Source organism: Daejeonella sp., from assembly GCF_049655485.1.
Taxonomy (GTDB): Bacteria; Bacteroidota; Bacteroidia; order Sphingobacteriales; family Sphingobacteriaceae; genus Daejeonella.
In genome coordinates this window covers 1-50,898 of record NZ_JBASJU010000105.1, presented here as the reverse complement: position 1 = coordinate 50,898, position 50,898 = coordinate 1, and the positions used below count along the sequence as shown (strand labels likewise).

Genomic DNA, 50,898 nt, shown 5'->3' with positions numbered 1-50,898 from the left:
AAGCTTAAAAACGGGACCCTTTTGTTAAAAGCCCAGTTACCACAAGAGGTTTTGGGCATAGTAGTGAACAGCGAGTTCGGCAGCACCTCCGCTGTGCTGCTGGCAGTAGAGTCTAAGACCAGGCCTTATAAAGATCTACAGAAGCATGTAGAGGAAATGGAGGATCAACTGCGGGGAATTAATAGTCTGGCTAAAATTACCCGGGTGGGCGCCATGAGCGAACAAATTAGCATCTATGTAGATAACAACAAGCTCATTAATTACGGCATTACCTCGGGTTCGCTGATGCAGGCTTTACAGAAGGAAGGTGCCATTAACCCGGCGGGCAGCCTGAACGGCTATGTAATTGACCGGCCTATTCATTTAACCTCCTTCTTTAAATCGGAAGCCGACCTGGCCGACCAGGTTATCCAGAGTAATGCGAATGGCAACGTGATTCGCCTGCGCGATATTGCCACCATCAGACGGGAATACGAAAACCCCGAGTCTTATGTAACAGCCAATGGCACCAAATGCATTGTTATTTCGATGGAAATGGCTACCGGGTATAATATTGTACATTTTGGGGAGGAAGTGGAAGCCCGTCTGCAGCAAATTCAAAGTAAACAGCCTTCCGATATCAATATCACCAAGCTGGCCAACCAGCCGGAAGTAGTAGATGAGTCTATTTCCCACTTTATGAAGGAGTTCGGCTACGCTCTGGTGGGGGTGATCATCGTGGCCTTGTTGTTGCTGCCTTTCAGGGTGGCTTCGGTGGCAGCAGCTACTATACCAATCACAATTGCTGCTACGCTGGCTATTATGTACTTATTGGGGTACGAATTAAACACTGTTACGCTGGCGGCCCTCATTGTTGTGCTGGGCATAGTCGTAGACGACCCGATTGTGGTCATTGATAACCACGTCGAAAAGCTGGATGATGGCTTTTCGGTTTGGGAGGCAGCCAAAAGTAGCGCCGTAGAGCTTTTCCCGTCGGTATTTACGGCCACGCTGGCCATTGCCGCCACTTTTGCCCCGCTTATGTTCTTTATGGAAGGGATAGCGTCCGATTTTGTTGGCATGTTCCCCTTCACTATAATTATTGCCTTATCACTTTCGCTGATTATTTCCATGCTCCTGGTGCCGTATTTTAATACTATGTTCATTAAAAAAGGGCTAAACCATGGCAAATCTATTACCGGAAAACCCTCTATGCTGGATAGGGTGCAAAAAGTGTTCGACCGCCACATCAGTAAGGCCATTAATCATCCGGTGTTAACAACTATTTTTGCTGTTCTTTCGGTGGTCATCGGAGGGGCATTAATGGCGCTTTTGCCGCAGCAGTTGTTCCCAAAGGTTGAGCGCAATCAGTTTGCCATGGAAATTTATCTGCCGCAAGGCTACAATTTGTCGCAAACCGACAGCGTGGTGAAAAAGATGGAAGGCATCATGGCACAGGACAAACGCATTGTTTCGTACACCAGTTTTATCGGAACGTCATCGCCCCGTTTTCACACCCTTTATGCGCCCAACCTGCCGGCCGAGAACTATGCCCAGGTACTGATTAATACCACCACCCCAAAAACCACCGAAGAGATTCTGAGGGAATACGAGACGAAATATAGCAATAGTTTCCCCACGGCTTATGTCCGGATGAAACAGCTTACCATGGTACCCACCCCGGCGCCCGTCGAAGTTCGTATTGCAGGCAACGATATAGCGGCGCTAAAAAAAATAGGCGCACAGGTAACAGAAATAGGGGAAAAACAGCCCGGCATTACCTGGGTCCGGACGGATTATGAGGAAATGAAGGAAGGCATCCGGCTGGAGGTAAAGCACAACGAAGCGGCGCGTTTAGGGCTGACCAAAAAGGATGTGGCCGACATCGTGGCCATAAACATGCAGGGCTTGCCAGCCACCCAGGTGTGGGAAGGCAGCTACCCTTTAGAGGTTAAAATAAAGACCAGCGAAGCAGTAAGAAGCAGTACCGATGCTTTGCTCGACTTGCGAATTCCGGTGAAGCAATCCCAAACCGTATTACCGCTGCGCCAGGTGGCACAAATTTCACCAGAATGGCACCAGGGCCAGATCGCGCACCGCAACGGGGTTCGCACCCTGACGGTGCGCATGGACTTGACCCAAAATGCCGTAGCCAACAACGTACTTGGTGACATACAACCCGCTATTAACGCATTAAACTTACCGGAAGGCGTCAGCATGAGCTATGGCGGGGAGCTGGAAATGCAGGAAGAGAATATTGTACCAATGGGGCTCTCTCTGGGGATGAGCGTGGTTATTATTTTCCTGATCCTGGTCTGGCACTTCCAGCGCATCAAGCATGCAGTGCTTAGCCTTACCACCATGTTCTTAAGTATTCTAGGCGCTTCCCTGGGCCTCATGCTGATGCAATACCCCTTTGGCTTTACTTCTTTCTTAGGGCTTCTAGCCTTGTGCGGTATTGTAGTCCGGAATGGTATTATTCTGATTGATTTTGCCGAAGAACTCCGGGAAAAAGAAGGTCTTTCGGTAAAAGAGGCAGCCCGGGTAGCGGCTGAACGCCGGATGCGCCCTATTTTCCTTACTTCATCGGCGGCGGCCGTGGGCGTTATCCCCATGATTGTGAGCCGATCTACCCTTTGGGGACCGTTGGGAACAGTAATTTGCTTCGGACTGCTGGTTTCAATGCTACTGACGCTTTTTGCCTTGCCTACCTTGTACTGGTTGGCCTTCCGCAAAGAAGATGCTAATAATCCGGAGAGTAACGCCGCACCAGTGTCAGCTACTTAAATATAATGTGGATATTATGAGACTCTTTTTAACGATTATATTTATGTGCCTAGCCTTACTGGCGCAGGCCCAGGAACATACAATTTCCCTGGATAAAAGTAAACAGGCCGCTTTAGTCTATAGCGAGGCAATAAAAAACGGAAAATTAGATATTGCTTCGGCAGAAACAGATGTGAAGGCGGCCAAATCTGCTTATCTGCCCTCTGTGAGCCTTACTGGGGTGGGGGTGTATGGTTTCAAGGATTTGATTGGCCCCATGCCGCCAATGCTTGAACAAGGGATTAACAATTTCTATTTTGCCGGGGCCAGCGCTACTCAACCGGTGTATGTAGGCGGTAAAATCAGAACCACTAATCAACTGGCGGCCCTGCGGCTGGAGGTAAATAAAATCAGGGCTAAACAATCGGTTGATTCGGTTTTGCTGGTCACAGAGCAGAAGTATTGGAATCTGGTCAACATCCAGGAACAGCACAAAACGCTTTTGGCGAACGAAAAGCTATTGGACGGTATATTGAAACAGCAAAATGACCTGCTGGCTTCCGGCTTGATAGCCCGCAACGACCAGTTAAAAGTAAAGGTGCAGCGCAGTAAATTATTGCTCAACAAAAGCAAACTGGAAAACGGAAAGAAACTGGCCTTGCTGGACTTCTGCGTGTACATTGGCATTCCCTACGATTCGCTTTTAGTGATGCAGGATATTTTGGTAACTTCTTCCTTTCCTGCTTTGGTTGCAACGGTTCCAGATACTTCCCTGGCGAAAAATGATTCCTACCGCTTGCTGCAAAAAAGTTTGGAAGCGGAAAAACTGCAAACCAGATTAACCCGGTCAGATTTACTGCCTACGGTATCGATTGGAGCAAATGTGGCACAAATTGGGAGTGTGAATAGTGGTTTGGGTAGCAGTTTTATGCCGGTGGCTATGGGAACGATAAGCGTGCCTATTTCGGATTGGTGGGGCCAGGGAAAGCAGGATTTGAAAAAACGCGTCATAAGCGAACAAAAAGCCCAACATAATTTTGAAGTGGCCCAGAACCAGTTAAAAGTCGGCATTACTAAAGCCTGGTATGACCTGACCGATGCCCGGAAAGAGATTCAGTTTGCTAAGGAAAACCTGGAACAGGCCAAGGAGAACCTCAAAGTAAGCCAGGATAATTACGCCAGCGGCCTGATCGAAATTCCTGAATTAATGGACGCCCAGACTTCTTACCAGGAGGCATCCAGTGCGCATGTTAATGCTTATGCTAATTTTCAGCTTAAAGTAGCTGTTTACCAGTATTTCACCGGAAATTTAGACGGAACGATAAAAATAAACCATTAAAATTCTTTTTACTTATTTCAAAATGTAACTCACTGTGTTAAATATTACTGCCGAAGATACTTTTCAGCTAATGAAACTGTATGGATCATTCCCGCCGATTTCAATCATGTAAAGAAAATAACCTTAAAAAAACTTAACTTAACTACGCAAGATATAAACTGGTTTTTAAACGAATTAGAATGGAAACGCGCAGTAGAAATCCGGGAAAATTTTATTCCCTTGCAACTTACGGTAGAAGCTTTCATTGAGTTGATCCTTGCCCAAAGCAATATACATGATAAAGCAGCCTGATAAACCTAATACAGGCTTATGCCTATACTAATAATAGCTGGTATTTTTTTACTCTGGGACTGGCACGTCATGGTATAATAGTTTAGTTGAATCCCAAAGTAGATTGTAATGCCGCCTCTTGCTTTTTAAGATTGTTTAGTCAGTCCTAAGTTTAACCAGACAACACTTAGTTATTTAAGCCCCTGCTTAAAAGGTGAAATAGCTAAGACATTATAAAGAGATGATGCTGAGATCGTAGCCAAATTCCAAATGTATGAAGGTGCTAAGCTTTGAAATGTTTACTCTTCTGAAAACCAGTCTTAAGGATGGTAGCAGATCATAGATTGGTACCAAAAGACTAGTATTATTGCTTAGCATGTGGTATATTTATTAATTTCAGGGAAGCTTACAAAAATGGGAAGCTTGCAAAATCTTAATTAATCTTCCTGCTGATTCAGCAAATACATTCGACTTTCATAAAGCAGATGAACTGATAAAAGCAGGTGAGATGGCTGCTAAAGAAGTATTTTCAAAATATTTAAATTCATAAACTATAAAAATCTCAGTCTATTTATTTGGCACTACCCATCCCGATTTTTCTATTGGTAAGCTTCGCAAGCAAACCGAAAATTCCATATTTGCCATCGTGCCAAACATTCCTCACCGCGAAAAAAAGAAACATAAAGTGCAAGACTTACTTAGTCTTATCTAAAAATAATATTTCGGTGTTGCTGACCCCAATTGTGTAATTCATTAATCAGTTTCTCTAATGTCCTACCGTATTCTGTCAATGAATATTCCACCGTTACAGGAGAAGTATCAAAAACGGTTCGCTTAACTAATTGGTTTATTTCTAAATCTTTCAGCTCTTTCGATAGCATTTTTCCGCTTATCCCTTTAACTTCTCTTTGTAATTCCCTAAACCGGTGGTTGCCCAAAAACAAAGCAAAAATAATTGGGAGTTTCCACTTTCCGCTAAGAATATCTAGTGCATCGCTCACAGGAAGAAGTAGTTTGTTGCATTCTTCTTTTATTTTTTCAGCCATTCTGTATGGAGTATTTTGAAATGATTTGCAAATATAGTTTTTTTTCAAAGCAGGTTTACCAAAGGATACTAGTATCCTTTGGTAAACTGGTTACAAATATAAACCATATATAGTTAAGTTTGCAAGTAAGAATTAAAAACCAAAAAAATTATGATACTAATTACAGGAGCCAACGGACATTTAGGGTCGGCCACTATTGAATTTTTAATGAAAAAAAATCCTGAGACCCCAATCAGGGCATTGGTAAGAACCGAAGAAAAAGGAACTGCATTCAAAGAAAAAGGAGTGGATATTGCTATTGGAGATTACTTCAACTATGATTCGCTGCTTGCCGCCCTGCAGGGTATTGATACCCTTTTATTGGTTTCATCCAGTTCCATAACCGGACGCTATGAACAGCACGCCAATGTTATAAAAGCGGCAAAGACAAGCGGTATACGCCATATCGTTTATACCAGTGTCCTAAAATCTTCACCTGAATCTAAATTTAGTGCCGGAATTGACCATGTAAAAACCGAAGCTGAAGTTAAAGCTTCAGGCATATCATATACCATCATGGGCAATACCTATTATGCTGATTTTTTGCCGATGCTGCTGGGTGATTTTAAGGAAACCGGTACCATTTATTACAGCTCAGGTGATGCAAGGGTTAATTTTGCCACTCGAAATGACATGGCAGAAGCCAATGCGGTAGTACTTTCCAATCCATCAGCCCATCAGAACAAAGTGTATAATATTACTGCATCTGCAGCTTATACATTTAAAGATATTGCCACTATGCTTTCAGATATTGTAAATAAACCCATCCAATATGTGGAAATTCCTCTGGAGGATTTGAAAAATGGCATGCTGCAACATGGCTTGCCGGAAGATGTTGCTGTTATGATGACAAGTATTGCAGAGACTATGAAAGCCGGTGAATTTGATTATGCTGATGATACCTTAGAAACATTAATAGGTCATAAACCTCTGGATTTAAAGGATTTTCTTAAAACTGTTTATTCACCACCGGCACTTACATAGTTATTTGCTGTAAAACCAGAATTATTCCATACACGAAAAAATATCAAACCATGAATTTAAAAGAAAAAATCGAAGACCTGAATCAAATGATTCTTACAGGTAAACAAATGGATGCCTTTGAAAAATATTATCATGAAGATGTGGTAATGCAGGAAAATAATCAATCTCCTACTGTTGGAAAATCAGCCAATCGAGAGAGAGAAAACCAATCAGTGCAAATGGTGGAAGCATTTCACGGAGCGGAAATAAAAGCGGTTGCTGTTGGCCCAGACGTTACCATGGTCGAATGGATGTTTGACATGACTTATAAAGGAGGTCATCGTGCAAAAATGGAACAGGTAGCGGTACAAAAATGGAAAGACGGACAAATTATTCACGAACGGTTTTATTATAATTCACCTAAATAAATATAAAAACAAGCACTCTAAATCCTTAAATTCTTTCTATGACAGAATTTTGGCGTAACATCAATCGTAACGATTAAACGAATAATCATTACATCCCGGGAGTTTGCAATATCGGGAAAGAAGAAATAAAAAGACGAAAATTCGCTGCTTTAGCATCACTGGTGGTTACCGTTATCCTCATAATGGTTTTATTGATGCTGCCTGAAAACCGACCGTGGAGATTAACGCTGTTTGTTCCAGTTACATCTTTCGCAGTTAGTTTTCAGCTGTGGTATTTCCGTTTCTGCGTTGCATTCGGGATAAAAGGATTATTAATTTCGGAAATCTCGGAAAAAATTACACAGTTGAACAAGCCAACTTCAGAAAGAAAGACCGTGCAAAAGCATGGCAGATGATAAACACAGGCATATTGGCAAGCATAATTGCCGCTTTGATAAATGCGGATTCGATGACGTTGTAATTGGCCTTTCGTCTTCTCTTACCGGTAATTACTTCGCTCATAACATTTTGTAATTAAAAATCATCCAATTCTAAAACTTCTATTGCTGAATGCAGGTAATAGTTCTTCAAAAGTATCTTCAATATTTGCGTTCTCATCCATCATGGCGAACACAGACTTAATATTAGAAAATATATGAGATGTCATAGATTTTGGGTTTACTGTGGCAAGTTTCACCATTGCATAAAATCTTTCCTATTCATATTTAATACTCATTAAATAATAAAACAACTCACAACCTTAAATAATCAGCTTGCCAATTTTAATGTTTTGGATATTGTTTTAGTTTGTGATTCTACTTTTGTTGGCAATTAGTTTATCCCTTTCCACCATTGATCAAATTGTTGTGGAATTTCTTTCAGCAAAACAACTTCTCCTATCTTTGGAGTTATTAATGGAATGTTTGCTTTTTGGGTGTTTTCAAAAGCTCTTATCAGAGGTTCGTTCCAGGCATGATTACCCAAAGCAAATTTTGAGGAATGCACCGTAAAGAGCCGTTTTGCGCTCAAATCGTTGGCAACCTGTACAATTTCCACGGGCAACAGATGCACGTGTTTCCAATTTTCATTGTATTGACCGTTTTCGATAATTGCCAAATCAAAAGGGCCAAATGTTTTTCCAATTTCAGCGAAATGTTTGTCATAGCCACTATCGCCACCAATGTATATTTTCATGGTGGGTGTTTGCAATACAAAAGAAATCCATAGAGCTTGGTTACGTTTAAAACCACGACCCGAAAAATGCCTGGCCGGTGCAGTATAGACCACGGAACCCGGTTCTAAAATTTCTTCCTCATTCCAGTCTTTTTCAATAATCATTTCTTTGGGAAAACCCCAGCTTTCAAAATGAGCACCCGTGCCTAGTCCGCAAATGACTTTTTTGATTTTCGGCTTTAATTTTTTGATGGCATTGTAATCCAGGTGATCCCAATGGTCGTGCGAAATAAAGAGATAATCTATTTCGGGGAAATCTTCCGGAGTATAATTATTGGTGCCTTTGAATGCTTTTATTGAAAATGAAAGAGGGGAGGCGTACCGGCTTAAAACGGGATCAACCAATATTTTTTTTCCGTCAATCTGCATAAAATAGGAGGAATGTCCAAACCACACCAGCAGGTCTTCGTTTTTGTCTAAATGCAACAGGTCGGTTTTTACGGAAGGAATTTCATCAACCGGTTTTACCCTTTTGCTTTTCTCAAAAAGAGATTCTTTCATAATGGTAAAATAGCTAACACCTTCCGACATAATTGGGGTTAGACTTTGGTTTTGAAAAGCACCATCGTGATAGTTGGGCGATTTTTTAATGCGTTCTAATCGTTCTCCTGTAGGTAATTTTCCGAATTGGGGTTGTTGCATAAAAATAACAACAGAAAACACCAATAATACAATGATGACAATGAGTATATACATTTTTTTTATGGATTTGGTATTTTTCATTTTTATGAGTTACCCAATTCAATCCTAAAAAGTTAAAAGGGGTTGAAAATTGCCAAACATCATAGCCCAGGGTTTAAACCGTGGGCTATGATGGAATAAACAACAACAAAAACCGTTTTAACGGTTTTTGTTAAAAATCTCATCAAAAAACTGTTTCATCGCTATCCAGGAACGCTCATCGGCTATTTTGTTATAGGCCAATCCTTTTGATGGATCATTACCATTGTTTATGTTAGAAAATCCGTGAACAGCGCTGCTATAGGATATAAGCTGATAATCTGTTCCGGCTTTGTTCATAGAACTTATAAAGGTGTTGAACTCTTCCGCACTCACAAAAGGATCTACTGCTCCATGGCACACCAATACTTTGGTTTTAATATTTTGGGCATCGTCAGGATTAGGTGTGCTTAAACCACCGTGAAAACTAATCACACCTTTTATCCCAACTCCGCTACGTGCTAATTCCAAAACGGTTGTCCCACCAAAGCAATAGCCCATAGCCGCAATATTGTTGACATCTACTTGCTTTTGTTTTTTGAAAACAGACAATGCAGCCTTGATACGGGAGCGAAGCAGTGTTGTGTCTTGTCTGTATTTGCCTGCATTGGCACCGGCGGACTGGAAGTCGGTAAACAAAACGCCTTTACCAAAAATATCGGCTGCAAAAGCTACATAACCTAACTGTGCCAATTTATTGGCACGGCTCTTTGCATAATCATCTATCCCCCACCATTCGTGAACTACTATTACGCCCGGTTTTGGAATTTTTATAGCATCATCATAATACAACCATCCTTGTAAAATGGTTTCACCGTCTTTGTATTCAACAGCTCTTGAAACTACTTTTGCAGAAACTTGAATACTTGTAAAGAGTATTACTGCAAAAAAGATTACTATTTTTTTCATCTGTATATAATTGTTTTTAATGGTGATGAAGCTTGCATGAGCTTATATTCATATCGCTGAGTGAGCGGTAAGCTCATGCAGGTTTCATTTCTTATTATTTTCTGGTTATTTAAGTTGTTTAAAAAAAGAAATCCCCGTTGGTTCTGTCTGCTGCGGTGAATTGGAGCATCCAGTGCGGATAGATGGGGGTAAGTTTGGTCAATTCATCTAAATGTGCCACATCTTCGGTTGTCATTTCCCACGTAGTCGCTTTAATGTTGTCTTCAATCTGATGTGGTTTGGTGGCTCCTATTAAAACTGAGGAAACGATAGGCTTTCTCAACAAATAATTTAAAGCGGCTTGTGCAATTGTTGCATTATTTTTATTAGCAATTTGCTCCAAAGCATCTACAATGGCATATCCCTTTTCCGGATTAATTTGAATAAAGTTTTGTTCTTCGTTACTTCTTCTGGTACCTTCTGGCATAGGTTGGTCTTTACGGTATTTTCCTGTTAAGAAACCACCTCCCAGCGGCGACCATGGCGTAAGTCCCAGACCCTGATCCTGGAGCAAAGGAACCAATTCATATTCGACATCCCTGGAAATAAGTGAGTATATTGCTTGTAGAGAAACAAATTTTTCAAAATGATTTTCTTTTGAAATAGCCAATGCCTTCATCAACTGCCACCCGGTAAAATTGCTTGCCCCGATGTAGCGGACTTTTCCCTGACGCACCAAATCCGTCAAAGCACTCAAGGTTTCTTCCAACGGTGTAATGGGGTCAAAACTGTGTACAATGTAATGATCAATATAGTCAGTACCCAATCTGCGTAAACTATTGTCACAGCTTTCAATAATGTGCTTACGGGAAAGCCCCACATTATTAATTTCTTTACTCATTCTGCCACGTACTTTGGTGGCAATCACCACTTCATTGCGTTTGTCTTTAAGGGCTTTCCCTAATATTTCCTCCGATTGCCCATGTGAATACACATCAGCAGAATCAAAATAATTGATGCCGGCATCCAAAGCAATATCCACCAGTCGTTTGCTGTCCTTGTAATCTAAACTTCCTACAACACTCCAGTAGCCACTGCTACCAAAACTCATGGTGCCAAAACAAAGTTCAGACACTAATAAACCAGATTTACCTAATTGATTGTATTTCATTACCTTTTTTTTAATTGTACGTTAATTGTTTTAAGATTTAACAGATAGTTTCCGTTAAAATGGGTTTCAATTCAAAAGCATTTGCCAATAATTCAAATGATTTTCTGCGAGCTTCATAGTCAACAGCCATAGTGGTTATCATAATTTCATCGGTTCACGGTGGCTGTAAAATTCAGACATGCCCATACAACCAAGTCCTACAGCAGACACTTCTAATCCTTGATTTTCTAATTTTTTTTTCATATGCTTTTATTTTTAACTGAATTTATTTTTCCCTTACTTCAATTTGCTTTTCCATGCTTCAAATTCAATGGCCACAATTCGCTGACCTGTTATTCCGTTGCTTTCATCGGACGAAAGAAATACAATTGGTGCAGCCATCACATTGGGGTTTAATAACTGAAAATATTGAATAATTTCTTCCCTAAACTCATTTGGTATCATGCCTGTTTCAGTAGCACCTCCAGGCAGCAACATATTAACGTCAATATTTTTTTCCTTTAAATCCTCTGCCATAATCAGTGACAACGATTCAGCACCTGCTCTTGATGGGCCATAAGGCACAAATCCTTTGCGGCGCATCGTTTCGTAGTTCATAGAGATGTTTATGATTTTTCCTTTGCCGGCTTGCAAAAAGAGGGGTACAAAAGCTTTGGCAACCAGAAAATACCCGGTGAGATTGGTGTCGATGAGGTTACGAAATCCTTCGGCAGTTACTTTATAAAATGGCTCTGGCTTTGATAAAAACGAAGGATTCACCGTGCGCATACCAATACCTGCATTATTAACAAGCACATCTAGTATTCCCCATTTATTTGTTACCCACTGTACGGCGTTTTCTATTTCGGTTTCGTTTCTCACATTCATCATCAGTCCGTATACTTCTGCATTAAGCGCTTTTACTTCTTCAACAGCGTTATGGATTTTTTCTTCCGAGCGCCCGGTAATTAGAACAGATGCACCTGCTGCAGCCACAGCTTTTGCCATGGCTAAACCAAGGCCTGAAGTGGCTCCTGTAATAATAATTTTCTTTCCTTGAAGATTGTCTGACATTATTTTAATAATTTATTATTTTCAAAATATCTTTTTCAATGGCTTCCGGCTTAGTGGTTGGTGCATATCTTTTTAGCACTTTTCCGTTTTTATCAATCAGAAACTTGGTGAAGTTCCATTTGATTTTGCTTCCCAAAAAGCCGCCTTTCTTACTTTTTAAGTAGGTGTAAACAGAATGTTCATTATTACCGTTTACATCCACTTTTTCAGTAAGTTGAAAGGTTACTCCGTGATTTATTTTGCAGGCTTGTTCTACTGTTTCATTTGTCTCCGGTTCCTGGTTCCTAAACTGTGCCGAGGGGAAACCCAGCACTACCAAACCTTTGTCTTTATATTTTTGATGTAGTGCCTCCAGCCCTTCAAACTGCGGTGCCAGTCCGCATTTGGTTGCCGTGTTTACGATCAATACATTTTTCCCTTTGAAATCTTTCATTTCCAGGATTTCTCCATTGGGCTTTTTAGCCTGCAGAGTATAAAATTCTGTTTCCATAATATTTTTTCCCATTACATTTTTGCTTTATCTAAAAAAACAATACTTAGCATGATGCTGATAGCCACAATCCCCAAAAAGAAAACAAGTACAGACATTTTGTTTTGAGAATTGATTTTGCTGTATCTAAAAAGCAGATAACCAATAACGATGTTAAACAAGCCCCACAATAGGTTTACTATTGGCACCGAAAGCCCTTTGCCTGGGGGATCAGCAAATGGTGAGGGAAAGGGGTTTCCGGAAACACCATTTACAAAATGGGGTACTGCATTGGCCAGGAACATGCCAGCAAAAAAGGCTGTCAAATAATGGTACCATTTCATATTAATCATGATTAGTTGATATTAATTCTACTTCAATGTTGTTTCGGGTTGCATTGGAGTACGGGCATACCTGATGCGCCTTTTCAGCAAATGCTTTCGCCTGCTCAAGATCAATCCCGGGTATGTTTATATTCAATTTCACAGCCAGTTGAAAACCGCCTGTTTTGTTTTTGAAAATGCTCACATTTGCTTCAACTGTAGTAATGCCGGTTTTTATTTTTTCCATCCTTATTACTCCGCTCAATGCACTGTCGAAACAGGCAGCATAGCCTGCAGCAAACAATTGTTCGGGGTTTGTGTAATCGTCATTAGCGCCACCTAATGCTTTTGGAAAACGGACTTCCAGGTTAAGTACATTATTGTCGCTTTTTACGTGTCCGTTTCTACCGCCAGTTGCAGTAACAGTGGATGTATAAAGTATTTCCATTTTGTCTGTGTGTTTTTTGTTGTTTATTAAATTGATTTGGTAGATTACTGATAAATAACACCCGTTACTTCCTTTACTAATTTTTGTAGGTATTTAGGATTAACATTGCAGCTTTTGATGTGTTTACTGAACTGCAGCGGAATATTTGCGGCTTGCTCCTCCATTTTCTTTCCCTGTTGAGTAAGTGATATGATCACGATCCTTTCATCCTTATCGCTTCTCGTCCTAGTTATAAGTTTATTTTTCTCTAACCGTTTTAAAAGGGGAGTAAGCGTGCCACTGTCTAACAACAGGCAGTCGCCCAATTCCTTTACGTTTACACTCTCCTTTTCCCAAAGCACCAACATCACCAGGTATTGGGGATAGGTAATGCCCAAGTTGGCTAAAAACGGTTGATACATACTGGTAATCTTACGGGACAAAGCATAGATGTGAAAGCATAGCTGGTTCTCTAATTTCAGAATTTCTTTCATCAAATTAAGTTGTTGGATTTGAATTGCAAAGTAATTAATTGTACAAAATTAAGTTGTACACAATTAAAAAACAAATAACTTTATACTTTTAAATTTAAGGGAAAACAATATTTTTCTTAATAATGAAATGGTAACTTTATAAGGTCAAATGCCACTTTGCGGATTACCTGCTTTGAACAGGAGAGGATTTTTAGGAAATATTTAGACCCTCTGCTCTAAAAATCCCCTTAAGTAGCTCTTATTGTCATTCTAATTTCATTTGATATTTATATCTAATACCGTTTGAATAGAATCGTCCTAATGATTCAGCTTGTACCATCACAACTGTAGTAGCGCGCTCCATTAATAAATGAGCTTTTCGAAGTATTCATTTGATCTGAATAACTGAACTTAGCGTCTCTCACCTAGTACAAGGCTTGGCTGTAGCTGCGCAGCGTGCCGCCATGATCTATTCCTTCTTCGCCATCTGTAAAAAGCATGAGGTTAATCCTTTCCAGTGGCTCAAATACGCCCTCCAGAATATCATGACTATCAATCATAAAGACATCCGGGACCTTTATCCACAGAACTTTAAGAAATTAATTAAAGTTCTGGAGATGGGGTTGGTCGGGCGGATACGTCTATACTTTGTTTTTCTGGTGAAATATCTTCCTTTCATTTACTACCACACTTTTAATGTTTCGCTTCTAAAAAGATTAGCCTTTAAATACAACAATTAGTGTGATCGTCAATAATAAGCAGGGGGGCATTTGCCCCCGTTATAACTAAACCAAACTCCGCATCCAAAGCCTTACTACACATGAGATGGGTTAAACTCTGCTTCCTCATACACCTCATGAAACTCCTGTGGCTCATAATCTTCCACCATCAATTCCTCTATGGGCTGTTTCTTCTTCTTACTAAACTTAGCAATCAACTTATCGAAGATGGCATACATCACAGGTACGACAACAAGGGTCAAGAACAATGAACTCAACAATCCACCGATAATTACCCATGCCAAACCATTCTTCCATTCTGCACCAGCACCGCTTGCTAGTGCAATTGGTAGCATACCGATTACCATGGCTATAGTTGTCATCAATATTGGACGAAGGCGTGCATGGTTAGCATCGATCAACGCCTGATAAGTACTTTCACCTTCAGCCTTTCTCTGGTTGGTAAAGTCAACCAAAATGATCGCGTTTTTAGCAACTAATCCAATTAACATTATTAAACCAAGTATGGTAAACAGATTAAGTGAATTATTAGTTAACGCCAATGCAAGCAACGCGCCTACTACCGACAAGGGTATAGAGAACAACACCACCAACGGATAAACGAAGCTGTTGTACAACGACACCAGGATAAGATATACCAGTACTACTGCTGCTAATAATGCAATACCTAGCGAACCAAAACCTTCGCTCTGGTTTTCCATGTCACCACTCCATATTGTTGTTACACCTGTAGGCTTTCTTAGCTTTTCTAAAGCTACCCCCCACTCCTGTGCTACAGAACCTGATGGACGACCAACAGTTTGTGCCTCCACGGTAACAGACGTGCTCTTGTCTCTTCTCTCCAACATGCTTGGACCAGAACCTTCACTGATAGTAGCGAATTGCGACAATCGAATTTGTTGACCAGTATTATTCGTGAACAAAAGATTACTTACATCCTGTATACTTTGCCTGTTAAAACTACCAAAGCGAATATTTATATCGTACTCATATTCCCCTTGCCTGAACTTACTATCTGTATTACCACTAAATGCAGTACGCATTGTTTGTCCTACAGTTGCAAGGTTCAATCCAAGCGCTGCCATCTTATCTCTGTCAACCTGAACATTGATTTCAGGATTACCTGCTTCAACAGATAATCGCATTTCAGTAGCACCTTTTATCTTTCTTAATTCTGCCATTGCAGCGTTAGCAAAAGCTAGAGCACTATCCAACGTTGGAGCAGTAACAACTAAAGCAAGAGGTGCCCGTTCTGCTGAACCCAAAATACTAATAGGTACTGTCTTCACTTTTGCACCAACAAGCATTGGTTGTAACTCTTGTTTAATCTTTGCAGCATAAATACTTGCTTCATCTGCCCTTTCTTTTTTAGGAACCAATTGCACATTTATTTCTGATTTGTATGCTGTTGCCTGCGTAGCACCCATACCATCACTAGATTGGCCTACAGTGGTAATAAGCTTTGTAACCTCCGGCTTTGTCTTCAGGTAGTTCTCCGCTTTTTGTGTAATAGCATTTGTTTGTTCAATAGAAGCATCTTTAGGCAGCTCAATCTGTACTAAAAATTCACCTCTGTCACTCTTGGCAAAAAACTCTGTACCAATAAACCCTGCTCCTACTAAAGCAAATGACGCTATCAGCAAGCCAAACACTAACGCCAATGTTGTTTTCTTATGAGCTAACGACCATTTCAAAATATTCGTAACCCAGTTTGTGAATTTGTGCAACCCTTTTTCGAAAGCAAGAATTATCCTTCCAAAGAAACTATTACCTGTTATACGTTCAAGCTTACCAAACCTGGATGACAACCATGGAACAATTGTGAACGATGATAACAGTGATAGCAATGTAGCTATGGATACCGTTACACAAAACTGCTTCAATATATCTGCAGCCAGACCTGTACTTAGTGCGATAGGTACAAACACCACCACAATAACCAATGTAATTGATGTAACAGTAAAACCTATTTCTTTTGTAGCATCATAGGCAGCACGAACACGGTTCTTACCCATTTCCATGTGCCGATAGATGTTTTCCAACACCACAATCGCATCATCCACCAATATCCCTACCACCAGTGATAGTCCTAACAACGACATCAGGTTTAGCGAGTAGCCAAGCAATGCCATAAATATAAATGTTGCAATTAACGATGCCGGAATGGCTACCATTACAATCAATGCGTTTCTTAAGCTATGCAGGAAGAACAACATAACAAAAGCTACCAGTAAAATCGCAATAAATAAGTCGAATATAACAGCATCTGCAGATTCTAACGTGTAGATAGAACTGTCATTCACTACATTCATCTTCAAGCCTGACGAAGCATAATCTTTTTGTAGTTTTTCTATTGCTGCACGTACCTGCTCACTTACGGCAACAGCATTAGCATCTGATTGCTTAATGATTTGTACGGCAATTGCACTGGTTTGGTCTACACGTGCTAACTTCTCGACATCTTTCTGGGTATCCTGTACATCTGCCACCTCCATCAGCCTAACCTGTGCACCGGCAGGAGAAGTAGCAATCACAAGATTACTTAACTCATCTATATTTTTATACTTACCGGTAAGCCTGATGAGTATATCCCTTTCCCTCGTTTGAACACTACCTGTTGGGAAGTCGAGGTTGCTTTGCAAGACTGCATTTTGTACCTGCAATAATGAAAGACCGTTTGCTTCAAGCCTGTTTGCGTCAATGCTTACCTGTATCTCACGCTCTTGTCCACCAATCAGGTTCACCCTTGCAACACCTTCGACTCTGGATAGTATAGGCGCAATCCGCTTATCCATAAGGTCGTAAAAAGTAGCCTCATCAACATTACCTGTACCTGACAACGTCATAACAGGTAAGTCATCCAGCGAAAATTTAGCTAACGAAGGCGGGTCTACATCTTCTGGTAAGTCCTTTAAAATAGCGTTCACCTTACGTTGTGCATCGTTTAAGGCATAGTCTACATCGCTGCCGCTTTTAAGCGTTATAATTACCGTTGATACACTTTCAAACGACTTCGTGTCTAGCTTCTTAATGTTCTCCATTGAAGACACTGCATCTTCAATCTTCTTCGATACGGTATTTTCAACTTCGCTAGGAGATGCACCCGGGTACACCGTTGTAATAGATACGACGGCCGGGCTGAACTTCGGTAACAACTCGTAATTAAGCGAAGTATAACTTAACAACCCTCCTAATATAAGTACTGTAAAAAGTACTATCACCAGCGTTGGGCGTTTTATAGATATTTCTGCAATTTTCATTTTTCAAATTATTTATAATCTCTCTTTCAGTTCGTTTTTTTTTGTGTAGCACGCTTTAGTAGCTCCGATTAATCATCCGTTGCGTCGCACTCTGGTGCTGAAGAAAATTCTTTGTTGTTGCGGGGAACGAAGCAACAGCTCTACTGATTTTAAATCTTTTTCAATTCAATCATCAGATTGCTTCGTCGTACCTCCTACCATTGACGTTTACTTTTGTTCTTGACTTCGTATTAATTGAAATATATAAACTACAGGAACAAGCAAGTGGCACAACGATATCTAATCCTTATCCCGTTGCCCGTCCCCAAAAAATCGTTCTAACAAATCATGTTTTCTTAAAGCCTATTTAAGGGTTGTGGTCCCTTAAATAGGCTTCACTTTACTTCCGTCAACAAGGTTTATCTGACCGCTTGTAATAACCTTATCGCCTGTAGTTAAACCTTGAAGTATTTCAACCTGCTCGCCAATAATTCTGCCGGGAATAACCTTGCGTGTTCTTGCTACGTTACCTGCATCAAGTACAAACACTTTATTGCTGCTTACGCTACCAACAAAGGCGGCACGTGGCACAACAACTACAGGAGTTTGACCTGGAAAATCGAAGATGGCAGTCCCATACATGCCCGCCTTTAGCTGGCTGCCTGCATTTGCTATCTCAATCTCAACAGGAAAGTTTAAAGCAGCATCAGCCTTTGCTGCAATAAAGCTTACACGACCTGTAAAGGTTTTATCAGGAAACACACTTGCTTTTACCTGTACAGGACTACCAATTTTTAACTGAGCAACCTGGTTCTCGTTTACATTAACTGTAAGCTTTAGCTTCGATACATCTACAATCTCAAACATTTTTGTACCAGGAGAAACATAAGCTCCAGGCTCTATGTAACGCTTGTTGATGATACCGTTGATGGAAGCTCTTGCATTAGCATCACCAACACGAATACGTGATTGAGACACGCGTGCCCTTGCATTTGTAACGGCAAGTCTTGCCTGATCGAGTTGTTGTTGGGTAACACCTCCGGTTTTAAAAGCATTCTCGTAACGCTGCAGGTCTCGTAGTGCATTTTGAAGCGTTGCCTGTCCACTTTCTAAATCAACATTTAGCGTACCTGCATCAACTATAGCCAATGTTTGACCTCTCCTTACACGACTACCTTCATCCACCAAAACCCTCACAACACGACCTGCACTTTCAGAAGCAAAATCCATTTGCGCTGCAGGTGCAAAGTTTCCATTAACAGCAAAATCTAAATCAAGCGTTTGTGTTTGCACATCGGCTACCCTAACAGCCACATCACTGCTTGATTGTGCAACTACAGCCGTCTTAGCTTCGTTCTTCTTTTTGTTATTTGTAAGAATCCAACCTATCAGCGCAACAGATCCTGCAATGATTGCTACGGTTAATAATGTTCTTACTACAGACCTCTTTTTCATTTGTATTTTTTTATTAGTTTAGTTTAGTAAAGATTTAAGTGAACCTTGTGCTTTTATCAATTGTATTTCGGCAACTCTATAATCGAGTAACGCTGATGAATAATTTGTTTGTGCTTCTGTTAATGAGTTTTCTGCATCAATCAAATCGGTTAATGTTGCAAGACCATTGTTGTAGTTGTTTAGCGTATTTGAGTAAACCTCTTGCGCCAACCTTACGTTCTCCTGCTGGTTGTTCAGTGTAATAACACTGTTGTTGATTTGTGTTTTTGCATTCTCGTAAGCAAGGTTTAACGACAACTTTGTCTGAGCTATATCTTCGTTCAACTTACTGATTGCTACATCAGCTTGTTTTATTCTTGCTTTAGTAGCACCGCCATTAAAAATCGGCACACGAAGGTTTAAACCCACTGATGCAACATCAAACCAGTTAGCACCTTCTGACTGACCTTTAAATATCGGGAAACTGTTACTCAAACCTTGGTATGAATAGGAGCCTGATAGCGATAAGTTAGGCAAGTACTCACTCTTGGTTGACTGGCGCTGGTACTCCAACAATGTTCTTTGAGTTTTTAGTACTGCCAATTCTGTTCTGGTCGAAACATCTACAGTATCTGTTTGTAGTATTGCCTGTGCTCTTATTGTAGCCAACTCAACATCAGGAACTGTAATAGGTGTTTCAATAGGCATTCCTATGTAAAACTTCAACTGATTTTGTAACAGCTCTACAGCGTTCAACAGTTGTTGACGACGGCTTCTTAGGTTAGATACATTTACTGCTATCCGGTCTACATCTATCTTTTTGGCTAAGCCATTGTCATACAAACTTTGTAATACGGCCTGCACCTTCTGTGTATTCTTGATGGTGCTATCAATTAAGCCAAGTTGCTGTCGTTGTACTAATACCCGGTAGTAACTGGTGGCTACCTGTTCAATAATCTGCTCTTCGGTTAGTTGCTTATTTAACCTGTAAAACTCCACTGTTGTACGAGCAGCCTTTAACCCTGTAAATACAGAGTTATCAAATAATGTTTGGTTAAAAGATACCCCAGCATTTGCATTCCACTTTTGACCAAATGCCACTAATACAGTCTCACCTGGACGCCCAAAAAAGTCACCGGGTAGAGCACTTTGTTGAAGAATTGGATTATAAGTTAACCCACCTGAACCGTTTATCTGTGGTAAAGCTCTCGCCCTTACTTCATCAATTCTGTATTGACTGTTCTCTACATCCAGGTTTGCCTTTCTTGCATTCTGGCTTGCTTCTAAGGCATACTTCAATGCATCTTTTAAGTAAAGCGTAGTAGGCTGCTGTGCGTTAGAAGTGTTGAGGAACATTACTGCGATGAACATTAGCAGCAACTTCCAAACACCCCTAGATTGTCTCAGGCGCTTTTTTTTGTTTGTTTGTTTCATTTCAATTCGAAAACTATGTTTCATTATCTGCTTTTAAATATTTAATTATTAAACTTTTTCCCTTTGGTGTTGCAATTGCATGCAGGTAGAACTCGGTTAACTGCATCAGTTTGTGCAATTGCATGGGTCTTCCTATAAGAGTTCTTGCATCGAGAACTGTTAGTATTTGCTGTAGACGTATATCTACTGTAAAAGGAATATTTATATCAGGACGATATACTTCTTCATTTATTCCTTGTTTCAAGTTTTCGGTAATGAACGGGAGTAGCCAATTCTTTTGAAAATCTTCTATCCTTCTCCAGATGACTGGGAAGAATTTCTTAAGTTGATAGAAGAAAGATGCACTGATATTCGCAACTACATCAGCTGCCGCTGCTGTGAAAAGAACTACCTCTTCAATCGGGTTATTAGCGTGCTTTCTACATTCAGAGGTCCGGTCTTTAAAACCTTCAATTAAATCCTCCACTATCCGTTCAACCAGTTGGTTTTTATCTACAAAACATTTATAGATTGTCTTTTTAGATACAGCCACACCTTTGGAGATATCATCCATCGATACGCTCTTTATGCCATTCGAAAAGAACAGCTCTCTTGCTTTGGATATAATCAGTTCTTCCATTCGTTACTTTTCAATCCGTTTAACAAAATTTGCATTACATCCTTCTGCTTATCAAATAAGGCATCCATATCCAGGTTTTGTAGAAACGGTGACTTGCCTTTGATACAATGGTCAAAAGCCTGGAGGGTTTCAAGTAGTAGCCGTGCTGTCTTTTCGGTATCAAGCGGACGAAGTGTTTTAGCCTCTATTCCTCGCTTCAAAAAATCTGATACGATTCGTTCTTTCCTTAAATGAGATTGTTGGATAAAATGCGTGAATTGCGGAGACAACTTATTCATTTCAACACTTTCGGACTGGAGTGCTAACATCATGTACTTCTTAAAGAACTGTCTCTTAACTTCTATTAAAGCTAACAAACCATCTTCCACAGAACTTACCGAGCTTAATGCTGAATTAAATCCTTCCAAAACCTCGTTTATTATCTTTTGTCCAACAGCCTCAAGCAGTGTGCCTTTATCCTGGAAATAGTAAAATAAGGATGCTTTTGAAATACCTATATCCTCCGCTATTTCCCCAAGCGTTGTCTTATTGATACCAAAATGTGTAAACCTTTTGATAGCAGCCTCTACGATGTGGTCCTGCTTCACCGAAACCTCTTCTTTCATTTCGAGTATTTGACTTAATTAATTACTGACTTTTTTGCTTTAAAAGTCAAAGTTACAACAAACAAGACTTCGTTCCAAATTTTTGTAGATTTTCAATGCATATTAATTGTTAAACATGGGCGTCAACGGCAACCACGAAGAGCGCCCTCGTGAGTTTTTTTCCGAGTTGGAGGTAGTAAAGTTTAGCAACTCAAGCCTTTAACGAAGATGGCAGCAACTTCCTTCTCCCTTATTAGAAGTTTGTAAAACTGCCCTTGATCAGGAAAAAAATTTGCTTTACGGCCGAAAGTAGCATGTCGCAGGCCGTCAAGGCATTCAATTAGTAGTTCGGCTACTTTTAGTGTATCCTTAATTTTTAAGCCTTGTGCTTTTGCGTTATTAGAGAGGATGGTAGCGATAAGATTAATATCCCTGCTCCTGCTTGCAATAAAGATGGTTTCAAGTTCAGAGGGAAAAGAGGTACCTATTGTTTTGAGGTACTCAAGGATGTTATAGTTCTTGATGATAAACTCCGTTCTTGTTTCTAAGTATTTATTAAGCGCATTTAACAGGTATTGTTCGTTTAATAAGTCACGTTCATTAGCCCGTTCGGCTTCAATGCTCCCTTGCAAGACTGCAGCATACAGATTTAGCTTGTCAGGGAAGTAGTAATATAAAGACGCCTTTGATATAGACAAGTCATCCGCGATCTCATTCATAGTTGTTTTCGCAACACCAAAATGTGAGAACCGCTTTTTCGCTGCTTCAATTATTTCATCTCTTTTTTTGTCCTGTGCCATTGTTTCTTACCGTTTTTCTTAATCGCGTGTTGAGTGTTAAATGTTCACGGAAAAGTAAGTAAGATATCAAAAATAATTTCTCCTCCTAATCTTTGCCTTGCTCTTTCGTGTTGGCTATTAACCTTGTTAATTAAGCTTTTCCCGGAATATGCAGTGTGGGGTTTGTTAAAGCGTATTCCATTACACTGCTAACTACATTGTTATAAGCGGTCGAAAGTTCATCTTCACTCTTTTTTCTTTTTTCGTTTTGGAGTTTTTCATTCTCTTCTAAAATAGTTATTCCTAGATTGTCAACATGAACTAGTTCATGGAACTGGCATGTTATACAGTTATCAATTATGAAATCTCGAGCTTTTGCTTCCAACTGTATACCGCTCCACGCAGCTGTAGTGTGTGGCCATTTATTTCCACATTTGACTTTTGTTATAAGGATTTAAGCGATGACGAGATAAGAATAAAATTAAATGTTCAGTTCTTAAGACGAATAATCTAAGATACTTACTAATAATTTTAGTAAACTAGCAGATGTATTTTTGTTGATAACGACTGCCTTTATTAAAGAGACATAAACAATTAAACTCCTATTTTTACCCTATATGGGAAAACCATTTGTAAAAGAGCTAGAAAAAATAAGTGATACCTTTGGATTGGGCGCTCGATCAATCCGACGGTGACATCCGTGATGAAATTCTCCATAATAGTGAAAAGCCACTTTTTGTAGTAGGTTCAGGAGGTTCATATTATTTAAACTACTTTAGTAACTTTATATCATAAGTTTTGCAGCTAAAAGGTGAAACAACGTAGTGAGTGATTCGAAGAGTAAAGAATTTCCGACTACATAAGACATTAACAACCAGTAGGTTACGAACAAGGTTTTAGTTCCCTACGGGCTACGATTTGATAAAAAACCCGCTGACTATTATTTAGTTAGCGGGTTTTTTATTTATCGATGTTGTCTGGCAATCCATATTCCACTCATCGCCCAGGCTCTAGGGAATTCCCAATAAAAATAAGTCTTCTCCCTGCAATTTTGGATTAAGTGAATATTAAACTTAATTTGTTCGACATTTAAACAAATTTTCTATTTCAAACATGATCCTCCAGCGTATATTTCCATGGATACTGTCAATCCTACTGTTTTTTTCATTTTATGTTGAAGCTCAGGAAATTCGACCACAAACACAAATTACGAATCGGCCTACTGTTGAAGCCAAATTAACTAATGAAAACCCGATTGTAGACGGTAAAATAATAGGCGATTCATTTTGGGAAAATATAGAACCCATTGGTGATTTAACCCAAATCAAACCGAATATCGGGGCTCCTGCTTCTGAAAAGACAGTAATAAGGGTTGCTTACACAGATAAAATGTTTTATGTGGCAGCTATCTGTTACGATCGTGATCCGAAGGCAATAGTTGTTTCTGACTCAAGGAGAGATGCCGATCTGACAGATGACGATAGTTTTCTATTTATCCTCGACACCTATAACGATACTCAAAATGGTTTTTTATTCGGGACCAATGCAGATGGTATGGAATACGATGCCCAGATTGATAATGAAGGCAAAGGCACTAATAATACCAATCGCCAGCAGGGAGGTGTAATTGGTGGTATAAACTTAAACTGGGATGCAGACTGGGATGTTAAGACGCAAACTGGAGAGTATGGGTGGAGTGCTGAGTTTGCTATACCATTGCGCTCTCTCAGATTTACAGCGGGAGAAAACATGGTTTGGGGTATCAATTTTGAAAGGAATATTAGTAAAACTACTGAAACCGCATATTGGTCCCCAATTCCAATTGGTTTTGATCTGAAAAGATTATCCATGGCAGGCAAATTGAACGGATTAATCCTCCAAAATCCGGGCAACTTCAAAATATTTCCATATGCGCTTACTCAGGTAGTCAACAATAAGTCTGCAGTGCCTAAGACAACTGATACAGATTTTGAAGCTGGAATGGATTTAAAATATAGTATAACCCCTAGTTTGACGGTTGACTTAACCTATAATACTGATTTTGCTCAGGTTGAGGTGGATGATGAGCAGGTTAATTTGGACCGGTTCAATTTATTTTTCCCTGAAAAAAGACCGTTCTTCCTGGAAAATGCAGGTCAATTTACAGTGGGCAGTCCGGGCGAGATAGATTTATTTTTTAGTCGGAAAATTGGAATTAGTCCCAAGGGGAATATTATACCTATCACAGGAGGAGGGCGGGTTTCGGGTAAAATCGGCCAAACTAATGTGGGATTATTAAGCATGTTTACCGACGATGTCCAAAGCCTGGGAATAGATAAGAATAGCTATAACATGGCCAGGGTTAACCACGATTTCCCAAAAAGCAGGTCATCCATTGGAGGGGCATTTATAAATAGAACAGGATTGGGTGATGGTTCAGATGATTACAATCACGTCATGGCGGTAGATGGAAAATGGGGTCTGGGCCAAAAGGCACAAATCACCGGGTTTCTAGCTAAAAGTGCGACTCCAGGAATTACTGATTCTGATCATTCATATAAACTTCAGTTCAGTTATAATTGGGAAAGATGGGAACTTAGAGCTGCTTATACTGAATTAGGTGAAGGATTTAACCCGGAAGTTGGTTTTCTTCAAAGGACGGCTTTCAGAAAACCTGAATTTTTTATCCAGCACAGGTGGAGGCCGGATAATTTATTGAATTTATTGGAACTCCGGCCTCATATCACCTTAAGACAATATTCCGATTTTAAAGGAAATTTAGTTACAAGTTACCTCCATATTGATAATCATTGGGTTTGGAAAAGCGGCCTTGAAATACATACCGGAATTAATTACACAACAGAAGGTGTTTTACAGGATTTTAATTTATCAGGGGTTTCAGTGCCCAAGGCAACATATAAACATAATGAAGTGCAGCTAGTTATGATAACAAATCAAAACAAAGCAGTTTCATTAAATGCCCGGACAATCGTAGGAGGATATTTTGGAGGAGATAGAATAGCGACAACAGCGACCGTAAAAGCAAGAGTTGGAGATAAACTGAATGCATCGGCCATTGTCAACTACAATATTTTAAACCTTCCAAACGGGGAATTGAAAGCTATTATACTTGGGAATCGTCTGGCTTATTCATTTACTCCACGAATGTTTGTTCAAAGCTTAGTTCAATATAACAACAGGTCAAGAATTACTTCTGTAAATGCCAGATTTGGCTGGCTTCAAAATGCAAATAATGGTCTGTTTGTGGTAGTCAATATCGTAAAAGATAAAGATTTGCTCGATCTGTTAGATACCCAGAGCCTGACACTGAAATATACGCGTAGCTTTGATTTATTAAGTTTGTAAACATCTCATTAATATTTCCAGAGAGCTCACACAAGCTAAAAATATCCTATAAAAGAGTTCGACAATTCGACCTGTATGTATAGGAAACCCGCTATACTATATGTAGAGCGGGTTTTGTGCTTTATAATGATTCTTTTTTGCTGAACATAATCCTACGCAGTTCCCTTTAATATTTTATTCCAATACAACCAGGGTAATACTTTTGTCTTTAGCAGCCACATGCTATATCGTTCTTTCCCCTGATCGAAAGGAAATGTTTCCATAGGTTCATTGGCGTAATTAAATTCTGCTAAGACCAGTTTGCCATAACCGGTGATTAAAGGGCAGGATCCATAACCAGTGTATTTTTCATCTAAAGTTTTCCCTTCTATCAATCTTAATAAGTTCTGGACGAGTACCGGTGCTTGTTTCCTGATGGCAGCCCCAGTCTTAGCGTTTGGTGTACTGCCGGCATCGCCGCAGCCGAAAATGTTGGGGAAAACGTTATGTTGCAAGGTATTCATGTTTAAGTCTACCCATCCTAAAGGGTTGTCTTTAACGGCGAGAGGACTGTTCTTGATAAAATCCGGTGCAGATTGCGGCGGGGTAACATGGATCATATCATATTCCTGATTCACTAAAACGGTTTCCCCCGATGAATCTTTAGTTTCGAAATATGCTATCTTTTTATCGCCATCAATTTCTATCAGATTGTGACCAAAATGTGTTTTTATACCATACCGGGCAATAACTTTGTTTAAAACGTCTGCATACTTTTTAACCCCGAATATTATCCCCCCTCCGCTATAAAAATGAACTTCTGAATCTTTCAAAAGCCCTTTTTTTCTTAGGTGGTCTGCAGCTAAATACATAATTTTTTGTGGAGCACCACCGCATTTGATCGGTGTATTCGGGTTAGTGAAAATAACTTTGCCCGCCTTTAAATTTTTGAGAATCTGCCAGGTGTAGGGTGCCTGATCAAATAAATAGTTGCTGCAAACCCCATTCTTGCCAAGGTTTTCTTTCAAACCTTTTATTTTATCCCAATCCAATTGTATACCAGGGGCGACAATTAAGTAGTCGTAGGTAAGCTTTTGGCCACTTTTACAAGACAGGGAATTATTTTCGGGATTAAAAGTTGTGACACTATCTTTTATTAATTCTGCCCCCCGGGGGATGAGGTCAGCTTCTTTTCTTACCGTTTTCTTTATGTCAAAAACACCGGCTGCAACTAAAGTCCATGCAGGTTGGTAGTAATGGTTGTCAGATGGTTCGATAATACCGATACTCAATTTTTTGTTTTTAATCAATAATTGCGACGCGACAGATATACCTGCATTTCCACCGCCGACAATTAAAATTTGATAGTGTTCTTTCATATTTAATAGTTATCCTCGTCTAATTCCCAAATAAAATACTAAGCACTCAATGTGTGTTTGCTTATTTTAAATCAAACCGATTCAAAAGATTTTCTCTTGTGCATAATGTTGAAAGTAAAAGCCATCAACACATTTGTTATTAATTCTATAGTGGGTAGTTTGATTCGCTAAATAATAAAAACTTTGATAGTTCTTTAATGAGATTAATCACTTGCATTAGTGATCTTAATCAAACGCGAAGGGAGGATCTGAATAGCAGGTTTTGTGTTTTAGAGATACTTGAGATGCTGTATACTTTCTGGGTGTAAAAAATACGCGAAGCGGTTAACATCGAGTAGGGCGATAAGAAATAATAAGGTAATTTCGAATAGTAAAGATTATTGCATCCAGTTCTATTATATTCAATACTTATTCCCGTCTAACTGGGATTTTCCGATTCAATATTTATATGATTAATTTAAAAGCATGGATTATATAAAAATTAAAAGTGCTGTAGTTCTATTATTGTCCTTTGCCTCATTTTATACCTTTGCAAATCCCAAAAAAGAGCAAAGGCCTAATATATTAATCATCCTTACAGATGATTTGGGGTCTCATGATCTCTCTTATTATGGTAAACGCGACATTCGAACGCCTAACATCGATTTGTTAGCTAATGCTGGAATGCGGTTTGATCGATTTTATGCAAATTCACCAGTTTGTTCTCCTACCCGGGCATCTTTGTTGAGCGGGCGTTACCCTGAAATGGTAGGTGTTCCTGGTTTGGTAAGATCAAAACCTGAAGATAACTTTGGATACTTGAAGCCTGATGCCATTCTGATCCCAAAACTTTTAAAGCAAGCAAATTATAATACTGCGATAATTGGTAAATGGAACATGGGTTTAGAAGATCCCAACACACCCAATAGAAAAGGTTTTGATTTTTTTCATGGTTTTCTGGACGATATGATGGATGATTATTGGACACACCTTCGTAACGGAAAAAACTTTATGCGTGAGAACGAGAAGGAAATTCAACCTCAAGGCCACTCAACAGATTTATTCTCTGATTGGGGAATAGATTATATCCGGAAACAAAAGAATAGCAAAGATCCTTTTTTTCTATATCTGGCTTATAATGCTCCACACTTTCCTATTCAGCCTCCCGTCGAGTGGTTGACTAAGGTTAAAGCACGGGAGCCTGGAATATCTGAAGGGAGGGCTAAACTGGTGGCATTAATTGAGCATTTAGACCATGGTATAGGAAACGTTATTCGCACACTAAAGGAAACCGGGATGTATGATAATACCCTTATTATTTTTCTAAGTGATAACGGCGGTCATCTGGAAATGGGCGGATATAATGGAACATTGAGAGATGGGAAGCAAAGTGTTTATGAGGGAGGGTTGAGGATTCCTGCATTTTTTGTATGGAAGAACCATATCAAAGCTGGTTCTTTTAGCAACCAGCTCGCGCTCACAATGGATATTTATCCTACGATCAGTGAAATCACCGGAGCTAAAATAAACCACACAATTGATGGTGTGAGCCTGCTTCCTGTGCTGAGGCATCCGATGGTAAAACTTAAAGAACGTCCTGTTTTCTTTACTAGAAGAGAAGGGAATCCATTGTACGGAGGACAAACAATACAGGCAGTAATTTCTGATAATTGGAAACTGCTTCAAAACAGTCCATTTGGTCCTTATGAACTTTATAATCTTTCAGAAGACCCCCAGGAAAGGCAGAATCTAATAAATACTCATGTAGATCATTACAGAAGACTACAAAAGTTACTTATAAAGCAAATCCAAAAAGGAGGAAGCGTTCCCTGGCAAAAACCTGAAATTGAGTAACACGGTTTGTATTTACAAAAAAGAGTAAGGATTGAAGCTGCGAAGAAGTTGTTTGAGGCTTCCCGAAAAAACGTATCGGAAGTAATTCTTACTTAATCCATGATGAGTTTCAGGCCTACCATATGGACTGATATCTTATCTTATTAATCGATTAAACCCCCAGTAAGCCATTTACCTTCTAAGCCATTTTTCAATATTTTATTCTCTGTTTCGAGTATTTTCTCCTGGATTTCCAGTAGCTTATTTTCACGGGCATTGATCAGGAAAAGAGAGCTTTCACCTAAGGAGAAGCGAATTTCTTCACCTTTTAAAAGTCTCTGATGAGCTTGCAGCGTCTGTTCCATGAGATTAAGCTGGGCTTGAAGGGTATTAAGTTCAGCTCTATTCTGTTTCATTTTCACCTCGAGTCCATTTCGCATTAAGCTTTGTTCTATTTGGGTATCCTTGATTTTAATTACAGATTCTGCCAGATCACCCCTTGCAGAAGCAAAGGTTAAGGGAAAGGATACCTTAAGACCTATCTTGTTGTTGTTCTCCCAGTAACTGGCATTCAGGTTTCTAAAATTACTTAAGCCGCTGTTTAACAGGCCCAACTGAAGGTCAACAGTAGGGCGAAGATTTTCTGCTTTCAGACGTCTTTCTATTTCAAGATCACGCAGTTTAAAGTCAAAGATCCTCAGTTTGGGATTATTGTCGATAGTCGGACTTAGGTTTCCAGAAAGGGAAATCTCGTCTTTTTGAGGAATAAGCGAAAGCCCTTCTACTTCCATCGGCTTGCTTTCGGGCAACCACAAAAATGTGCTTAATTCGTATAAAGAGTTTTGCAATTGTATTTTCGCCTGCTGGGAGCTTATCTGCCGTTGTTGTACCTGGGTTAGCGCTTCAGTAGTATCTATTGCTGGCCTGTCGCCGCCTGCAAAACCATCCTTTACCGCCTTAAAGCGTTGTTCTGCCAAAACGAGAGCCTGGTCATATAATTCATCGATTTGATACCAGGTTTGCCAATTTGTATAGGCTTCACCAGCTTCCCTGAGCAAGTCATTGATGATGCGTACCTGTTCAATTTCGCTTGCTTCCCGGAAGACCGAAGCCTGTTTTAATGTCGCCCTGCGCTTATCCATTAAAAGGCCTTTACCCAAAGGAATATTCAGGGCCAGGCTGCTCAACCCTTCAGTTGGAAGCTTATTTTCGGGATTAAGAAAGGACCCTTCAGCCCGGTCGTAATTGCCTTTCAAGTCCATACCAAGCCAAAGCGGTAATTTCACTTCAGGGGAAGAAAATCGATAATAATTTAATCCCACAAACTCTTTGTTTTCATAATTGTAAGACAGCGCCGGTTCGAAATTCCCCCAGGCTTGTCGCATACGCGCTTTAGCCTGGGCTTCTATTAAATAAGTTTTTGCCATTACAGGATGGTGAAGACTTATTATCTCTTTGAATTTTGTCCAGTTCAATGTATCAACACCCTCCGCTGCAAAAGTTTGGCTAGCAAAAAACAGCAATAAGAAAACGCCTATGTGTTTATTCTTCATTTACCTTTTTCTTTTCCTGTGTGGCCGCAACGGTGTAATATTCCGGTGGAAATCCATTCAATTGTCGCCACAGTTCATAAATAATAGGCACGTCGTTCAGCAAGGCGATCCCTTTTGCTCCAGATCCATATTTTATTTCATCTGGCCATGGCTTATCCCTGGGATCCGGGACCACCCACACACGAAATTTTCCATTCGTACTTATGGAAGGGTCAACAGCGGTAATTTCACCCCCAAAAGTTCCGTAAGATGAATCAGGCCATCCCGAAAATACAATTGCCGGGAAGCCATCAAACTGTAGACGAACTTTCTGTCCATTATTAACCAATGGTAAATCGACTGGATCTACAAAAATTTCAACTGCAACTTTAAATGTGAGAGGTACAATTTCCAGTAAAGGATCGCCCTCTTTTAATGTTTCTCCAATGCCCGCTTTACTCGTTCTTATTACCTGGCCAGATTGTGGAGCTGTGATAACATAGAAGTCCCGTCTTAAACGATAGTTAGATATTTGATTTTTCAGCTTAGCCACCTCACTTCTGGTAGTGGCAATGTCTGAAAGCGTTGAATAACGACTGCCATCAGCTTTTAATATCTTCTCCATATATTCCTGTTCTACGGCCGACTGTTCGATCATTACATTTAGCAACTCATTCCGGCTGTTATAAAACTTGTTTTCAGAACCGATTTTTCGCGAGAGCGCATCCTGATAGGCTTGCTGTCTCTGTTCGAATTCTGTGAGCGACTTTAATCCGGCATCGTATAATTGCCGTTGACGTTCCAGTTGTTGTGAAGCTATCTCGAGATGGTTTTTTGAAGCGATGAAACTTATACTGTCGGATTGTACAAGTAGTCGATACTGCTTTAATTTGTTTTTAACCTGGTCTAATTTTAATTTCCTTGAATTAGATAATGCTACGGATTGTGATCCTTCTGCCGACGCTTTATCTAAATAGAAGCCAATGGTTGCATCTTTAGCACTGATTTGTTCGCCTACGCGGATAATTTGAGAGGGATCCAGGTATTCTTCTTTGATTTCTGTAATCCGTACAAGGGTGTCGCCTTTTTTAACAATATCGCCATCCTTAACGTTCCACTGAGCAATCCTTCCTGCAATTACACTATTTATTTGCTGAGGTCTCTCCCTCGGATTTAAGGTAGATACCTGGCCAACTGACTGGATAGTTTGTGTCCAGGGTAATGATAGGAGTACCGCAAACGCGATGAACAGGAATAGCACCATGTATTTCTTGCTCGCCTTTGAGCGGTCCGGTCTCATTACCTTTTCAAAAGATTTAAACTTATTGAATTGGCTGGGTGAAATATTCGAATCTAAAAACATATTAGCCTTTTTAATTTTTAAGTTTAATTGACCCCTTGTCAAAATACACCCGCCGTTGACAGTGGCTTGCTAGTATCTCATCGTTAGTTACCACTATCAGCGTAAATTCCTGTTTAGTGTCGGTCAAATATTCTATTACCTGTTGCCTTATCGTTGATTCTATGCCAGCCCAGCCATCTTCAAGTAAAAGCAATTTCGGTTTTATCGCCAGACAGCGGGCAAGCAAGATTTTCTGAACGATGTTGTAGGATAATTTTCGACCTTGGGGATCCAGAAAGCTGTGGTAGCCGTTCTGCTGACTGCGGATATAGTCTGTCAGTCCCACTATCGCGCAAATTCTATCGAGTTCCGCGAGAGTAATCGATTTATTCCCTATTGTGAGGTTATCCTCCAAAGTGCCGCTGAATAATTCTTCATCAGCAAGAAATATGGAGACGTTTTCATGAAGCACCTTTCTGGATATCATTTTAATCGGAACATCATTAAAAAGGATATTTCCTGAAAATTCGTGATAGATACCAGCTAAAATCATAAGCAATGTGGATTTTCCAGAACCTTCTGCACCCATAATGCATATTTTTTCACCGGAAAGGATATGAAGTTGCACGTTTTCAATTACAGGCTTTTCGTTGGTATAGCCAAAAGACAAGTTGTTTATCTTTATATCTAAACCGGTCGCAGCCGAAAAGTCCGTATACATATCAGCTTCAACCTCCTCTTCCTGGGGTTTATCAAGTACCTTGTTTAACTTTTCCAGCGACGTAAGTACGTCATATACTACTTCGAGGCTTACAATCATTTTCTCGACTGAATTGAGTATCGTTATGATTATAATTTCGGCCGCGATGAACTGACCAAGATTGATTTGCTGATTGATAAACAGGTAGGAACCGATAATGAGCATGGCAGCTGTAATGAGAACCTTAAATGCAATCATGACGCGATATTGGGAAAGCAGTACCGAAAAATGCGAATCTCTTGCCGTCAGATAACCATTCACCAGTTTATCAGTCCTGTTGAGATGCAGGTTGTGGTCCTGATTAAACTTAAACGTTTTGATAGCCCGGGAAATTTCTTCGAGCCAATGGGCGACATCGTACTTGTAGTCGGATTCAATGACGCTTGTTTTGAAACCCTTTGCGCTTGTAAAATAAAAGATTAACAGAACCAAAGTGATGATAATTAAAGCAAAAACGATAAATACCGGATGATAAAAGCACAATAAAATCAATCCGAAAACGATCTGGATCGATGCTGACGGAAAATCCAATATCAATTTGGAAAAGCCTTTCTGTAAATTGGCCGTGTCGAAAAAGCGGTTGACCAATTCTGGCAGGTAGTATTCATCAATACTCAGTAGACTAATTCTGGGAATACGATAAGCATAGGAAAATGTAAGGCGAGTGAAAATTCGCTGCTGCATGCGCTCGATGATCCGCATTTGTGCCACATGCAAGATGCCATTTAACAATACCCCAACAATGACAATCCCGATTAGTACGACCAGAGAAGTGCTTAGCGTACCGCCAAATAATAAATTGGTTATGGCCTGTATCCCTAACGGAAGAGAAAGTAAAATAAATCCACTGATAACCGCATAAAAGTAGACGCTCGTGATTTCTTTACGTTCGACATTTATCAACTGATAAAATCGATACAATGCTTTTTGGAGTGAATAGTATTCTATTGCTTTTGTTTTTATTTTCATGGATTTAGTGATACCTGGATGGGTGTAATCAATTATTCAGCAGCTTATCTAGTTTTGAGCTTCATAGCCTATTATTTCAATCCCTGCATTCAGATATATTTTATCAGGATTATGTTGTATATACCTTTGGAATTCAAACAGATCTTTTTGCAATTGAATAATCTGTTTCTCTCTCATTTTTACGATCCGGGAATCATAGCGGCCTGCCGAGGCCTTCATTTCATGATATTTAATTTTAATATGTATAATCTGTGTGATCAATTCTTCAGCATCTTTTGAAGAAAAAATTCCTTTAGCTACCGTGATATCCATTTGTAAATATTCTTATCAATGATTTTTTTTTCTGTGCAAATTTATTACTGGTAATGCATATGTTATCATTTATATTTGTTATGATAATCATAAACTATTTTAATGAACTATACTTTCCACCAGTTACAGGTTTTCTTAAAAATTGTCGAAACAAAAAGCATTACGAAGGCTGCGGTTGAATTATTTCTAACCCAACCTGCTGTTTCAATTCAATTCAAAAACCTGCAAAATCAGTTTGACATCCCTTTGGCAGAAGTGATAGGGAAACAAATACATATCACGGATTTCGGTTATGAGATAGCCGGTATGGCAGAACGTATTATCAACGAGGTTTATGCTATCAATTACAAAACCCTAACCTATAAAGGGATTCTATCAGGGAGACTTAAGCTGGCGATCGTTTCGACCGGCAAGTACATCATGCCCTATTTTTTAACAGAGTTTCTTAAAAAGCATCCGAACATAGAACTCACTATGGATGTAACCAATAGATCAAAGGTGCTAGAGAGTCTTGAAAAGAATGAGATTGACTTTGCGCTGGTTTCGGTCTTACCAGCGAAAATTGAGGTTGAAGAAGAAATATTGATGGAGAACCGGCTTTATTTAATAGGCAATGGACAGGAGAAGTTTACTAAAGTTCCTTATGATAGATCTATTTTCGGAAAGATTCCATTGATCTACCGCGAACAAGGTTCCGGCACCCGGGTTGTGATGGAAAACTTTTTTGAAACCAGTAAAGTGCAGGTCCGAAAGAAAATGGAGCTGACTTCTAACGAAGCGATAAAGCAGGCGGTGATGGCGGGTTTGGGTTATTCGGTTATGCCTTTAATCGGAGTTCATACTGAGTTGTTGACAAATCAATTGCAAATTATTTCTGTTTCCGGCTTGCCTGTTAAATCAGTATGGAGATTGATATGGCTGAAGGATAAGAAGTTATCGCCCGTTGCTCAATCATTTTTAGGCGAAATCAGGCAAAATAAATTAGAAATTCTGGCTAAGAATTTTGGATGGCTGGATAGTTTCTAGTTTATATTTTCCAATACTTTCAAACAAAACAATCGATGTAATCTAATGCCATGTGAATAACCAGACCCAATGCAACCAATCTCAACTTGGGGATAAATAGCAACCCGCAATATATGACCACAGCAATGTAGGAATGCAAAGGATGAAAACCTATGCTACACCTGTTGGGGTCATATATGGGGTTTGCTAGTAAATGATCCAGATCCACAGCCATGGTTGCAATCATAATCAGCCAGGCTTTCAAGCGATTTTTTTTATAAAAAAGAAACGCTGTAATTGCAGGAACTAGAAAATGGAGAACGATGTGGATCATTAAGTCGATCGAAATTAATAAGTTACAGTTATTCCACCACCATAACCCATATCGCTGTCATAGTGAGTAGAGAGAGAGAGATATTTGCTAACAATATAGCGCAGGCCTCCCATATATTCTTTATCTGTGTTTCCCATCATATTCAATCTGATTCTTGGGCTAAGAGGAAAATCTTCTCGCATTAACTGGAAACGGAATTTCCCTTTACTATCAACCCGTGCCTCGGCAATAACCTGCATCGGAAGGTTGTATTGAACTCCGGTTACGAAGGCTTTACGATTATCCTGATTACTTATTTGACCGAACATATTTTTCTCGGACATATTGTCCATAGTATTACGATGATAATCGAAACCTACAAAAGGAAACCACCACTGCATTCTGCCAATAAAACGCCCAAAATAGGTCTCTACTTCATTACCATGATCTTGATTTAAGCCAATCCGCCATTCGGTAGACAGGCGATACCGGGTGTTAGCGAGCATAAACTCACCATCGCTGCCATTACTTTCCAATCCTATTTGTCCCATAGCATGAAACATCCTGTCATCACGGAAAAGCCCGCGCTGAGCTAGTTTTGGATTTGGTATCTCCGGATTTGGCGGGGAGTTCTCATAACTAATGACCCTTCCCATTCCGCTCATCATGTGATACAAGATATGGCAATGGAAGAACCAATCGCCGCCCGGTTCTGTTGCAGCAAATTCGATAGTATCCAGTTCCATAGGCATAATATCCAGAACGTTTTTCATGGGAGCATTTTCGCCCTGGTCGTTTAACACCCGGAAATCATGGCCATGCAGGTGCATTGGATGGCGCATCATACTGTTGTTGAACAAGATAATTCTTAAATTCTCACCTTTTTTAATCAGGATCTTATCGGATTCAGAAACTGTTTTATTGTCAAGGGTCCATACATAACGGTTCATATTCCCCGTAAGATCGAACCTTATTTCTCTCATAGGCCCAGCCGGAAGAGTAGTGTTTTTTGGATCGCGCAGCATGTTATAGTTCAATGTCACGATATCTGCGGTGCTGCCGTCCATTTCTGACATATCATGACCGGAGTGATCCATCGGCATATCCTTGTCGTTCATGTTCATTTTAGCGGCAGTGTCGGCAGGTACTTCTTCTTCCACATTCTCGGGACCTGTTATTTCAGGATACATCACCGTGTTCATGTCCATAATCTGATTTTGCATTCTCATACCATCCATTTGCACCATATTGCCCTGCATGTCCATCATCTCATTCATCATCTTCATGCCTGCGAAATATTTCAAACGTGCCATGGGTTCAGCAGGGACTTTAGGTCCGCTGCCCAGCCATAAAGAGGTCGATTTTGTACGATCTTCTGACGTGGCCAGAAACTCATAACTTTTATCTTCCGGTATGGTGACCACCACATCATAGGTTTCGGAAACCGCTATGATCAGCCTGTCGACTTCAACTGGCTCGACGTCATTACCATCGGTTGCAACCACCGTCATTTTGCCTCCAGAATATTTTAACCAGAAATAAGTTGAAGCTCCTGCATTGGCCAGGCGAAGACGAACTTTATCTCCAGCTTTAAATTGACGATGTTCGCTTTGATTTTTGCCATTAATTAGAAACCGGTCGTAATATACATCGCTAACATCCATGGCATTCATCCGTTTCCATTCATTTGCCACCTTTACTTTGAAATAACCGCCCTTTATTGCTTCGGAATAACTTTGAGTAGCGCCCTTTTGAATGGCAAACCAGTCTGTAGCGGCGTGCAGGCTTCGGTCAACTTCTTTTGGATTCATATCAGTCCACTCGCTCAATGTGATCGGAATGGTAGGTATGTCCCATTCTTCTCTTTTATTCATAATAAAGGATCCATACATACCAATTTGTTCCTGTAAACCGGAATGGCTATGGTACCAGTGAGTGCCATTCTGAATAATAGGAAACTTGTAAATATGTGTCGCTCCTGGCTCGATTGGCATCTGTGTCAAGTAGGGCACACCGTCATACTTGTTGGGTAGAAATAGACCATGCCAATGAAGTGAGGTTTTTTCTTTTAAGCGGTTATGGACATGAATCTCGGCCGTGTCACCCTCGGTAAAGGTTAGTGTTGGCATTGGAATCTGGCCGTTTACTGCAATTGCACGTTTGGATTTGCCCGTGAAATTTACCGTTGTATCTGCGATATATAAGTCATAGCGAACTGTACGTGGGGGAGTGTTATTTGGAATCGTCCGAATAGTACCAAGATTGGCCTTTGCGATTTTCATTGGATCCATCTCTTCTTCACCTTCCAGACTATCTTTTCCAGCCATCGGCATTTCGTGACCCTCATGACCTTCAGAAGGTTCTGAAACCGGTTTAACTGGTGCAGGGGCAGCCTGTTTTTTTTCAGGCATGGTCATTCCGTCCATGTTTTCCTTCTTAGCGGGCGTAGTTTTTTTAGCCGGCACAGGGCTGGCCTTTTTAGCAGGGCTGGCGGGTTTTGCAGCCGGCGCTTTTTTAGCAGGAGCAGGTGTTTTAGGTTTAGTCGCCTTCTGCGCCACAAGCTTCATCCCACATTTAGGACAATTACCGGGTTTGTTAGATTTCACCTCCGGATGCATGGGGCAGGAGTATATTAATTGTAGGGCGGCAGAAATCGAATGCGAATGGTCAGGACGTTCCGCAAATAATCTTTGCTCGAAGCAAAGAAGGACTATAATTAAGAGAAGCTTATTCATCTTTTTTATTTTATTTTTCTATTCGCGCGCTTCGGAGATAGAAATTTCATTTCTGGTTTTATCTAACCAGTCTTTTAATAGTTGTTTATCCTTTTCCGAGAGTATGGCGGCCCGGTGTATGAAGGTATAAGAAGGCAGTGGCATGCTTTCGTCCTCAATGGCACCTTGCATAGCCTTTAGCTTACTAAGCTTTCTGCGCTTAGAATAGTTTGCAAAATCATCAAAATTCAGTTCCTCTTTTCCTTCTTCTACGTGTGATGCCATCCACCATGCCCCAGGCTGCAAGGTTGAATACCAGGGATATCGGGTATTGTTACTATGACAGTCATAACAGGAATTTTGCAGTATGGCCTGCACATTATCTGGGACATCGATTGTTGTAGCAATGTTTGAAGTTTCAACCTGCACGCTCTCATTGCGCGCAGGCTGAAAAAACTGAATAACAACCAGAATACTTAATAAGACAACTAATCCTATTTTTGTTCTGCTCATTGTTTAATTAAGTTCCTCTTTCACAGTTCCACAGGTAAGCATCTCCTGTCCCAGATAAGGGTTTTTAACTTCTTTAGTTTCACTCAGCCAATTAGCCCCCTTGTTGTTGTTATACATTGGACAGTTTGTGTAGTAAAGTTTTTGTCCGGCACCTGTAGCTTTTACCAATTCGTAAATTTCATCGCTTAAGGTCTCAAAATGCTCACGCTGATGAACAAGGTTACCTGCATTTGAAGCAATGTGCTCCGCATGTTCGATTGCATCAGCTTCGATATCAGCGAACACTTTACTTTGGTCCGCATTAAATGCTGATTTATCTATCGCTTTTAAGGCATTAGCTAATTCTGTTGCAGTCGATGCAGCTTCTTTGTCATTATCATTCGTAAGCGCATTCTTGATTTTGAGATAACCAGCCAAAATATCATCAGCAGGCATTTTACTTTCTGTTGTTACGTTGTCGGTTGTAGCTGCCGTAATTGTACTGTCCGAAACTTCATTTTTAGTTGCATCATTGTTGCATGCAGCAAAAATAATTGATACAAGAGTTAGGCTTAAAATAAAGGTTTTCATGTTTTGTGTTTTATTTATGGTTCGTGTAATTCCTCAAGAAATATGCCGGAAGATATTTAATTTACTTAATAGCAGAAAAGGCATCGGCTATTAATGCCGATGCCTTAAAACGATTAGTTTATTTAATGGTTTCTACAACTTTACCACAGGTAAGCATAGCACTTCCATAATATGGGTTCTTTATCGCACTAGAACTGCTCAGCCAGCTTCCTTTTGCCATTGGGCAATAAGCTTTATAGACTGGTTCTTTGTTTAGTTTTGCGGATTTAGCCAATTCATACATTTGATCAGAGAAACCAGAGAAATATTCCCTTTGCTTTTTAATGTCTTTGGTAGCAGCGATTTTTGCAGCATCCTTTACCAGGCTTGTACGGCCTGCCTCAGGCAGCGTAGTGTCGTCAGCCACCGATTTGACAAATGCAACGGCTTTGGTATTCGCCAGACTTGCATTTCCACTTACCAGAGCATCCTTAATCGCGTAATATTGTGCGAAAATATCAGAAGTTTTTTCTTGTCCAAAGCTGGTCTGCACAAGGGTTGTTGCAATTAGTGCAACGGTCAATAATATCTTTTTCATGATAATTAATTAATAAGCGAACCACCATGCTGTGCATGATATGTTCAATGATTTGTTTAAAATAAATGTGTAAGATGAATATTAAGATAGGATTTTAACCTACAAAAGGATTCAGATACGGAAGGTACAGTTGCGAATAAAAGCTGGAATTGACTGATTTGGGGGTGGAGAATCCTTAAGTACACTAATCTCTCTCAGATTACTATTAATAATCCCGGGATGGTTATAAACGCTCAGTGGTATACTTAAACCTAAGGTGTGAAATTGATAGACTGTAGATGAAGCTTTAGGCGATTCTTTTACGGTAAGTTTATGTTGTTTATCCTTGCAGCAGTCGGGCGAAATGCCTTTTTCCATGCCGCAATTATTGCATTTTTCGGATTCACTTTGAGAAAATCCCCAATTTGTCAGCTGACCCATGCAGAAATGGATATCCACTGTCGCTCCGGAAGAAACGCCAAGATAGAAGAAAGCTAATATAGTAAGGAATACCTTTTTCATTTAGGGTTCTCTGTTTGGATTGTCAAAGATAATCTATAATTGACATGAGTATTTATATAACTCAGGGATTTTTTTACATAATTTCCATTTATCTACGATATAAATAGCAATTCTGGTTTTCCCGGTTTGAATTTGTTGGAAATATCGAAGCAAAATTTAGGCCAGAATAAACGCGTCTTTGAGAACCTGCATGGTTAGGATGTACCCTTTCCTGCGCGGAAGATTAATTATCATAATAGTGGAGCGAAGCATAAAATATGTATGAGTTTAGTATCATGAAAAATACTGCTGGAAGCGTAACCAAAAGAGAATCTCTAATTTTTAGTCGGACTATGACACCCAGGAGCATTAATATTGCTAGCCCTCCCGCTGAAACGAGTAAAATCGAATGATATTTCAAACCTATGAGCAACCCTACTGCCCCAAGTATTTCCAAAACTGCAGTAAGAGGTCCCACTTTTTCAAGTCCGAAACGTTTGAACTCATTTTTCATTTCGTCTGATCTGAAATATGCAATTCCATAAATCAAAAAAGATAGGCTGGAAATAAAAATCAGGATTTTAAGTAAATTCATTATACAAATTGTAATGATATGGCAGCAATGGAAAGACAAAGGATTAGCAGAAACAAAGAAGGGATATGCTTTTGCCAGGGATTGCTGGCTTTAAAATGGAAATATTGTGCTGAAACCATAAGTAGAGCTATGGCAAGGGCCGGGACAAGTACTAAGGACGGATACCAAATGCCAGCGACAAGCAGTGTTGATAAAGCTATTTTAGCCGCCCCCACAATGTTACGGGTTAAGTCACTCAAACCGTATTGTTTAAATTCCTTTACAATATTATCAAAACGGAATATCCAAACATATCCAATTGACAATGCGACTATTATTTGAGCAATGATAGAGTAATTAGTCATAATTTAAGTTTTTTTAAGTGAATCTTGTCTTCAAGTTTGTATAAATAAATCTGTTCTTAACAGTCTTGCGATTTGCGGAAACTTCTTCAGCCCAATATTTTAATTTAACCATAGGCTTAGCAGGAACCTTAAAGCCCGCAGCCATCAAGCTAGTGTTAATTTAGTGAAATATTGAACGTTTACGAAAAATTGCTTTCTCAGATTTGATTTAATAAATTTTATATCGTAATATTGCAATAAAATGGGAATAACTAAAACAGAGATATTTACGGAAGAACAAAACAGACTCGCCATGTTGTTAAAAGCGATCGCCCATCCGGCGCGTATAGCAATTCTTCAGCGGATCATGATTGTTAATACGTGCATCTGCGGAGATCTTGTAGGCGAATTAGGATTGGCTCAGGCTACCATTTCTCAGCATCTCAAGGAATTGAAGAATGCCGGGCTCATCCAGGGTACAATTGAAGGGGCGAGTGTTTGCTACTGCATTAACCCTACTGCCTGGGATTTATTAAAGAACGAATTAAGCCTTTTCCTTTCAACTTATAAAGGACCCGCTAACTGCTGCTAAAAAAATTTGAATATAATGAACGTAATATTGCAATAAACCTTTTATTAAAATGAATAATTCACAAACATTAAACTGGCAGTCGTTCAAGGAACAATTGCTCTTAAATCCAGGGCTTGACCTGCAATTCGAATACGCAGAGAATAAGTTAGTAGAAGCTTCTTATCACATCACTGAAATAAAACAAGCGCCTATTGTATCTGTCGACTGCGGAGGGGTAATGAATAGCTGGACTGAAATTATTGTTCAATTATGGGAGCCCGGCGAGAAACAGCAGGAAAGAGCCATGAAAGTAAGAAAAGCTCTTTCAATAATTGAGGTGGTTGAAAATAAACTAGCTTTAAATCCACAAGCGACTGTCAAAATTGAGTTCGGTAATTCGCAGTTTGATACCCGTCAGATGTTTCCGGGAGAAATTAAGATCGAGGGAGAAAATCTAATCGTTGATTTGCGTCCGGATGCTGTTCAATGTAAAGCGATCGGAAGAGGTGGATCGTGTGGGACTAACGAGAAAGGTGAGGAAGTCTGTGCTCCGGCTTCAGGTGTTATTAAAAGCATAGCTGCGGTAAAAAATCCCGTGGTCGCTGAAAGTTGCGCCCCTGGATCTGGATGTTGTTAAGCAAGCACTGCCATTGTCAACTTTCAGTTTTCCGTTTTCCGTTTTCAGTTTTCCGTTTTCCACTTTTACCTTTTATCGATTATGTCAGCAACCAACTGCGCACCAGCATTAGAAAGAAAGAAATTAGGCTTTCTCGACCGATACCTGACCTTATGGATTCTACTTGCGATGGTGCTTGGAGTAGGCATTGGATTTTTCATCCCATCCTCCTCTGTTTTTATAAATTCTTTTTCCAGTGGTACAACAAACATTCCTCTTGCAATTGGATTAATTTTGATGATGTACCCCCCACTGGCTAAAGTTAAGTACGAGAATATGGGCGAGGTTTTTAAAGACACCCAGGTTTTGGGTGCATCGTTGTTCCTGAACTGGGTTATCGGGCCAATTCTGATGTTCTTCCTGGCGATTTTCTTTCTGAGAGATTACCCCGAATATATGGTTGGGCTGATATTAATTGGATTAGCCAGGTGCATAGCAATGGTGGTCGTCTGGAACGATTTGGCGGAAGGTAATCGGGAATACGGCGCGGGACTGATTGCTTTGAACAGTATATTTCAAGTGCTGCTTTACAGCGTTTACGCCTATGTATTCATAACGGTTTTACCGCCTTATTTCGGGCTTGAGTCACTGCAAATAGATATTTCTATAGGCCAGATAGCAGAAAGTGTTGGAATTTACCTGGGCATTCCATTTGCCTTTGGGATTATTAGCCGTTATACCCTCATTAAATTAAAAGGCGAAGAGTGGTTCCAGACTAAATTTGTTCCTTTTATATCTCCAATAACATTAATCGCATTACTTTTTACAATCGTGGTGATGTTCAGCCTGAAAGGTGAACTGATTGTGCAAATTCCGATGGATGTAGTAAGAATCGCTATTCCTTTAGTGATCTATTTCGTAGTCATGTTCCTGGTTAGTTTCTTTGCAGGGAAATATTTCGGCGCTGACTATTCAAAAAGCACAGCTATTGCTTTTACGGCAACCGGTAATAATTTTGAACTCGCAATCGCGGTAGCTATCGGAGTTTTCGGAATCAATTCCGGGCAGGCATTCGCGGGTGTTATCGGTCCATTGGTCGAAGTTCCTGCATTAATTGCCTTGGTAAATGTTGCTTTTTGGTTACGGAAGAAATACTACACACCTGTCACTACACTAAACTAATTAAGATTATCTCATGAGAATAGCATTGTTTTCTGATATACACGCGAACCTTCCTGCACTGGAAGCATTTTTTAAAGACCTAGAAACACGAAATACTGATGCAGTGTATTGTCTGGGCGACCTGGTGGGATACAATATCTGGCCCAATGAAGTAATCAACGAAATTAGAAAACGTGGTATCCCCACCATAACAGGAAATTATGATTTTGGTGTAGGCCGAAGCAGTGATGATTGCGGATGTGCCTATCAAACAGAAAAGGATAAGGAAATGGGCAAAGTTTCCATTTCGTATACTAATGAAGTAATTAATACCGAAGAACGGGCTTATTTAAGAACCTTACCCTCACACATTCGGTTGGAGTTTATTCTTGATGGAGTAAAGCGAAATATTCTCTTTGTACATGGTAGCCCGCGGAAGGTCAACGAGTATCTGTTTGAAGATCGCCCGGAAAAAAGCATGATGCGCATAATGGAAGAGGCTGAAGCAGACATTATGTGTTTTGGTCATACACATAAGCCTTATCACAGAATTTTAAATTCTGGGGACGAAGCAAACGTGCATTTCCGACACGCGATAAATATCGGATCAGTCGGTAAACCTAAAGATGGGGACCCCAGGGGAGGTTATGTGATTCTTTCCATAAACACGGATAGTTCGGTTACAAACAAAGACAGCATTAACGTGGAGTTTATCAGATTTGAATATAATGTCGAAAAGGCAGCCAGAGCCGTTGAAGAAAGTCCGCTTCCAAATGAATATGCAGATATGTTAAGAAAGGGATAATATTAGTTCAAACACATGTTAAGGTGATATTATCATTGTTCTCCGCCTTGCAGAAGATCTGCTGAAGAAAACAAATCAATCTGGCCAGTTCCATCTATAGAGATTGCTCGTAATCCGAAATTACAGCCTCAGAATCCTGGTATTAATTATTAGAGTAGATTGAGAAAGTGCGTCACCCACAATAAGGTGCCGCGCTTTTTCCTATTCATACACCATTCTATAGGTGAAATGTTGTGGATTATATTGTTAAGCTGCAACGGCCATTTCTTCACAAGCCTCAGCGCATCTGCGGCAAGCCTCTGCACACTCACGGCAATGGTCCATACCCATCGAAGCATGTTTTTCACATTCTTCAGCACAAGCTTTACAAGCATCAGCACATATCCTGCACATCTGGGAGCTGTAGTCACTGCCAAGGCTCATTATTTCAAAAGATGCGCGACAGATGGCAGCGCACTGCATGTCAAGTTCAATACACCTGACCATCATTTTAACGTCGTCTTCTTTTAAGCATTCGCTTGCGCAATGGTTGCAAGCTACTGCACATGCTACACAAGCATCAATGCAGTCCTGAAATTTTTGGTGTGCCATAGTTTATGATTTTTATTGTGATTAAAAGTGTTCAAACTTGGAATTTTATTCCGTTTCCAATTCTTTTAATAGTTGTTTCATCTCCGATATTTCCTTTTCCTGAGCCTTGATGATTTCTTCGGCTAGCTTTTTAACTTTTGGGTTCTTTAACTGTGCTTCCTGACTAACCAGTATTGCAGATGAATGATGAGGAATCATCGCTTTCATGTATTGTTCATCCGCTATCAGTGTCTGAGTTCTCAGGAAACTTAATGAAAGAATAAATACTGCGATGCTTGTGATTGTAATTATGGTATTCAGTTTTTTATTATTGTACATCGTGGGCATGAGAGCAAGCATGAGTAGCGCCATTGGAGAAACCATAAGTAGCGTCATATAAAATCGGGAGGTACTTAAATAAATGTGCTCAAACCTATCCACGTTCAAGAACATCACACCATACATTATTACAAAAGATGCCAGAAGCATTATTAGGAATTTCTTATACATAAATATGTTTTTTGACCTTCAATACTTATAATACATCCTGCAAAAAAAAATTGTTTTGATTTTCGCGAAATACTCACAGGACTTACTTAGTCCAGGTTCTACTGTTTCAGGAAGGGTGACCTTATTCTTTATCAAGAAAGTGGGATGATTTTTCTTTTTGCAGGATTATCGGGTTCCGACAAAGATATTTCTAACACCCGCTGATTCTTTCCAATCAGAGATTTTAAATGAGCCCGCCATTCTCCGAGCGTTTGGAGGTTTAACTGGACGGCCTGCATTTCCAGTAAGTGATTTTGTTTAATCGCCGGCAGGAAAAAATCATTCATCAACTTTTGATGAAGCGTGTTTCATCTTCAAAAAAGAACTCATCAGCTAGCCATCCTTTATTTTCAAGGTATAACTCCTGAAGTTCAGAAGATAATTGAGGGTCTTTAGATGGTTCCATGGCAATTTCCTTTTAGCCAGAATTAATTTGGCAGGAAGGTATTGTTAATGACCATAATCATACGTTTGCATGATATGGGTAAATCTTGATGCGGAATCCTATGTCCGACCTTTGTTAAGTCTTTGTGTTTTTTATGTTAACTAATCCGCAGGATTATGGAATTGAAAGACTTGTGAAGTGTTTTAAAGATTGTTTTTCCCGGAAGAAACTCTGTTTAATTATACATTAATTTTTTTGGTAAGCTTCTTGTTAAGTTAGTATTTCAAAACAAAGCTATTAAGGCCTAAAAAGAAAGAATGAAAATATCCAGAGCCAAATATTGCTTATTAGTAATTCCATTTCTTTTAACTTCCTGTTTTAAGGAGTATAAGGGCAAAATAAATATCGACGGTTCCAGTAGTGTCTATCCTGTAACAGAAGCAGTTGCCGAAGAATTTCGAAAAATTGAACCTGATATTAGGGTAACTGTCGGGATATCGGGTACCGGCGGCGGATTCAAGAAATTCCTTCGCGGGGAAACCGATATTAGTAATGCTTCCCGTCCAATTAGTGAAAGTGAATTGGAAATTAGCCGGGAAAATGGAATAGAGTTCATAGAAATCCCTGTTTCTTATGACGGGATGGCGATTGTAGTTAGTCCTAAGAACGATTTTGTTGATTATGTCACCGTTGAAGAGCTAAAGAAAATGTGGTCTCCTGAAAGTCAGGATAAGATCAACACCTGGAAACAAGTCCGTGATTCCTGGCCGGATGTTCCCTTAAACTTATATGGTGCGGGAACTTCTTCTGGTACTTACGATTTTTTCACAGAAGCGATTAATGGCAAAGCAAAAGCGTCACGTGGTGATTACACGGCCAGTGAGGATGATAATGTGCTGGTACAGGGAGTTTCGTCAGATCAATATGGGCTTGGATATTTTGGGTTAGCATATTATTCCGAAAACAAAGAGAAGCTAAAATTAGTTCCTGTCAAAGTGGACGAGACTTCGGAAGCAATATCTCCTACAAAATTAACTGTCGAAAGCGGACAATATCAACCTTTGTCGCGTCCGGAATTTATTTATGTCAATGTTAAATCCGCTTCCAATCCGCATGTGAAAAAGTTCGTCGAATTCTACCTGGCAAATGCAGCGGAACTGGCAGAAGAAGTTGGATATGTTGCATTGCCCGCCGCGGCATATCAATTGTCATTAGAGCGGTTTAAAAATAATACCACAGGTTCAGTTTTTGAAAATAAGTCTACGGTAGGGGCAAACCTGCTTGAACTTTTATCCAATAAAGAATAAGTATGGCAACAATAAGAAGGTCGGAAAAGGTCATAGAAGTAGTAATGATTCTATGCAGCCTCGTTTCGGTGCTTACTACCATTGGTATTATAATAGTTCTGTCTGTTGACACCGTTAAGTTCTTCAAAGATGTTTCCATTATTGCTTTTCTTACTGATACTCAATGGACACCACTCTTCGAAGATAAACACTTTGGAATCTTACCGCTTTTATCAGGAACACTTTTAACCACTTTTATTGCTATCCTTCTTGCTGTACCGGTAGGAATAACCATTGCGGTTTATCTCAATGAATATGCTTCCAGGAAATTTACAAGCATAGTAAAGCCAATACTGGAAGTTCTCGCAGCGATTCCTACTGTAGTGTATGGATTTTTTGCACTACAGTTTGTTACTCCGATGCTTCAGCAAATAATCCCGGGATTATCAGGATTTAATGCATTGTCGCCCGGACTGGTAATGGGAGTGATGATCATACCATATATCACATCTCTTAGTGAAGACGCATTAAGAGCTGTCCCGAAATCACTTAGAGAAGCATCCTACGGACTCGGGGCAAACCGGTTTCAGACCGCTTTTAAAGTAATTGTACCTGCTGCTAATTCGGGGATAATAGTATCAGTTATCCTGGCAATTTCCCGCGCACTTGGAGAAACCATGATCGTAGCAATCGCCGCAGGGCAGGAGCCAAAACTAACGTTTAATCCATTGGAATCCGTTGAAACGATAACCACTTACATCGTCCAGGTTAGTATGGGCGATGTGCCACAGGATTCAATGGAGTACCGCACCATATTTGCTGCGGGTATCACACTTTTCATTTTCACTTTTCTTTTGAACAATATCAGCTATTGGATGAGGAAAAAATACAGCCAGCGTTATGAGTAAGAAAAGATTGATTTCTGCTAATACCAAGGATAAAATATTCAATGCCTTCGGAATGTTTTGCACCTTCTTTGCGCTATTAATTCTGGTGATATTATTTGCTGATATTTTGATAAAAGGAATAGGAAGAGTAAACTGGTCGTTCTTCGTAAATTTCCCATCACGGCATCCAGAACAATCGGGTATTTTCACGGCTCTCGCCGGTATGTTTAGTTTGCTATTATTCACTATCATTATAGCACTTCCAATAGGAATTATGTCTGCAATATATCTTCAGGAGTATGGAGCAAAGAACAGATTTGCTAAAATCGTCGAGATTAATATTTCAAATCTAGCGGGTGTTCCTTCGATAATTTATGGAATCCTGGGACTAACTATATTTGTAAGGGCGCTTGGACTGGGAAACAGTATTTTAGCAGCCGCGCTTACTTTGGCCCTCCTTATCATGCCTGTCATTATCGTGGCAACACGCGAAGCGATTAAAGCGGTTCCTGATTCCTTAAGAGAGGCGTCATATGGCATGGGAGCGACGAGGTGGCAAACAGTTTCCAGGGTCGTAATACCAGCATCTTTAGGCGGAATTCTAACGGGTATTATTCTTTCTATCTCAAGGGCAATTGGTGAAACCGCACCTCTGATTGTGGTAGGAGCTTTGGCTTACGTTCCATTTATACCTGAGGGGCCGATGGACCAGTTCACTTCTCTGCCTATTCAAATTTATAACTGGACATCGCGTCCACAGCAAGGTTTCATTGAAAATGCCGCTGCTGGAATAATAGTCTTACTGATCTTTACTTTTATGTTAAATGGGATAGCCATTTATCTTAGAAACAAATGGTATAAAAAAACAAGTTTATAATGGAAGAAGAGTTAGGAAAATACAAGCTGGAAACGAAAGATCTTAGTTTGTATTATGGTACCAAGCAGGCACTTAAAGAGGTATCTATTAAGATCTTGCCGAATACTGTAACAGCTTTTATAGGCCCTTCAGGATGTGGTAAATCCACCTTTCTGCGTTGTTTTAATCGTATGAACGACCTGATTTCTGATGTGAAAATAACCGGACAGGTTTTGATCGATGATATCGATATATATAATGACGACATTGATGTCTATGAATACCGTAAAACTATTGGAATGGTATTTCAAAAGCCAAATCCTTTTCCTAAGACTATATTTGAAAATGTAGCATTTGGTTTACGCATCAATGGAGAGAAATCAAAAGCTGTTTTGGAAGAAGCTGTAGAGAGTGCTTTACATCAGTCGGCATTGTGGAATGAAGTAAAAGATAACCTGCACAAGTCTGCTTTAGCTCTCTCCGGAGGACAGCAGCAGCGTTTATGTATTGCAAGGGCGATTGCAGTGAAGCCATCGGTATTGTTAATGGATGAACCTGCCTCGGCGCTTGACCCGATTTCAACAGCTAAAATTGAGGAGCTTATTTATGATTTGAAGAAAGACTTTACAATTGTAATTGTGACGCATAATATGCAGCAGGCGGCGCGGATCAGCGACAAAACCGCTTTCTTTTATTTAGGCGAATTGATAGAGTACGATAAAACTGATAAGATCTTTACTAATCCTTCGAAAGATGCTACGCAGAATTATATTACGGGACGGTTTGGTTAAATTTAGATGAAATAGTTGTTGGTTGTTGGTTGTTAGTTTTTGGGAGGGGACAGGTATGTTTGCCGGCCCATGATCAGCTAACATATTCACACCAATGCGTAAATAAAAATTCGTTTGGTACAGAAGACCAACAAAAACATGTATACACCAAATAGTAAACAATAATTCGTTAGGTACGGCAGTCCAACAACCAACAACCAACAACCAACAACCAACAACCAACAACCAACTCACTATGACACATCTGGAAAAAGAATTAAAAGCATTAAAGGGAGACACAGTCGAGATGTGGCAACTAGTTTTAAGCCAGCTGCAAAAAGCTTCTCATTCTCTTCAAACATTCGACAAGGATTTTGCGCATGAAGTTGTTGCTAATGAAAAGCGTGTTAATTCAATGGAACTGAATATTGACCGGGACTGCGAAAATATCTTTGCACTTTATAATCCGGTTGCTGTGGATCTGAGGCTGGTTCTTGCAACCTTAAAAATTGTAAATAATCTGGAGCGGATTGGAGATATTGCCGAAGGCATCAGTCTTTTCATTATAAGTGAGAAGGAAACCTTTGATAAATCTTTGTTAAAATCTACGCGCTTTAATGAGATGTTTGAAGGTGCAATCAAAACCGTAGAAGATGTACTTAAGGCTTTCGAAACAGAAGATACCAAGCTTGCGCGAAGTATATTTAAACAGGACGAGATCCTGGATGAAATAAATGTGGAAGCTAACAAAAATATAGCCGTATTTATCACCAATAATCTGGAGAAAACTGAGCAGGCCCTGAACGTTCTTTCTATTATCCGCCGCTTAGAGCGGGTGGGCGATCAAAGCAAAAACATAGCCGAAGAAATAATATTTTATCTCGAAGCAAAGGTGTTGAAGCATGTAAAATAATTAGATGTTCTGTAAAACTGGTGTGTGTTAGGTGTTTTATAAAAGAGAAAGCCCTTATGAAAAGGGCTTTCCACTCAACCAAACTAAACTATTTATTAACTATACCTTCTCGGCATTGAAGCCTACTTCTTTTATAGATGCTATAATTTCGTTTTCTGAAGCATCAGCAGGCACAGTAAGTGTTTTCTGAGGATCCTGTAAATCTACTTCCCAATTACCTTCACCGAGCGCTTTATCTAACACAGGGGTAACGGTAGCTAAGCATCCTGTGCATTTAATGTTTGTTTTGAATTTTAATGCTTCCATCTTTTTGATTTTAAATTCTCTTAATCTTTTTCTTATACAAATTTAGCTCTGATCGGGGCTTTGTTCCTTATAGAATTCCTTTAATGAATTATATAATTTCCTGTACTTTTAATTGAAGATTATAATTTTGTTGCCCTTAGTCTTAAACTATTGCTGACAACCGATACTGAACTTAGAGCCATAGCTGCACCGGCTATCATAGGATCCAATAGAAATCCATTAAATGAATACAGAACACCAGCAGCTAAGGGAATACCGATAACATTGTAAATAAAGGCCCAGAAAAGATTCTGTTTAATAGTTGAAAC

At 39.8% G+C, this 50,898-nt stretch carries 51 protein-coding genes and 1 pseudogene; 17 read left to right on the top strand and 35 right to left on the bottom strand.

The genetic code is table 11. The features are described 5' to 3' along the window. Positions 1–21 precede the first annotated feature (21 nt). Positions 22–2,766 carry an efflux RND transporter permease subunit gene (locus WBJ10_RS04375; RefSeq protein WP_424288315.1) on the top strand — a complete coding sequence of 915 codons (2,745 nt, stop codon included), beginning with the start codon at positions 22–24 and terminating at the stop codon, positions 2,764–2,766. Positions 2,767–2,782: 16 nt separating this feature from the next. Beyond that, the gene (locus WBJ10_RS04370; RefSeq protein WP_424288314.1) at positions 2,783–4,084 is read left to right on the top strand and encodes a TolC family protein; all 1,302 of its coding nucleotides are present in this window, start codon (positions 2,783–2,785) and stop codon (positions 4,082–4,084) included. Positions 4,085–5,058: 974 nt separating this feature from the next. Here WBJ10_RS04370 and WBJ10_RS04365 read toward each other — a convergent pair. Further along, on the bottom strand, positions 5,059–5,400 hold the full coding sequence (locus tag WBJ10_RS04365) for a winged helix-turn-helix transcriptional regulator (RefSeq protein ID WP_276348999.1): 342 nt from the start codon (positions 5,398–5,400) through the stop codon (positions 5,059–5,061). Positions 5,401–5,550: 150 nt separating this feature from the next. Between WBJ10_RS04365 and WBJ10_RS04360 the strand changes: the two genes are divergently transcribed. After that, on the top strand, positions 5,551–6,423 hold the full coding sequence (locus tag WBJ10_RS04360) for an SDR family oxidoreductase (protein WP_276349000.1): 873 nt from the start codon (positions 5,551–5,553) through the stop codon (positions 6,421–6,423). A gap of 50 nt (positions 6,424–6,473) precedes the next feature. After that, positions 6,474–6,830 (top strand): nuclear transport factor 2 family protein, encoded by a 357-nt coding sequence (locus tag WBJ10_RS04355; protein WP_276349001.1) that lies wholly within the window; start codon positions 6,474–6,476, stop codon positions 6,828–6,830. 336 nt (positions 6,831–7,166) lie between these two features. Here WBJ10_RS04355 and WBJ10_RS04350 read toward each other — a convergent pair whose 3' ends face one another. From WBJ10_RS04350 to WBJ10_RS04305, 10 genes are all read right to left on the bottom strand, one after another. Continuing rightward, positions 7,167–7,331 carry a hypothetical protein gene (locus tag WBJ10_RS04350; protein WP_276349002.1) on the bottom strand — a complete coding sequence of 55 codons (165 nt, stop codon included), beginning with the start codon at positions 7,329–7,331 and terminating at the stop codon, positions 7,167–7,169. Between the two features lie 19 nt (positions 7,332–7,350). After that, positions 7,351–7,476 (bottom strand): hypothetical protein, encoded by a 126-nt coding sequence (locus tag WBJ10_RS04345; protein ID WP_276349003.1) that lies wholly within the window; start codon positions 7,474–7,476, stop codon positions 7,351–7,353. A gap of 164 nt (positions 7,477–7,640) precedes the next feature. Beyond that, positions 7,641–8,765, bottom strand: coding sequence for an MBL fold metallo-hydrolase (locus tag WBJ10_RS04340; RefSeq protein ID WP_276349004.1), 1,125 nt, complete (start codon positions 8,763–8,765; stop codon positions 7,641–7,643). 117 nt (positions 8,766–8,882) lie between these two features. Beyond that, positions 8,883–9,671: a dienelactone hydrolase family protein gene (locus WBJ10_RS04335; protein WP_276349005.1), complete on the bottom strand. Its 789-nt coding sequence runs from the start codon at positions 9,669–9,671 to the stop codon at positions 8,883–8,885. A 118-nt stretch (positions 9,672–9,789) separates the two neighbouring features. Beyond that, positions 9,790–10,821 carry an aldo/keto reductase gene (locus tag WBJ10_RS04330; protein WP_276349006.1) on the bottom strand — a complete coding sequence of 344 codons (1,032 nt, stop codon included), beginning with the start codon at positions 10,819–10,821 and terminating at the stop codon, positions 9,790–9,792. Between the two features lie 276 nt (positions 10,822–11,097). Beyond that, the gene (locus WBJ10_RS04325) at positions 11,098–11,874 is read right to left on the bottom strand and encodes an SDR family NAD(P)-dependent oxidoreductase (protein ID WP_276349007.1); all 777 of its coding nucleotides are present in this window, start codon (positions 11,872–11,874) and stop codon (positions 11,098–11,100) included. Between the two features lie 4 nt (positions 11,875–11,878). Continuing rightward, on the bottom strand, positions 11,879–12,379 hold the full coding sequence (locus tag WBJ10_RS04320) for a glutathione peroxidase (protein WP_424288313.1): 501 nt from the start codon (positions 12,377–12,379) through the stop codon (positions 11,879–11,881). Continuing rightward, a complete protein-coding gene (locus tag WBJ10_RS04315) occupies positions 12,379–12,687 on the bottom strand; it encodes a hypothetical protein (protein WP_276349009.1) in 309 nt (102 codons plus the stop codon). Before WBJ10_RS04315 ends, WBJ10_RS04320 begins: the two co-directional genes overlap by 1 nt. A gap of 1 nt (position 12,688) precedes the next feature. Continuing rightward, on the bottom strand, positions 12,689–13,114 hold the full coding sequence (locus WBJ10_RS04310) for an organic hydroperoxide resistance protein (protein WP_276349010.1): 426 nt from the start codon (positions 13,112–13,114) through the stop codon (positions 12,689–12,691). Positions 13,115–13,158: 44 nt separating this feature from the next. Next, a complete protein-coding gene (locus WBJ10_RS04305) occupies positions 13,159–13,587 on the bottom strand; it encodes a MarR family winged helix-turn-helix transcriptional regulator (RefSeq protein WP_276349011.1) in 429 nt (142 codons plus the stop codon). Positions 13,588–14,006: 419 nt separating this feature from the next. On the opposite strand from WBJ10_RS04305, the pseudogene WBJ10_RS04300 reads away from it, so the two are divergent. Then, a pseudogene (locus WBJ10_RS04300) lies at positions 14,007–14,168 on the top strand (IS66 family transposase); the annotation flags it as partial. Between the two features lie 212 nt (positions 14,169–14,380). Here the strand turns inward: WBJ10_RS04300 and WBJ10_RS04295 are convergent. From WBJ10_RS04295 to WBJ10_RS04270, 6 genes are all read right to left on the bottom strand, one after another. Then, a complete protein-coding gene (locus tag WBJ10_RS04295) occupies positions 14,381–17,566 on the bottom strand; it encodes an efflux RND transporter permease subunit (protein WP_276349012.1) in 3,186 nt (1,061 codons plus the stop codon). A gap of 363 nt (positions 17,567–17,929) precedes the next feature. After that, positions 17,930–19,000, bottom strand: coding sequence for an efflux RND transporter periplasmic adaptor subunit (locus WBJ10_RS04290; protein ID WP_276349013.1), 1,071 nt, complete (start codon positions 18,998–19,000; stop codon positions 17,930–17,932). A gap of 18 nt (positions 19,001–19,018) precedes the next feature. Then, positions 19,019–20,437, bottom strand: coding sequence for a TolC family protein (locus tag WBJ10_RS04285; RefSeq protein ID WP_276349014.1), 1,419 nt, complete (start codon positions 20,435–20,437; stop codon positions 19,019–19,021). Continuing rightward, positions 20,427–21,032, bottom strand: a complete 606-nt coding sequence (locus tag WBJ10_RS04280) for a TetR/AcrR family transcriptional regulator (RefSeq protein ID WP_276349015.1) — start codon at positions 21,030–21,032, stop codon at positions 20,427–20,429. The genes WBJ10_RS04285 and WBJ10_RS04280 overlap by 11 nt, the downstream gene beginning before the upstream one ends. Next, on the bottom strand, positions 21,020–21,637 hold the full coding sequence (locus WBJ10_RS04275; protein WP_276349016.1) for a TetR/AcrR family transcriptional regulator: 618 nt from the start codon (positions 21,635–21,637) through the stop codon (positions 21,020–21,022). Before WBJ10_RS04275 ends, WBJ10_RS04280 begins: the two co-directional genes overlap by 13 nt. Positions 21,638–21,819: 182 nt before the next feature. After that, positions 21,820–22,416: a TetR/AcrR family transcriptional regulator gene (locus WBJ10_RS04270; protein ID WP_276349017.1), complete on the bottom strand. Its 597-nt coding sequence runs from the start codon at positions 22,414–22,416 to the stop codon at positions 21,820–21,822. 1,092 nt (positions 22,417–23,508) lie between these two features. Here WBJ10_RS04270 and WBJ10_RS04265 point away from each other — a divergent pair. After that, the gene (locus tag WBJ10_RS04265; protein ID WP_424288312.1) at positions 23,509–25,740 is read left to right on the top strand and encodes a DUF5916 domain-containing protein; all 2,232 of its coding nucleotides are present in this window, start codon (positions 23,509–23,511) and stop codon (positions 25,738–25,740) included. Between the two features lie 152 nt (positions 25,741–25,892). On the opposite strand, the gene WBJ10_RS04260 is transcribed toward WBJ10_RS04265, so the two are convergent. Then, the gene (locus WBJ10_RS04260; protein ID WP_424288311.1) at positions 25,893–27,098 is read right to left on the bottom strand and encodes an NAD(P)/FAD-dependent oxidoreductase; all 1,206 of its coding nucleotides are present in this window, start codon (positions 27,096–27,098) and stop codon (positions 25,893–25,895) included. Between the two features lie 465 nt (positions 27,099–27,563). Here WBJ10_RS04260 and WBJ10_RS04255 point away from each other — a divergent pair, with 465 nt between their 5' ends. Further along, positions 27,564–28,931: a sulfatase family protein gene (locus WBJ10_RS04255; RefSeq protein WP_424288310.1), complete on the top strand. Its 1,368-nt coding sequence runs from the start codon at positions 27,564–27,566 to the stop codon at positions 28,929–28,931. A gap of 143 nt (positions 28,932–29,074) precedes the next feature. On the opposite strand, the gene WBJ10_RS04250 is transcribed toward WBJ10_RS04255, so the two are convergent. Genes WBJ10_RS04250 through WBJ10_RS04235 form a run of 4 tightly spaced genes read right to left on the bottom strand, consistent with a single transcriptional unit; the run spans position 29,075 to position 33,825 of the window. After that, a complete protein-coding gene (locus WBJ10_RS04250; RefSeq protein ID WP_424288309.1) occupies positions 29,075–30,463 on the bottom strand; it encodes a TolC family protein in 1,389 nt (462 codons plus the stop codon). Next, the gene (locus WBJ10_RS04245) at positions 30,453–31,805 is read right to left on the bottom strand and encodes an HlyD family secretion protein (RefSeq protein ID WP_424288308.1); all 1,353 of its coding nucleotides are present in this window, start codon (positions 31,803–31,805) and stop codon (positions 30,453–30,455) included. The genes WBJ10_RS04250 and WBJ10_RS04245 overlap by 11 nt, the downstream gene beginning before the upstream one ends. A 10-nt stretch (positions 31,806–31,815) precedes the next feature. Then, positions 31,816–33,513: a peptidase domain-containing ABC transporter gene (locus tag WBJ10_RS04240; protein ID WP_424288307.1), complete on the bottom strand. Its 1,698-nt coding sequence runs from the start codon at positions 33,511–33,513 to the stop codon at positions 31,816–31,818. A 48-nt stretch (positions 33,514–33,561) separates the two neighbouring features. After that, positions 33,562–33,825 (bottom strand): hypothetical protein, encoded by a 264-nt coding sequence (locus WBJ10_RS04235; protein ID WP_424288306.1) that lies wholly within the window; start codon positions 33,823–33,825, stop codon positions 33,562–33,564. A gap of 102 nt (positions 33,826–33,927) precedes the next feature. On the opposite strand from WBJ10_RS04235, the gene WBJ10_RS04230 reads away from it, so the two are divergent. Further along, positions 33,928–34,851 (top strand): LysR family transcriptional regulator, encoded by a 924-nt coding sequence (locus WBJ10_RS04230; RefSeq protein WP_424288305.1) that lies wholly within the window; start codon positions 33,928–33,930, stop codon positions 34,849–34,851. Positions 34,852–34,870: 19 nt separating this feature from the next. Here the strand turns inward: WBJ10_RS04230 and WBJ10_RS04225 are convergent, their stop codons facing one another. From WBJ10_RS04225 to WBJ10_RS04190, 8 genes are all read right to left on the bottom strand, one after another. Next, the gene (locus WBJ10_RS04225; RefSeq protein WP_424288304.1) at positions 34,871–35,164 is read right to left on the bottom strand and encodes a DUF6122 family protein; all 294 of its coding nucleotides are present in this window, start codon (positions 35,162–35,164) and stop codon (positions 34,871–34,873) included. 14 nt (positions 35,165–35,178) lie between these two features. Next, a complete protein-coding gene (locus WBJ10_RS04220) occupies positions 35,179–37,878 on the bottom strand; it encodes a multicopper oxidase domain-containing protein (RefSeq protein WP_424288303.1) in 2,700 nt (899 codons plus the stop codon). Positions 37,879–37,896: 18 nt separating this feature from the next. Then, positions 37,897–38,370 (bottom strand): heme-binding domain-containing protein, encoded by a 474-nt coding sequence (locus WBJ10_RS04215; protein ID WP_424288302.1) that lies wholly within the window; start codon positions 38,368–38,370, stop codon positions 37,897–37,899. A gap of 3 nt (positions 38,371–38,373) precedes the next feature. Beyond that, a complete protein-coding gene (locus WBJ10_RS04210; protein ID WP_424288301.1) occupies positions 38,374–38,940 on the bottom strand; it encodes a DUF3347 domain-containing protein in 567 nt (188 codons plus the stop codon). A 118-nt stretch (positions 38,941–39,058) separates the two neighbouring features. After that, a complete protein-coding gene (locus WBJ10_RS04205) occupies positions 39,059–39,517 on the bottom strand; it encodes a DUF3347 domain-containing protein (protein ID WP_424288300.1) in 459 nt (152 codons plus the stop codon). A gap of 111 nt (positions 39,518–39,628) precedes the next feature. Then, positions 39,629–40,018: an HYC_CC_PP family protein gene (locus tag WBJ10_RS04200; RefSeq protein WP_424288299.1), complete on the bottom strand. Its 390-nt coding sequence runs from the start codon at positions 40,016–40,018 to the stop codon at positions 39,629–39,631. A 223-nt stretch (positions 40,019–40,241) separates the two neighbouring features. Beyond that, positions 40,242–40,592, bottom strand: coding sequence for a DoxX family protein (locus WBJ10_RS04195; RefSeq protein ID WP_424288298.1), 351 nt, complete (start codon positions 40,590–40,592; stop codon positions 40,242–40,244). Further along, complete coding sequence (locus tag WBJ10_RS04190; RefSeq protein WP_424288297.1) at positions 40,592–40,936, bottom strand: DoxX family protein; 345 nt, start codon at positions 40,934–40,936, stop codon at positions 40,592–40,594. Before WBJ10_RS04190 ends, WBJ10_RS04195 begins: the two co-directional genes overlap by 1 nt. A gap of 241 nt (positions 40,937–41,177) precedes the next feature. Here WBJ10_RS04190 and WBJ10_RS04185 point away from each other — a divergent pair, with 241 nt between their 5' ends. From WBJ10_RS04185 to WBJ10_RS04170, 4 genes are all read left to right on the top strand, one after another. After that, positions 41,178–41,507 (top strand): ArsR/SmtB family transcription factor, encoded by a 330-nt coding sequence (locus WBJ10_RS04185; protein ID WP_424288296.1) that lies wholly within the window; start codon positions 41,178–41,180, stop codon positions 41,505–41,507. A 49-nt stretch (positions 41,508–41,556) separates the two neighbouring features. After that, positions 41,557–42,123, top strand: a complete 567-nt coding sequence (locus WBJ10_RS04180; protein ID WP_424288295.1) for a DUF6428 family protein — start codon at positions 41,557–41,559, stop codon at positions 42,121–42,123. 81 nt (positions 42,124–42,204) lie between these two features. Further along, entirely contained in the window at positions 42,205–43,284 is a 1,080-nt protein-coding gene (gene arsB / locus WBJ10_RS04175) for an ACR3 family arsenite efflux transporter (RefSeq protein WP_424288294.1), read from the top strand. 13 nt (positions 43,285–43,297) lie between these two features. Continuing rightward, entirely contained in the window at positions 43,298–44,068 is a 771-nt protein-coding gene (locus WBJ10_RS04170; RefSeq protein WP_424288293.1) for a metallophosphoesterase family protein, read from the top strand. Positions 44,069–44,314: 246 nt separating this feature from the next. Here WBJ10_RS04170 and WBJ10_RS04165 read toward each other — a convergent pair whose 3' ends face one another. The 3 genes from WBJ10_RS04165 to WBJ10_RS04155 all read right to left on the bottom strand — a co-directional run bounded on the left by WBJ10_RS04165 (position 44,315) and on the right by WBJ10_RS04155 (position 45,474). Next, complete coding sequence (locus WBJ10_RS04165) at positions 44,315–44,557, bottom strand: four-helix bundle copper-binding protein (RefSeq protein WP_424288292.1); 243 nt, start codon at positions 44,555–44,557, stop codon at positions 44,315–44,317. Between the two features lie 147 nt (positions 44,558–44,704). After that, positions 44,705–45,148 (bottom strand): DUF305 domain-containing protein, encoded by a 444-nt coding sequence (locus WBJ10_RS04160; RefSeq protein WP_424288291.1) that lies wholly within the window; start codon positions 45,146–45,148, stop codon positions 44,705–44,707. 131 nt (positions 45,149–45,279) lie between these two features. After that, a complete protein-coding gene (locus WBJ10_RS04155; protein ID WP_424288290.1) occupies positions 45,280–45,474 on the bottom strand; it encodes a hypothetical protein in 195 nt (64 codons plus the stop codon). Between the two features lie 415 nt (positions 45,475–45,889). On the opposite strand from WBJ10_RS04155, the gene WBJ10_RS04150 reads away from it, so the two are divergent. From WBJ10_RS04150 to phoU, 5 genes are all read left to right on the top strand, one after another. After that, positions 45,890–46,879, top strand: a complete 990-nt coding sequence (locus WBJ10_RS04150; RefSeq protein WP_424288289.1) for a PstS family phosphate ABC transporter substrate-binding protein — start codon at positions 45,890–45,892, stop codon at positions 46,877–46,879. Between the two features lie 2 nt (positions 46,880–46,881). Beyond that, positions 46,882–47,766, top strand: a complete 885-nt coding sequence (gene pstC / locus WBJ10_RS04145; RefSeq protein ID WP_424288288.1) for a phosphate ABC transporter permease subunit PstC — start codon at positions 46,882–46,884, stop codon at positions 47,764–47,766. Then, positions 47,759–48,622 carry a phosphate ABC transporter permease PstA gene (gene pstA, locus WBJ10_RS04140; protein ID WP_424288287.1) on the top strand — a complete coding sequence of 288 codons (864 nt, stop codon included), beginning with the start codon at positions 47,759–47,761 and terminating at the stop codon, positions 48,620–48,622. Before pstC ends, pstA begins: the two co-directional genes overlap by 8 nt. Further along, positions 48,622–49,392 carry a phosphate ABC transporter ATP-binding protein PstB gene (pstB, locus tag WBJ10_RS04135; RefSeq protein ID WP_424288286.1) on the top strand — a complete coding sequence of 257 codons (771 nt, stop codon included), beginning with the start codon at positions 48,622–48,624 and terminating at the stop codon, positions 49,390–49,392. The genes pstA and pstB overlap by 1 nt, the downstream gene beginning before the upstream one ends. A gap of 235 nt (positions 49,393–49,627) precedes the next feature. Next, complete coding sequence (gene phoU, locus WBJ10_RS04130; protein WP_424288285.1) at positions 49,628–50,284, top strand: phosphate signaling complex protein PhoU; 657 nt, start codon at positions 49,628–49,630, stop codon at positions 50,282–50,284. A gap of 99 nt (positions 50,285–50,383) precedes the next feature. Here the strand turns inward: phoU and WBJ10_RS04125 are convergent, their stop codons facing one another. Both WBJ10_RS04125 and WBJ10_RS04120 read right to left on the bottom strand, forming a co-directional pair. Further along, on the bottom strand, positions 50,384–50,590 hold the full coding sequence (locus tag WBJ10_RS04125; RefSeq protein ID WP_424288284.1) for a heavy-metal-associated domain-containing protein: 207 nt from the start codon (positions 50,588–50,590) through the stop codon (positions 50,384–50,386). 119 nt (positions 50,591–50,709) lie between these two features. Continuing rightward, positions 50,710–50,898, bottom strand: a 189-nt coding sequence (locus tag WBJ10_RS04120; protein WP_424288283.1) for a hypothetical protein, incomplete at its 5' end; no start/stop codon positions are given.

Coding starts and splice junctions, on each gene's coding strand:
- WBJ10_RS04370 (WP_424288314.1), top strand. CDS start 2,783: ATGAGACTCTTTTTAACGATTATATTTATGTGCCTAGCCTTACTGGCG.
- WBJ10_RS04365 (WP_276348999.1), bottom strand. CDS start 5,400: ATGGCTGAAAAAATAAAAGAAGAATGCAACAAACTACTTCTTCCTGTG.
- WBJ10_RS04360 (WP_276349000.1), top strand. CDS start 5,551: ATGATACTAATTACAGGAGCCAACGGACATTTAGGGTCGGCCACTATT.
- WBJ10_RS04355 (WP_276349001.1), top strand. CDS start 6,474: ATGAATTTAAAAGAAAAAATCGAAGACCTGAATCAAATGATTCTTACA.
- WBJ10_RS04350 (WP_276349002.1), bottom strand. CDS start 7,331: ATGAGCGAAGTAATTACCGGTAAGAGAAGACGAAAGGCCAATTACAAC.
- WBJ10_RS04345 (WP_276349003.1), bottom strand. CDS start 7,476: ATGACATCTCATATATTTTCTAATATTAAGTCTGTGTTCGCCATGATG.
- WBJ10_RS04340 (WP_276349004.1), bottom strand. CDS start 8,765: ATGAAAAATACCAAATCCATAAAAAAAATGTATATACTCATTGTCATC.
- WBJ10_RS04335 (WP_276349005.1), bottom strand. CDS start 9,671: ATGAAAAAAATAGTAATCTTTTTTGCAGTAATACTCTTTACAAGTATT.
- WBJ10_RS04330 (WP_276349006.1), bottom strand. CDS start 10,821: ATGAAATACAATCAATTAGGTAAATCTGGTTTATTAGTGTCTGAACTT.
- WBJ10_RS04325 (WP_276349007.1), bottom strand. CDS start 11,874: ATGTCAGACAATCTTCAAGGAAAGAAAATTATTATTACAGGAGCCACT.
- WBJ10_RS04320 (WP_424288313.1), bottom strand. CDS start 12,379: ATGGGAAAAAATATTATGGAAACAGAATTTTATACTCTGCAGGCTAAA.
- WBJ10_RS04315 (WP_276349009.1), bottom strand. CDS start 12,687: ATGAAATGGTACCATTATTTGACAGCCTTTTTTGCTGGCATGTTCCTG.
- WBJ10_RS04310 (WP_276349010.1), bottom strand. CDS start 13,114: ATGGAAATACTTTATACATCCACTGTTACTGCAACTGGCGGTAGAAAC.
- WBJ10_RS04305 (WP_276349011.1), bottom strand. CDS start 13,587: ATGAAAGAAATTCTGAAATTAGAGAACCAGCTATGCTTTCACATCTAT.
- WBJ10_RS04295 (WP_276349012.1), bottom strand. CDS start 17,566: ATGAAAATTGCAGAAATATCTATAAAACGCCCAACGCTGGTGATAGTA.
- WBJ10_RS04290 (WP_276349013.1), bottom strand. CDS start 19,000: ATGAAAAAGAGGTCTGTAGTAAGAACATTATTAACCGTAGCAATCATT.
- WBJ10_RS04285 (WP_276349014.1), bottom strand. CDS start 20,437: ATGAAACATAGTTTTCGAATTGAAATGAAACAAACAAACAAAAAAAAG.
- WBJ10_RS04280 (WP_276349015.1), bottom strand. CDS start 21,032: ATGGAAGAACTGATTATATCCAAAGCAAGAGAGCTGTTCTTTTCGAAT.
- WBJ10_RS04275 (WP_276349016.1), bottom strand. CDS start 21,637: ATGAAAGAAGAGGTTTCGGTGAAGCAGGACCACATCGTAGAGGCTGCT.
- WBJ10_RS04270 (WP_276349017.1), bottom strand. CDS start 22,416: ATGGCACAGGACAAAAAAAGAGATGAAATAATTGAAGCAGCGAAAAAG.
- WBJ10_RS04265 (WP_424288312.1), top strand. CDS start 23,509: ATGATCCTCCAGCGTATATTTCCATGGATACTGTCAATCCTACTGTTT.
- WBJ10_RS04260 (WP_424288311.1), bottom strand. CDS start 27,098: ATGAAAGAACACTATCAAATTTTAATTGTCGGCGGTGGAAATGCAGGT.
- WBJ10_RS04255 (WP_424288310.1), top strand. CDS start 27,564: ATGGATTATATAAAAATTAAAAGTGCTGTAGTTCTATTATTGTCCTTT.
- WBJ10_RS04250 (WP_424288309.1), bottom strand. CDS start 30,463: ATGAAGAATAAACACATAGGCGTTTTCTTATTGCTGTTTTTTGCTAGC.
- WBJ10_RS04245 (WP_424288308.1), bottom strand. CDS start 31,805: ATGTTTTTAGATTCGAATATTTCACCCAGCCAATTCAATAAGTTTAAA.
- WBJ10_RS04240 (WP_424288307.1), bottom strand. CDS start 33,513: ATGAAAATAAAAACAAAAGCAATAGAATACTATTCACTCCAAAAAGCA.
- WBJ10_RS04235 (WP_424288306.1), bottom strand. CDS start 33,825: ATGGATATCACGGTAGCTAAAGGAATTTTTTCTTCAAAAGATGCTGAA.
- WBJ10_RS04230 (WP_424288305.1), top strand. CDS start 33,928: ATGAACTATACTTTCCACCAGTTACAGGTTTTCTTAAAAATTGTCGAA.
- WBJ10_RS04225 (WP_424288304.1), bottom strand. CDS start 35,164: ATGATCCACATCGTTCTCCATTTTCTAGTTCCTGCAATTACAGCGTTT.
- WBJ10_RS04220 (WP_424288303.1), bottom strand. CDS start 37,878: ATGAATAAGCTTCTCTTAATTATAGTCCTTCTTTGCTTCGAGCAAAGA.
- WBJ10_RS04215 (WP_424288302.1), bottom strand. CDS start 38,370: ATGAGCAGAACAAAAATAGGATTAGTTGTCTTATTAAGTATTCTGGTT.
- WBJ10_RS04210 (WP_424288301.1), bottom strand. CDS start 38,940: ATGAAAACCTTTATTTTAAGCCTAACTCTTGTATCAATTATTTTTGCT.
- WBJ10_RS04205 (WP_424288300.1), bottom strand. CDS start 39,517: ATGAAAAAGATATTATTGACCGTTGCACTAATTGCAACAACCCTTGTG.
- WBJ10_RS04200 (WP_424288299.1), bottom strand. CDS start 40,018: ATGAAAAAGGTATTCCTTACTATATTAGCTTTCTTCTATCTTGGCGTT.
- WBJ10_RS04195 (WP_424288298.1), bottom strand. CDS start 40,592: ATGAATTTACTTAAAATCCTGATTTTTATTTCCAGCCTATCTTTTTTG.
- WBJ10_RS04190 (WP_424288297.1), bottom strand. CDS start 40,936: ATGACTAATTACTCTATCATTGCTCAAATAATAGTCGCATTGTCAATT.
- WBJ10_RS04185 (WP_424288296.1), top strand. CDS start 41,178: ATGGGAATAACTAAAACAGAGATATTTACGGAAGAACAAAACAGACTC.
- WBJ10_RS04180 (WP_424288295.1), top strand. CDS start 41,557: ATGAATAATTCACAAACATTAAACTGGCAGTCGTTCAAGGAACAATTG.
- arsB (WP_424288294.1), top strand. CDS start 42,205: ATGTCAGCAACCAACTGCGCACCAGCATTAGAAAGAAAGAAATTAGGC.
- WBJ10_RS04170 (WP_424288293.1), top strand. CDS start 43,298: ATGAGAATAGCATTGTTTTCTGATATACACGCGAACCTTCCTGCACTG.
- WBJ10_RS04165 (WP_424288292.1), bottom strand. CDS start 44,557: ATGATGGTCAGGTGTATTGAACTTGACATGCAGTGCGCTGCCATCTGT.
- WBJ10_RS04160 (WP_424288291.1), bottom strand. CDS start 45,148: ATGTATAAGAAATTCCTAATAATGCTTCTGGCATCTTTTGTAATAATG.
- WBJ10_RS04155 (WP_424288290.1), bottom strand. CDS start 45,474: ATGAATGATTTTTTCCTGCCGGCGATTAAACAAAATCACTTACTGGAA.
- WBJ10_RS04150 (WP_424288289.1), top strand. CDS start 45,890: ATGAAAATATCCAGAGCCAAATATTGCTTATTAGTAATTCCATTTCTT.
- pstC (WP_424288288.1), top strand. CDS start 46,882: ATGGCAACAATAAGAAGGTCGGAAAAGGTCATAGAAGTAGTAATGATT.
- pstA (WP_424288287.1), top strand. CDS start 47,759: ATGAGTAAGAAAAGATTGATTTCTGCTAATACCAAGGATAAAATATTC.
- pstB (WP_424288286.1), top strand. CDS start 48,622: ATGGAAGAAGAGTTAGGAAAATACAAGCTGGAAACGAAAGATCTTAGT.
- phoU (WP_424288285.1), top strand. CDS start 49,628: ATGACACATCTGGAAAAAGAATTAAAAGCATTAAAGGGAGACACAGTC.
- WBJ10_RS04125 (WP_424288284.1), bottom strand. CDS start 50,590: ATGGAAGCATTAAAATTCAAAACAAACATTAAATGCACAGGATGCTTA.